Source organism: Oceanospirillum linum (genome assembly GCF_001995095.2).
Taxonomy (GTDB): domain Bacteria; phylum Pseudomonadota; class Gammaproteobacteria; order Pseudomonadales; family Halomonadaceae; genus Oceanospirillum; species Oceanospirillum linum.
In genome coordinates, this window is record NZ_MTSD02000006.1 from 57,331 (window position 1) to 115,001 (window position 57,671).

Here is a 57,671-nt window from a genome sequence, read left to right on the forward strand (position 1 = left end):
TAATGATAATAATTATCAGTATTTTGTTTTTCAGGGCTCTATAAGCTCTTTGTAGCTTTCTTTCCAGCGGTTCAGGTGCGTATAGATAATGGCTTGTAAGCGAACGAGGTTTTTCTCTCTAAGTGCCCTGACCATGTTGATATGGTCGTTCGCGCTGGCAAGTTGTGTGCTTTTTTTGCTCCACCCTCGATCTGCACCGCCGACTCCTCGTTCGCGCATCTCGTCCATGACCTGGTTGAGGTGAGGGTTTTTGCAATACAGATTAAAAGTTCTGTGAAAGCTGAGGTTTAAAGTCATTGCCTGCTCTGAGTTTTGCTCTTCGACCGCACTTTTAAAGTGTTGTGCGAGCCTTTCCAGCTCATCAAGACCCGAGGTGTCGATATGGTTCATTACGCGAGCGGCGGCTGCGCATTCAATAATTTCCCTGGCCTCGGTGATCGCTATCCGATCCTGGATTGAGTGTTCAATAACACGATAGCCCTTATATGGGATGTGTTGCAGGAAGCCACTGGTGTGTAATTCGCTAAGTGCGGATCGGACGGTAAAACGATTGACCTTGAAGTTCTCCTCAATATCGATCTGTTTGAGCCAGTCTCCCGGAAGATACCGGCCTGAGCCGATGGCCTGTTTGAGTTGTTGTACAAGCTTTTGTACCGCTTCCTCAGAAAGGGATCTGTTTTGAGTGCTCATATGACGTTATTCCTTCTTTTTAGCTGTCCTGAAAATCTTGTCTACCAATATTGGCGCCAATTATGGCATAATCTTGCTGTATTAAATATTAATGATTCTTATTAGGTTTTCTTGTTGATGAAAATTATATTCTGCCTTGTTGCTTGCTGTTTGCCGTTGATTTCTGCGACAGCCGCTGCGGTCTCCGCAACGGATGACCGGGGTGTGCGTGTTGAATTGAAACAGCCTGCTGAACGAGTGGCGAGTATCTCGACATTTGGTGCAGATCTTTTGCTGGCCTTGGGAGTAAAACCTGTGGCAGTAACCCAGTTTGGCCCTTTTGCCAAACCCGATTATCTGGCTGATCAGTTAGTTGATGTTCCTGTCATTGGGAGTCGTTCGCAGGTCAGTATGGAGATGCTTTCGGAAGTCTCTCCTGATCTAACGTTGGCCATTCGCCGATATACCGAGCAGAACGCCGAAAAGTTTAACGATATTGCTCCATATGCGGCTCTTAATCTGATTACCCTGGACGACAGTCTGCGGGCTGTATCGTTTTCTGGAGCGCTTTTGGGCCGTGACGCTGATGCCAGAGCTTTGAATCAGGATTTTACAGCAATGCTTGAGCAGTATAAGAAAAAAGCTCCCGGTGGACTGTCAGCTGCTTTGCTGGTGACGGGTGGAGAAGTGCCTTTCACCTATCATGATCACTTTTTAACGGCTCAATTGCTGAGCTGGCTGAATGTTAAAAATACCGGTGGCAAGCTATCGACACAGGTACAGGGACTACCTCTAGGTTACCGTGTTCGTTTGGAGAATCTGTTACAGCAGGATCCTGATATTATTTTTCTGTTTCAAACGAATAAAGAGCGTGCTTTTACGCAGAGCCCCATATGGCCCTACCTGAAAGCTGTTCAGGCTGGCCGCGTTTACGAAGTCGGGCAGCACTGGAAAGAAGCTGCAGGGCCAACGGCACGATCCTTAGTTTTTAAGGAGATGGCGCACCGTATATATCCTGATATTTTTCCAATGCCGACGTTACCTGAATCGATGCGTAGTAAGCGCTATAAGTAATGATTACTGTGCATAATAAAAAACGCGCTCTCTTTATTGTTACCCTGTCCGCTCTAATACCCGTTCTATCCTTGATGGTGGGCGTTGAGTTTCTGACACCACTGGATCTTTGGCAGCTTATAACGCAGGAAGGAGATCGTGTTCAGCGGATCGTCTTTTGGGAGCTGCGTCTGCCCCGTATATTGATCGCCTGTTTTGTGGGTGCTGCACTGGCAACGGCAGGAGGAGTGATGCAGGGGATTACCCGAAATGCGCTGGCGTCACCAGACCTTACCGGAGTAGTTGCCGGGTCGAGCTGTATGATTGTTATTCTAACCTCATTATTCAGTATTGATGCCCAATGGTTTCCGTTAGCAGGCATCAGTGGTGGGCTTATTGCCGGTGCTTTAACGTTTGCATTGGCCTGGAAAAATGGACTGATGCCTTTAAGGGTTATTTTAGCAGGTGTTGCTATCAGCTCTGTTTGCATTGCATCAATGACGGGGTTTCTCATTTTTTCAGGTGCGGAGGCTGGTGATCTTTTTTTCTGGTTGGCAGGTGGTATTGCCGGTCGTGGCTGGATGCAGCTTGAGCAAACCTTTGCTTGGGTGCTGATCCCGCTTTTCCTATCAATATTGTTAACTCAACGGTTCAGGGTTTTACTGTTGGATGATGCTATTGGGCAAAGTCTGGGAATTGCAGTGTCGTTGTGGCGACTGATCTTTATGCTACTGGCTGTGATCATGACTGCCGGAGCAGTAACGCTTGCTGGGCCGGTAGGTTTTGTAGGCCTTGTTGTTCCCCATATCACTCGAAAGCTACTACCTGAACAGTCTGTATTGTGGCTACCCTTAAATGCTCTGGTGGGGAGTGGGCTGCTATTGGGAGCTGATATTCTGGCAAGACTGCCTATTCTGGCTCAGGAGATCCCCTTAGGAGTGGTTATGTCGCTGATAGGAGCCCCCTGGTTGCTTTGGCTACTGAAGCGTCAGTATCGGACGGGGGGCGTATGAGGTTGAATATACACCGCTATAAAGTGATATATGGTTTGCTCATACTGGCGATAGCATCTGGTTTGGTCTGCAGCTTGATATATGGTGCGGCTACCCTGAGCCTGGATCAGGTGGTGCATGCGATGTTCAGCCAAGGAGGGGAACATAGTGATAGGGTTGTTTGGAATATGCGTTTACCCAGGGCTGTACTGGCGTGCCTGGTTGGTCTGCACTTCGCACTATCCGGCCTGATACTGCAAACCCTCACCCGCAATCCATTGGCGGATGCCGGTATTATGGGGATCAATGCGGGAGCAGGCCTTGCTGCTATTTCGGTTGTTGTTGGGGCGGCCTTATTACCTTTTGGCAGTGGTATTTATTCCCAGGGAGGGCAGGTTTTAACATGGTTGCCAATAGCAGCTCTTACGGGGGGCTGTATTACAGCCATTCTGGTTTATCTGGTTAGTGGTGCAGGGCAGATGACTCCCTTGAGACTAATTTTGACTGGCGTGATATTTGCAGCGGTGTTTAATGCTTTGGCAACAGGGTTGCTTGCTTTATGGGGGCAGGCCCATACGGAAACTGTTGTGGCTTGGTTGGCCGGTAGTCTGCACGGCCGTAACTGGTTACACCTTTGGATACTTCTGCCATGGACCGTTCTGGGTCTTATAGGCGTCGTTTTTTGCCTGAGACCACTGGAATTGATTCGGTTGCATGATGATCAGGTTCAGTGCCTTGGTGTCAATATTCGATTTTGGCGGTTGGTTGTAGTGCTGCTCGCCACTCTTTTGGCTTCCAGTGCTGTGGCTGTGGCTGGCCCGATCGGTTTTGTTGGCCTTATCGTACCCCATATTGCACGAAAAATAGCACCGGTATCATTTAAACAACAGCTTATGCTAACGGGTGGAATTGGGGCTTTATTGGTTATGACGGCAGATCTGGTGGGGCGTGTCTCTGTAGCCCCATTTGAATTACCGGTGGGTATTCTCTGTGCCTTACTGGGTGTTCCTGCTTTTTTGTATCTTTTAAGAAAAAACCCCTGATAAATGGATAGTTGATGAGCCTGATGTTGGAACAGGTGCAGCTTGGATATGGCGGCAGCACCATTATTGAAGATATTTCGGTTGTTATTCCGGATAAAAAAATCACAACGCTAATTGGCCCTAATGGTTGTGGTAAAAGTACTCTGCTTAAAAGCCTGGCTGGTTTGCTTAAACCTATGAAAGGGAGTGTTTCCCTTAAAGGCAAGGCACTTGAGCAGTGGTCACGAAAAGCACTGGCTTTTGAGGTTGCGATGCTGCCGCAAAAACCAACAGCACCAGAAGGAATCTGTGTTAAGGCGTTGGTGGAATATGGTCGCTTTCCATACCAAGGGATTTTGGGCGGTCAAAGCCAGAATGACAAAGATGTTGTTGCATGGGCTATGGCGCAGACAGGTATCTCGGAGCTTGCTGAGCGCTCGGTTAATGCACTGTCAGGAGGGCAGCAGCAAAGGGTCTGGATTGCGATGGCTATTGCCCAGCAAAGCCGCATATTACTTCTGGATGAACCGACCACATTTCTGGACTGGGGGCACCAGTTAGAAGTATTGGAGTTGCTGACCAAACTGAATCTGGAGCAGGAGCTAACCGTTGTTATGTCGCTGCACGACCTGAATCAGGCGGCTCAGTTTTCGGATCATATTCTGGTGATGGAGCAGGGGGGGCTAATTACCGAAGGCTCTCCGGCAGACGCTATTAGCCCGAAGATTCTGGCCAATGTTTTTAACGTTGATGCAGATGTTGAGATCAGAGGTAATAACCGGCCTTACTTCTTGGCAAGAGGTTCTATACAGGCTGCTGATCAGAATTTACTGGCGGGAGTTACTCCGTGAGGGCGCTTCAGAAACGTTATCACCTTGGGCGGATCCCTTTTACGGCCTGTAAAGCAGATCCCAGGTTTTCCTACTGCCTTTACTTGCCAGAGCGCCACTTGAAACAGTCCGATAAAAAGCTACCTTTAGTTGTGGTCGTACATGGTTCTGCAAGGACCGTTGAAAGTCTTAGGGACGGCTTCATCGAGTTTGCGGAGAAGGTGCATTGTGCTGTTCTGGCACCGCTTTTTCCTAAAGGGGCTGTTGCTCAGGATGAGGGTGACGGCTATAAGCTAAGTTCTCCTGCCTCATTTCCTTATGATCAGATTCTCTTAAGTATGGTTGATGAGGTATCGACCACTTATATGGCCCAGAATACCTTCTGTCTTTATGGCTTTTCCGGGGGCGCACAGTTTGCTCATCGGTTTGCATACCTCCATTCTGAAAGATTAGAGGCTTTATCAATCCATGCTCCCGGGGGATGCTCTTCGATTCATCATAATATAACAGAAGAGAAACTCTCTGCTCTCAGGGCTACGCCAGTTCAAATGGTTGTTGGTGAGCGGGATACGCTTAGCCATACTCTGAAAATATGCCGAAAAAGCATGCTGGAGTCGTTATGTGAGCAGTGGCGCAGCAAGGGGATCTCTGTCGACTTTAAAATTGCAGCACACATTGATCACGATGGGTTTGCTCTTTTATCCCACTGCTTTGATTTTTTCAGTGAACATATATCCTCTGCAGATGCGTATGTGGAGCATGTGCGAATGGCCTAGATTCGCCGTGAACAGGTCTGAGGTTGCCTTTCAGACTTGATATGTACCTGGCTCTCTATAATGCTTTTTTAGCCTTTAGACCTGCGCTGAAACTGGATTTTTATTTTGTGGTTAAGTCCACAAGCAGAATAACCGCGATTGTGAAGGCGGATGCTTGTGTTCAGGCTGGGGCAAAAGTAACATTGGGCTTTCGCTTTTTTCGCGTTTTTTTCGGAGACAACAGATGATCAAAGGCAGTATTGTTGCATTGGTAACCCCAATGACTACCTCGGGAGCTATCGATTGGGAAGCACTGCATCGTCTGGTTGAGTTCCATCTGGAAAACGGTACCGATGCAATTGTTGCAGCGGGCACCACAGGTGAACCCACCACGATGTCATTTGAAGAGCACTTTGACGTCATCCGAAAGGTGGTTGAGCAGGTTAATGGTCGTATCCCTGTTATTGCCGGGACTGGTGCAAATAACACGGCAGAAGCGGTAGAGCTGAGTAAATTCGCTAAGAAAGTTGGTGCCGATTATTGTCTGTCCGTCACCCCATACTATAACAAGCCAACTCAGGAAGGTTTATTTCAGCACTTTAAAGCGGTTGCTGAGGCCAGTGACCTGCCGGTGATTCTCTATAATGTGCCAGGCCGTACAGCTGTTGACCTGCATAATGAAACCGTTGTTCGTCTGAGCAAGCTTGAGAATATTGTGGCCTTGAAAGATGCTACCGGTGATGTTGAGCGTGGCAAAGAGCTTATGGTGCGTCTTGAAGGTTCGGGCTTCCTGCTATTTTCCGGTGATGACCTGACCGCAGCCGATTTTATTCTGCAGGGTGGCGATGGAAATATTTCTGTTACTGCGAACGTTGCGCCGCGCCAGATGTCTGAACTTTGTGCTGCTGCTTTGAATGGCGATGCTTCTACTGCACACCAGATCAATACTCGCCTGATGCCGTTGCATCGTGCACTCTTTGTTGAATCAAACCCCATTCCGGTTAAGTGGGCTGTTGCTGAGATGGGAATGATGGAAACCGGTATTCGTCTACCGCTGACTGTTCTTTCCGATCAGTACCATGCAACCGTTCGTGAAGCTCTGCAACACGCCGGAATTATCGGATAACTGATCGGGAAGTCGCAATGTCCAGAAAGGACTTGAACAAACTGACAGCCGGTTGCCTTGTGCTAACCGGCTTTCTGTTAGCTGGCTGTAGTTCCTCCGGCTATTACTATGACCGTAAAACAGACTATGCGGATGCAAAAGAGTATCCGGCTATTTCTCTGCCAGACTCCGCTGGTGCGCGCCAACTTAAGCAAGTTATGCCTCTGCCGGATATTACGGCTCAGGAACAGCTTGATGATGAGTTTACGGTACCTCGCCCGGATGCTATGCCTGTTGTTGATGAAGATCTGCCACCTTCTGAACTGAAGGAGTTTACTGCTGCAGAAGGAATTGATTCCCGCCTTTGGCTGTCAATCTCTAATCCTCCGGCTGTTGCATGGCCGATGCTGCAGAGCCAGTTTGAGCAACTTAATTGGAGGGTTGAAACCGCGAACCCATCCACAGGACACATCTCTTTTGTTCCTGATAATCAGCTAAATGCTCAGCCTGTTTTGGCTGTATTACGGCAGGGAATTCGTGGTGGTTTCAGTGATTTGGAGCTGTTGAACCGACAGGGTGGTGTACGAACTGATAGTGCTGCAAAAGCACTGCTGAGCCAGATGAATGCCCGGTTTTTCGGCCAGGAGTTAACATCGCAAAGTGTCTCGCTATTGGCTCAGAATATCAGTCGGGAAAAGACGATCGCTCTTCAGGCCACCGGAGGGGAGGACCCTGTTCTGGTGCTAGGCACTGATGCGGATCGCACCTGGATTGGCCTTGAACTCTTACTGACAGAGCAGTTCAGCGAAGATGAGCAAAGGTTGCTTAGCGCCGATGCTGTTAAGCGAGAGTTTACAATTGTTTGGTTGCCGGAGGAGGAGCGCAGTAGCTTCCTTACCCGTTGGGCGAGTAAGCCTGGCCCTGAGTCTCAGTATCAGTTGATATTGACCGGGTCATCTCCTGTTTCTATACGTGTTCAGCAGAACGGAAAAGCTGTTAATCCATGGGAAGCTCGTCAAATTCTGATGAGTGTTCGTAAACTGTTGAACTAAGCAGACTGAACCTGATATCAGGTTTAATCTTTTTGCTGTTATACAGCGCCCCGAACCTTAGGTTGCGGGGCGTTTTTGCTTCGGATGATCTTGTGACTGCAATGCGTTTTGCCTCCCTTGGCAGTGGTAGCCGGGGTAATGCGACCTTGATTGAAAAAAAAAGTACCCGTATTCTGATTGACTGCGGCTTCGGTGTGAAAGACACGCGGGGGCGTTTAGAGCGTCTGGGGTTAAGTCTTGAAGACCTTGACGGAGTACTGGTCACTCACGAACACGGTGATCATATCGGAGGGGTGGGGCGTGTAGCTCGGGCCTGTGGTGTGCCTGTATATTGCAGTCATGGTACTTACCTGACCGGGCGTTTAGGTGAGGTGCCTGACCTGCGCTTGATCAGCAGTCACAAAAAGTTTGCTATTGGTGATCTTGAGATTGAGCCGGTTCCTGTTCCCCATGATGCGAAAGAACCCATTCAGTATGTGGTAGGGGACGGCGATACCCGTTTGGGGGTGCTGACGGACCTTGGCAGTATAACTCCATATATACGCCAGTGTTATGCCCGCTGTGACGGTCTGATCCTTGAAACCAATCATGATCCTCAGATGCTGCAGCAAGGACCTTATCCACCAAAACTGAAACGTCGGGTTGGCGGTGCTTATGGCCACCTGAGTAATGGTCAGGCCCAGGCTCTGCTGCAGGAGTTGCAACACGATAAATTACAGCATGTGGTAGCAGCACATATCAGTGATAAAAATAATACGGATTATCTCGCCAAGGAAAGTTTGAGTCGTGCTCTCGGGTGCAGTGCCGAAGATATACCTTCAATTGATCAGGATGAGGGGCTGCACTGGCTCGGTTTGCGCTCTGCATTCTAAAGCAGGTCTGAGGCCCGCTGTTTACCACCTTTATATTGTCACTTTCTCTGCGTTTTATGCCCTGCCACGCTCTGCCAGACTTGTAGGCAAAAAAAAGCGTTTATCAACACTGAAAACAGTGTCGATAAACGCGGATTCAAAAGGCAAATGCCTTGAATAATAAGCTAAGTACTAACAACCAAGTCCTGCGTTGGACTTCTTCTATATTGCATCGTGCATGCCATGTTTTTTATATCCCTTTAATATCAATAGGTTGCATTGTTTTTATTCGACCAAAGTCTTGATGGCTATTTATTGAGCGATAAAAGCAGCTTCACTGCTTATATTTATGCCCCTGATTAGTGCAAAGTGTATGCTGCATGTGCACTAATGGGTAGATTTATCAGGTGATAAGAGGTGCGGCTATCTGTACCTATAAAAAAATAATTTTTTAGACCTGATCCTTATTGTTCTTCCTGAGTATGCTGCTGCCATCTGGATAAACTTGAGATGAAGTCATGCAGCAAATTCCTGTTAGCCGAGTCCGCTCAGACTCGGAGATAATTGAACGGCCACATAAATTTCATGTACGGCTTACAGAAGGTCGTTTTCAGAATATACGGCGACTAATCAGCGGGCCGATGATTGTAGCGTTCTTTCTTTTAGCCTGGTTGCAGTGGAATGGCAGGCCGCTTTTGTTATTTTCTTTTGAAGAGCGCCGGATCTACCTGTTTGGCGGTCAGCTAGCCTGGCATGATTTACCTCTTATGGCTGGGCTAATGATCGCAGGTGCCTGCTTGCTGTTTTTTATGGCTGTGGGTTGGGGGCGTGTCTGGTGTGGCTTTGCCTGCCCGCAAAGTATTTGGACGTGGCTGTTTATACGCATTGAGCAGCTAACGGAAGGCAAGGCGAGCCAAAGGGCGAGAAATGATGCTCAGCCCTTAAAAGGCATGCGGTTACTGCGGCGTTTGGCAAAGCATCTTCTATGGCTGATGTTCTCTTTTTTGACTGCGCTAACATTCACAGGGTATTTCCTGCCTGTGCGTGAGCTTTTCTCAGGTTTTTTTAGCTTCGAACTGTCTCTGGCTGTTTGGGGATGGCTAATTTCCATGGCGCTACTGACCTATGTGAATGCAGGTTTGGTTCGGGAAAAGATCTGTTTGCATGCCTGTCCATATTCCCGCTTTCAGGGGGTCATGTTTGACAAAAACACCCAAACGGTCAGTTATGATACAGCCCGGGGTGAGCCGCGCCGTATACGTGGCGGAGGACGTCACGCTGAACGTTTTACTGGACTTGATCCGGAGGCTTCAGAATTAGTCTCTGATATGGCTTTAGTGGACAAAGACCGTTCCGGTGACTGTATCGATTGTACGATTTGCGTGCAGGTATGCCCAACAGGTATTGATATCCGTGATGGGCTTCAGGCGGCCTGTATTGATTGCGGTGCCTGTATCGATGCTTGTGATCAGGTGATGGATAAAATAGGAAAGCCCAGGGGGCTGATCCGTTTTGCATCTGAGGAGGAGCTGTCGGGTACGGTTCAACCGGAAAACGGATTTAGGCCTAAATTAGTCGGTTATGGCGTGGTTATGCTGCTTACGCTATCTGTCGTGGCATTTGGTTTTGCACAGACGAAGGATCTGCTATTGGAAGTTCGCCGTGACCGTGGTGCCCTCTTTACCCGGCTTGGGGATAGTCAGGTCTGTAATCACTATCGGATTAAAGTTGAAGGCTACAGGCAAGGCTTTGACCGGGTTAAGGTCAGCGCCCAGGGAATGGAGGGGATGGTTTTACATGGAGATCAGCAGTTAAGTCTGGATAATAACAATGCGGGCTGGCGCGCTTATCGCGTATGTGCACCTGAGCCTGAAGGGCTAACCCAGGAGATTCGGTTTGTTGTGGAGTCTCAGGCAGAAGGTTTACCTTTGGCACGAGTTGAGAAAGTGACGACGTTTTTGACCGGCGGTCGATAATCAGGCTATTGGTCAATAAGCCTAAGGATGTCAAAAGCGCCAGATAATGAAGAACAGTTGAAGTCAGATCGCTTTAGCTGTTCTTGCAATTGGCTTAGCCCCATTAATTTTTACCTAATGGAATAGCTGAATAGTACGCTCCTGTTTTCGACTCTGTAGTAGCTGTAACAGCAGAATCAACCCGCAAAGAGCCAGAAGAGGCTGGCTTCCTGTTTGGGCAAAGGGGGTTTGGCCTGTCATGCTGTAAACCTCACCCCGTACGATAGCCTGTTCAAACTGAGGTGCGCTGGCAAGAATATGCCCTTTGGAGTCAATAATTGCGGTGACGCCATTGTTGGTGCTGCGCAACATGTAACGTCCATTTTCCGCGGCCCTTGCCTGGGCCATCTGAAGGTGTTGCAGCGGGCCTACGGAATGGCCAAACCAGCTGTCGTTTGAGATGGTAACCAGTACATCACTGTCTTGGGCTTGCTGGCGGACAAACTCAGGATACACAACCTCATAACAGATAAACGGCGCAATCTTCAGGTCTTTGGCCACCAGCAAGGATTGGTCTGGCGAGCCTGCTACAAAGTTCGACATTGGTAAATTGAAGAAGTTAATAGCTCCCCTCAGCAGATGTTCCAGAGGCACGTACTCGCCAAAAGGAACCAGTTTTTGTTTCTGATATAAGCCCTCTCCAGCCCCTTTGACCATAATGCTGTTATAGAATTGTGGCGGTTGCCCTGATCCCGGATTTGTTTGCTGAGGGATGCCGGAAATAAGGGCCGTACCTGAAGGTAGGTCTGCCAGTACCTGATCAAAGTAAGCACCTGAGTTCCGGTGTAACAAGGGAACTGCGGTTTCCGGCCAGATCACAAGATCACTGTTTTGGACATCCAGCGTCAGGTCATAATAGAGTTGCAGGAATTTTTGCCGATATTGCCGCTGCCACTTTTCATTCTGATCAATATTACCCTGTACCAGAGCGACCTCTACTGCTCCTTTTGTTGAGGGTAAAGTCCACTGAATATTATTGAGCAGATGACCGCCTGCAAAAATGAGGGTCAGCCATGCGGTAAATGTCCGTAACCGTAGTTTTTGCTGACTGAGTTGGAAAAGCAGACTACCTGTCATTACCAGAAGAAAACTTCCGAGGTAAACCCCACCGACTGGTAGCCAGCCTGAAATGCTTGAGTCCACCAGCCCGGTGCCCAGATATAACCAGGGAAAACCGGTTAATAGCCAGCTTCTTATCCATTCAAACAGCACCCAAAGAGCAGGGAAGCTCCAAACTGGCGAAACGTAAGAGAAGAAGCGTTGATAGAGGCCGCACTGGAGAGCTGAAAGCAGAGATAAGGCCATAACAAAGACAGTGGTCAGAACTAAAGCTAACGGAACTCCGGTATAGCCGTAGTCATGAATACTGATGTAAATCCATGAAACACCGTTACCAAAGAAGCCCAGGCCAAAGAACCAACCCAGCGTAAAGTTAGCCTTGAATTTGCCACTTAGCTCCATTGCGTTTTGACCTGCTTTCATGGCGGTCAATAACAGGGTAATGGCCAGTGGGGCTACCAGCCAGTAATTGTAGGGTGCAAAAGAGAGAGGGAGCAGCCAGCCAGCGAGCGTTGCAAGCAGATAGCGGTGAAGTCCCTGTCGGTTCGATAGATTCTTAAAAACGCCTGTCAGTGCCATGCTTGCAAAAGCCCGTCAATTTTTCGTACTCAGCAGCCTATCAAAAGGCTATCCCGCTGAAAACATGTAGATTTTCTAACCATTAAATCAGCGAAAAAATCCCGCCAAATCTAAAGGTCAGGTAAAAAAATACCGATGCAGCAGAGCACCGGTATTGGCTAGGTGTGGGGTAACGCGACTTTAACGATCAGCCTGAATGCGTTTTGACCTGCAGTAAGCGGATTCTACGATTGTCGGCATTCAGGACTTTAAACTCCAGGCCTTCAAGCATGGTGGTTTCATTGCGGTTAGGCAGATGTCCAAAACGCTGCATAACGATACCGCCAATGGTATCGAACTCATCGTCACTGAAGTGAGTGCCAAAGCTCTCGTTAAAGTCGTCAATAGGTGTCAGGGCCTTAACGATAAACTGGCCATCGCTGATAACCCGGATATCCATATCATCTTCTTCGATATCGTGCTCATCCTCAATATCGCCAACGATCTGTTCCAGAACATCTTCGATTGTCACCAGGCCTGCGACGCCGCCATATTCATCAACAACAATTGCCATATGGTTTCGTTTGACACGGAACTCGCTTAACAGGCTGTTAAGGCGCTTGGACTCCGGAATGAAGGTAGCCGGGCGCATAATGTCGCGAATATTGAATGGGGGAGCGTTCTTCTGAAGAATCAGCGGCAGCATGTCTTTTGCTAACAGTATACCGACTACCTCGTCCGGGTTCTCTCCAATGACGGGGAATCGGGAGTGGGCTGACTCAATAATCAGAGAAAGAAAGTCTTCCGGTTGCTGGCCATCTTTAACGGCAACCATCTGCGAACGAGGTATCATGATGTCCCGAACCTGCATCTCATTGATTTGCAGTGCGCCTTCGATGATATTCATCGCTTCAGCATCAAGCTGCAGGCGCTGTTCCGCGTCCCGGATAAACTCCAGAAGCTCACGGCGTGTTTTAGGTTCGCCGGTGAGGGATGTCATAAAATTCTGAAGCCAGGATCGTTGACCCTGACCGTTGCTCGATCGGTCTTCGCTCATCAGTGTGTTTCCTTTGTGCCCTGTTTTCCGTTCTAAGCGGATGGTTTAGTCCAGATAGTAGGGATCTTTTATATTGAGGCTTGCCAGAAGTTCTATCTCTAGAGATTCCATCTCTTCGGCTTCCTCGTCTGCAATATGATCATAACCTAACAGATGCAGACACCCATGGATGATCATATGAGCCCAATGGTCTTGCAGGGCCTTATGTTGTTCAACCGCTTCCTGTGCGACAACATCAGCACAGACAATCAGATCACCCAATAAGGGTAATGCAAGATCGGGTGGTGATTCAAAAGGAAAAGATAAGACATTCGTCGGCTTCTCTTTTCCTCTGTATTGGTGGTTGAGCTGTTGACTCTCTTCCGGCGTCACCACACGAATGGTAACTTCATGACCTGTGTCTTCGTGGGCATCCAGAACCGCCTGAACCCAGCGTGCGAGATCCGGCTTGTTGGGCAGATTCTTATTATCACATGCAATCTGCAGATCGATCAGTGCCTGAGTCATAAGAGGTTCGCTACTTGTCAGTCGTTTTGGTATTTTCCGGGGTGCTATGGGCCTCAGACAGTGCCTCCCTGAGTGCCTCTTTACGTGCAGCCTCTCGGGCCTGGCGGGCTTGTTGTTCCTTAATTTCAGCTTCGGCCTCATGCTTATCATAGGCCTCAACGATGCGCTGAACCATAGGGTGACGTACCACATCTTTGGAATCAAAGCGGGTTACGCCCACACCGTCAACGCCATCAAGAACATCCAGCACGTGTATCAGGCCTGACTTCTGACCTTTTGGCAGATCAACCTGAGTAACGTCACCTGTAATAACGGCGGTGGAGCCAAAACCGATCCGGGTCAGGAACATTTTCATCTGCTCCCGGGTGGTGTTCTGGCTTTCATCCAGAATAATAAATGCATTATTCAGTGTTCGGCCACGCATATATGCCAGAGGTGCAACTTCAATAATATTACGTTCAATCAGTTTGGCAACCTGCTCAAAACCAAGCATCTCATAAAGGGCGTCGTACAGCGGGCGCAGGTAAGGGTCAACCTTCTGAGACAGATCCCCGGGCAGAAATCCCAGTTTCTCACCGGCTTCAACCGCTGGGCGTACCAGCAGAATACGTCGGACTTCATCATTGGTTAACGCTTCAACGGCACAGGCTACGGCCAGGTAGGTTTTACCGGTACCTGCAGGGCCAACACCAAAGTTAATATCGTTGGTCAGGACGGTGCGTACATATTTCTGCTGGTTTGGGCCCCGGGGCTGGATTGTGCCCTTAGGTGTGCGCAGGGTGATAAGCTTGTCAGCCGCCCCTTCCTGATCTTGCTGACGGGTGTTCAGCATTTCACTAATACCAGAGCTTTGCAGGTGCAGGTGGATCGATTCTGGGGTCAGCTCTTTCTTCCCGGTATCCTGATACAGAGATTCAAGAAGACTGGCCGCCGCTTTTACCAGGTTTAGTTCACCGGCCAGCTGAAACTGATTGCTGCGATTGCGGATGATGATATTCATCCGGCTTTCAATCAGGCGCAGATGCTCATCATGCAGGCCACACAGATTGGCCAGGCGCTGGGCATCATTGGGTTCTAAGTCGAGCTTCAGGATATGAGTTTGGCTGTTACTGTTCAAAGCGTTACCTGTTGTTGCCAGCATCTTGTGTCCTCTCAGGCTGATTATTTTATCAGCTTGCCTGTGAGGTGTGACAAAAAGCTTAAAGCATCGTGAGTTCAGAATTCAGTATAGCGAATCCGCTTCAGCTCAGGCCTATATGACGGGCCGCAGCTGAAACGGTCAGGATACCTCGGTATGGTCTGCAGATCAGTAGCTAAGGTTATCAATACGCTCAGCACGTAATGAATTTGGGAAAGCCTCGGTGATTCTTACATCGATAAAGCGCCCGATCAGCTCCATAGGGTCTTCGGTGCGAAAGTTCACGACACGATTATTCTCGGTGCGTCCCTGAAGCTCTCCCGGATCACGCAGAGAGAACCCTGTTACCAGAATACGCTCTGTATTCCCCACCATACGGCGGGAGATCTGCATGGACTGCTGGTTAATTCGGTCCTGTAATATATTCAGGCGCTGCTTTTTCACCTCTTCCGGTGTGTTATCTGCCATATCGGAGGCCGGTGTTCCCGGTCGCGGGCTATAGATGAAACTAAAGGAGTGATCAAAGCCGATTTGGGCGATCAGGTTCATGGTATCTTCAAAATCCTGATCCGTTTCATTCGGGAAGCCAACAATAAAATCGGATGAGAAGCTGATCCCCGGGCGGTTAGCGCGGATACGTTCCATCTTACTGATATATTCGTCACGGGTGTGGCCGCGTTTCATCGCTGCCAGAATCGTATCTGAGCCACTTTGTACCGGAAGGTGCAGGTGACTGACCAGTTCAGGGATATCTTTATAGGCTTCAATCAGACTGTCACTGAATTCCACTGGGTGGGAGGTGGTAAAGCGGATGCGATCAATACCTTCAACTGCAGCCACAAAGCTGATCAACTCGGCAAGGTCAATCTCTTCACCTTCCTCATTGTGCCCCCGGTAGGCATTAACATTTTGCCCTAACAAGTTGATTTCGCGCACTCCCTGGTCTGCCAGGTGCACGACTTCCGCGACGACGTCTTCAAACGGTCGTGAAACCTCCTCCCCACGGGTATAAGGAACCACGCAGAAAGTGCAGTATTTACTACAGCCTTCCATGATGGAAACAAAAGCGGAAGCCCCTTCTACTTTTGGTGCTGGCAGGCGGTCAAATTTTTCAATCTCAGGGAAAGTAACATCCACTACCGAAATCTTATTCTGCTTAGAGGCATCAATCATTTCCGGTATGCGGTGCAGAGTCTGTGGGCCGAAGATGACGTCGACGTGCTTGGCGCGTTTACGGATGTTATCGCCTTCCTGACTCGCGACACAGCCGCCAACGCCAATCACAAGGTCTGGGTTTTTATCTTTCAGTTTTTTCCAGCGGCCCAGCTGATGGAAAACTTTGTCCTGAGCTTTTTCACGGATCGAACAGGTATTCAGCAGGACAACATCTGCTTCGTTTTCGTTATCGGTAAGCTCCAGTTCATGGCTCTCACCCAGAAGATCGGCCATACGGGAGGAGTCATACTCATTCATCTGACACCCGTGGGTTTTGATGAATAACTTTTTAGCCATGGGAAAACACCTGTTCGTTCTTGGTACGGAAATAAGGATCTGCAGCGTTGTTGCCGCTGCCGATAAAAAACGCACCATTATACGAGTCGAAAAGCCAAGCGCATAGCTCTGGTATAGAAAAACTCGCTTAAGTAAGGGGGGAAGCGCAGAGTGTTCTGCACACGGTTATGCTGTTCGTCTGCCTCTGGGTAGCTGCCAGCGCTGTGCAGACCGAAAGCTTTGCGTGTTGCTCATGCTCTTTTAGGCCGGAGTTCCGGAGATTACGGGTATGAAGAGTCTGTCAATTTGAGGCAGACCTTGTATTATCAGAGTTTTGGATGGTTCATCGAAATCACAATATAGGCTGGTTGAAAACATCAGTGGTTTTGTGTGGGCCTGATACATTATTAGCATAACAGACCTGAAACAGTAGGATTCGGTATGGATAAGGCATTCTGGCATCAGCGTTGGGAAGAAGGGCGAATTGGTTTTCATCAGGATGACGTGCATCCTGCCTTGCCGGCGTACTGGAATCCGGTACCTGAAAAACTACTGGCTTCTGATGATCTTTCCGAGGCCGCTGTTAAAGGGCGCCGTATTGTCTTTGTGCCGCTTTGTGGCAAGAGTAATGATATGGTTTGGCTGGCAGACCAGGGATGGCAGGTTATCGGTGTGGAGTTGAGTGAGCGTGCGGTGAAGGATTTCTTTATCGCTCAGGGGTTATCTCCGGTTCATACGCAGGTGGCGGATCAGCTTTCCAGTTACCAGGCCGGGCCTTATCTGCTCTATTGTGGTGATATGTTCCATCTGCATCGCCAGCATATGATGGCGGTTACAGCGGTTTATGACCGGGCATCCCTGGTGGCTCTGCCTGAAGCAAAGCGCCACCGCTATGCCTTTCACCTTGCGCAGATGCTCTCTCCTGCAGTTGAAATGTTACTGGTCAGCCTTGAGCATGATAAGCCCGCAGGGCCTCCATTTTCGGTGGAGGCGGCTGAGATTGAGTGGCTTTTCGGGGCTAATTTTGAGATTACACCTCTTGCCCGGCTTGAGGAAGATGAGCGTCAGGTAACGGATGTGGTGTATCGAATGGTGCGGAAGGGGCTGAAATCGGTTTCTGACAGGAAGCGTAAGAGCGCTGGTTTATAGTCTTTTTATTAACCGAATAAGAGCAGGTATTAACCGAATAAAAGCAGGCCCTGCTGGCAGACAGCAGGGCCTTTTTTGTATCAGTCAACATCTGCCATTGCGGTGTTGGCCAGATCAATCATATCCAGCAGGATACGGCCACTTTCCACTAACTCAGCATCCTGGTTCGGGTCTTCTTCCTTATCAGGAATATCGCTTAGCTTTTCCAGCGGTTGTAGTCCTTTAGCGGTGCGACGCTCATTTTCCAGAGCTAATTGTTGCGCTTCAATACGCTCGCTTTCGGCTTTGCGGGCCTGTTCATTCAGGCTAATCTGTTTGACAGACCGCATCTGTTCAAACAGCGCTTGTTGGGCGGCAAGATACATCAGGTCAGGGTCTTGCTCTGCACGGGTCTGATGACGCTCTTTAAGCTCTGGTAACCAGAGCGATAAGGGGCTGTACTCTTTGTGGCGTACGGCCTGAACCTTATCCCAGGGCAGAGCAAACTCCAGTGCGCTTTCACCAACCTGCTCGGTGTCCACAAGGCTTGGGTACTGAATATCAGGAACCACGCCCATATGCTGAGTACTTTCACCGGAAATTCTGTAGAACTTGGCCCGGGTTAGCTTTAATTGCCCATGGTCCAGAGGTGTGACGGACTGAACCGTGCCTTTGCCAAAAGTCTGGCTACCAATAATGAGACCACGCTGGTAATCCTGGATCGCTCCGGCGAAGATCTCTGAAGCTGATGCGCTGAGGCGATTGACCAGAACCGCCAGAGGGCCGGTGTAGGCAATGCTTTTATCCGGATCACCCAGAATGTCGATGCGGCCTTCTGCATTACGAACCTGTACGGTTGCGCCGCGTTCGATAAACAGCCCCACCAGAGAGTTGGCTTCCTGCAGAGCACCGCCACCATTGTTACGCAGATCAATCACCAGGCCATCAATATCTTCAGACTGCAGCTCATTGATCAGACGTAAGACATCACGGGTCGTGCTGCGGTAGTCTTCTTTCCCCTGTCGCCAGGCATCAAAATCCACATAAAATGCAGGAATATCAATGATGCCGATCTTTTTATCTTCGCCATTCTCATTCAGCGTGACAATGGATTTTTTAGCAGCCTGATCCTCCAGTTTAACGGTATTACGGACGATGGATATTATCTGAGTTTGACTGTTATCGGTGGCATTGGCAGGGATCACCTGCAAGCGAACTGTGCTGGCTTTAGGGCCCCGAATCAGGTCAACGACTTCATCCAGTCGCCAGCCAACAACGTCGACAATATTCTCATCATCCTGGCCGACACCGATAATTTTATCTGCTGGTTTCAGTTCACCGGCTTTCGCAACTGGTCCCCCCGGAACCAGGCTAACAACTTTGGTGAATTCATCTTCCGTTTGCAGAAGTGCACCAATACCCTCCAGAGAGAGCTTCATCCGAATATTAAACGTTTCAGAACTACGGGGAGACTGATACTGAGTATGTGGGTCATATAGCTGCGTGTAAGCATTCATATAGATCTGAAAGACATCTTCACTGCGGGTCTGAGTGATGCGTTTCAGTTGATTCTCAAGGCGGCGTTTCAGTGTCTTCTTTGCATCAGCAAGGTCTTTGCCGGATAGCTTAAGGCTGAGCAGACTGTTTTCAAGGCGCTTGTCCCATAGTTGGTCAAGCTCTTTCTCATCCGCAGCCCAGGCAAAGTCTTTCCGGTCGATCATCAGGGCATCGTGCCGCTTAAAGGCATAATCATCCGAAAACGTATCCAGCAGCCTTAGCTGGCTTTGAATACGGGACTCAACCTTTTGCTGGTACAAATTGTAGATCTCGAATGCAGCGGTCAGATCACCCTCCTTCAGACCATCATCGAGAAGATGCTGGTATTTATTGAAGCGGTTGATTTCAGCCTGCGTGAAATAGGCTTTATTTCCATCGAGTTCTTCCAGAAAGTGCAGGTAGATCTCTTTGGATAGCTGATCATTGAGCTCAACTTCCCGGTAATGGCCATAATTCAGGCGTTCAACGATATCCTGAGCGGCTTTTTGCTGAGATTCTGTTGGTGCCAGAGTTCCGATTGCATCAGGGACTTCAGCCAGTGCTGTGCCGATTGTAAGACTGCTGGCTAAAAACAGTGCCAGTAAGCGGCGGGTAACCGTGGTTATCATTCAACTCTCCGGGCCGGAGGCTTACTTCGTAATTGAAGGAAACCTGTTAAGTAATCTTATGAATATTGTTTGAGTTAACTCTATGACTTTGCAAAGAATATGGTTACTGTTTGTCGGGAATCAAGGCAGTCGTACGATAAAACCTGATCTATTTGCCAGGAATGCCGTCCTTTTTTGGGAACGCTATTAAAAAGTCACGATTTGTTATAATACACCATGCCGTTCGTTTTGGTTCAGTTAAGAACTGCAAAGGCTTGACGGTTTCTTTTCTTCTTTGTTTTTTTGTCGCCGGGGTACCCATGACTCAGAATGATTTCAACCAGCAGCTTTTAACCTTTCTTGATACTTCCCCGACGCCCTTTCATGCAACAAAAAACATAGTCGAGGCGTGCTTGTCAGCCGGATTTGAAGTATTGGAAGAGCGTGATAGCTGGGCACTGAAGCCCGGAGGACGTTATGTGGTTACCCGTAATCAGTCTTCTGTTATTGCGTTTACATTGCCTGCAGAAGGCGATGTAACAGCAACGGGCTTCCGTATGTCAGGGGCGCATACCGACAGTCCTTGCCTGAAGGTGAAAACAAACCCTGACCAGAAGGGACAGGGTTTCTTGCGCTTAGGTGTCGAGGTTTATGGTGGTGCTTTGCTAAGCACTTGGTTTGATCGCGATCTGTCTGTTGCCGGGCGGGTTTCATATCGGGATTTGTCCGGTGGTGTCCGGCATGCTCTTATTAACTTTGAGCGAGCTATAGGAACGGTGCCGAACCTGGCAATCCATCTGAATCGCGAAGCCAATAAGGGCGTTGAAATTAATGCCCAGAATCATCTGCCCATTGTTCTGATGCAGCAGGAAGATGGAGCCCAGAGTTTTGCCGATCTGCTAAAAGGTCAGTTAGAGGCTCAGGGGAGCACCGATGTTTCTGAAGTTCTGGAGCATGAGTGCTTTGCCTATGACACCCAAACGGCTGCTGTTATCGGGTTTAAAGATGATTTCATCGCTTCAGCTCGCCTGGATAATTTACTGAGTTGCTTCATTGGTTTGAAGTCTTTGCTGGATGCTCCGCAGGCGGTTCCGTCACTTCTGGTGTGTAATGATCACGAAGAGGTGGGCAGTATGAGTGCATCCGGGGCGCAGGGGCCTTTTCTGCAATCGGTCTTGAAACGCATCGCCGGACAGGAAGAGCGTTATCAGCAGATGATTGCGGCCTCTATGATGGTGTCCTGTGATAATGCGCACGGTATTCATCCGAACTACGCCAGCTATCATGATAACAATCATGCCCCTCTTTTAAATGCTGGCCCGGTTATCAAACTGAATGCAAATCAGCGCTATGCTTCAAATAGCGAAAGTTCTGCCTGGTTCAGACTTGCCTGCCAACAAGCGGGGGTTGAGGTGCAAAGCTTTATTATGCGCAGTGATCTGGCTTGCGGGAGTACTATCGGGCCGATTACTTCGGCAGAGCTGGGCGTGAGGACGATTGATGTAGGCGTGCCTCAGTTTGCTATGCACTCGGTGCGTGAGCTGGCAGGAAGCCGGGATGCTTATATGCTCTACCGTGTGCTTAAGTGTTTTAATAGCCTGCCTGATATTGCCTAGGTTTTACTGGAGGGTTGGTCGGGCTGATTTATGTGTCTGATCAATCCGGTATTATTACGGAAGTAAATCTCGGGCTTTTCGGATTTTGTCTGTAATAGCGAGCTGTCAGGTTCAGGCTGCAGATTTTCTGATAAAAGAAAGGTCGTGTTTTAAAAGACGGTATCTTAAGAAGAAAGCTGGCGAGGAATTTCAGGCATAAAAAAACCGGCCTTTAGCCGGATTAGAAAGTTGGCTCCCCGAGCAGGACTCGAACCTGCGACCAATAGATTAACAGTCTACTGCTCTACCAACTGAGCTATCAGGGAACTGTGCTCAACTTTCGAGACCGCATTATAGAGATCAAAATATTTTGGTCAAGCATTTTTTGAAAAAAATATTATTTTTTAATAGGTTATATTCAAAGCTCTGTATTTCACTCTGTTTTGATTTGGGTGCCAGCCTCTAAGCTTTCTGGGTTGAGCGCATTGGATTACTGTCAAAGCGCAAGCTTTTCGTTATTTTGATGTATGAGTAAAAACACCATCCCAATCTTTACCGGGTGGTTGTTCTCGATACAGATTGATCCGGTCCAGATAGACATCATAAATCATGCGTTTTTCCTCAGAGAGCAGTTCCGATAGCAGTCTTTCAGCATATCCCCAATCCTGGTTTCTGAAGTGTTTTAAGGTCTGGTGATAGCGATCCAGAGTGTTGAGTTCAGCCTCGCTAAGTGAACCTTTTAATGCGACAGGCTCAAAGATGGCGACGGGTTCATGCTTGCCTTTTACCTTGACCAGGTCGAGCTCCCGGTAAAGGTAATTATCAGCAGCAGCAGCAGTGGTTTCACTAACCATAAGGTCTACACCGTACTGCTTGGTGAGGCCTTCCAGTCGGGAACCCAGATTGACGGCGTCACCCAGAACAGTGTAGGCCATGCGGAATTCGGAGCCCATGTTTCCCACATTCATTGGCCCCGTATTCAGGCCGACACCAATTTTCAGCTCCGGCCAGCCTCTTTTTTTAAACTCAGGCCCCAGCTCTTTCATAATCTCAATCATTCTCAGGCCTGCTTCAACGCCGTGTTTGGCATGCAGGGGATCTTTGAGTGGTGCGCCCCAGAACGCCATGATGGCATCGCCCATATATTTATCGATAGTGCCGCGGTATTCATGAATAACGCCTGTCATCGGGGTCAGAAAGGCATTCATCAGGCGGGTGAGTTCTTCTGGGTTGAGGCCTTCCGAAATGGTCGTGAAGCCCCGCACATCTGAGAAAAGGACTGTCATTTCACGACTTTCACCTTCCAGGGAAATGCTGGCGGGGTTCTCGTTCATTTCATCAACTAACTCAGGTGGGACATACTGGCCGAATAGACGGGTTAGTTGGCGTTTGCCACGTGATTCCACAAGGTATCCGTATGCAAGCTGGTAAGCGATAATCAGGGCGCTCAGGAGGACAGGGGTTGCCAGAGGGAAAACCCATTTATAATCGGTCCACAGAAGCAGGTTGCCATACCAGATACCGGAGAAGATGAGTACGGAACCGATCAGAATTGGCAGAGGGTTCAGCCTGGGGAGTGTAAAGGTCAGCAAAAGGCCCAGAAATATCAGGAGCAGTATCTCTCCGCCGACGGTATAGCTGGGTTGGTGTTTAAAGGACTGGTGCAGGATACCCGCGATCAGGTTGGCGTGTACCTCCACTCCGGCATAAACGCTTTGTACCGGCGTGGTTCGCAGGTCCAGAAGACCCGGTGCACTGGTGCCGAGCAAAACGATAGCTCCCTGGAGTTTTTCTTTGGCAGCGGTCTGCTGAAAGATATCGGTCACAGAGATATATTCAAAGGTCCCCCGGCCGCCATAGTGGGGCACCAGAGCGCCGGTTTGGTTGTCCACCGGGATACGAAAGCCACCAACATCCAGAGCTTCCAGAGTGGGGTTGTTCTTGTTGCCGCTGATAATGAATTCCACCGGTGGCATTCCCAGAACGCTGCGAACGACCGCCAAAGAAAGGGACTGATAATAATTTCCCTGATACTCCTGGATCATGGGTACACGGCGAAAAACGCCATCCTGATCCACCAGAGGGTTGTCAAAGAAACCTGCAGATAGAGCATTTGCCTGATGAACTGGCTGATTGCCGGAAAAACGCTGTGCTTTTGGTATGGGGAGTAATGAGGGGGAGATCGGACTCTTGATCGGCAGTGGTTCAGGCAGTACACCAACGGAGGGTGTTTCTATCTCTGGCTCCCGGTCAAGGTAAAAGCCCAGTACCGCTGGGGTTTGGTTAAGTATTCCCGCCAGTTGTCGGTCTCCATCCATTGACTCAATCAAGGGTGTGAGGGTTTCGGTCAATTCAGGCTTTTCTAACAGAAGCCCTTTTAATGCTTCTGTTGCGCCTCGCTGGTCTGCTTCCGGGAATACGATATCGAACCCTAAAGTGCTTATGCCGTATTCGCCAAACAGGATGTACAGCAGCTCAGCAATATACTCCCGCGGCCAGGGGAACTGCCCAATTTCTCTGAGGCTGTCTTCATCAATATCGATAATCAGAATCTGGGAATCACCCTCATTAGGCAGTGTCATATTGATACGAACATCGTAAGCGATCTGCTCAAGTTTACTGAATAGCCCAATATTCCAGTAGCCTATGGCGTGCAGCAGAAATATGGCAAGAATAAGCAGGCTGCCTAAGGGGCGAATCAGTGGAGAGAGGGCTTTTTTTAGCGAATCCATAGAAGAGGGTCTTCATCAGGTGATTGTTTTTTTCTGAGCATACTATAGAACTGCATGCAGCGAGAGTGCGGGTGTGGTTTTTGTGATGGATATCAGATATAGAGGGTTGGCTGCCAGGCCGGGAGATAAACTTGAGATCAGCGACTCTGCTACAGAGTGATAGCGCTACTGAGTATGATATGGAGGCAAAAAAAAGCCGCTTCATAGGAAGCGGCTTTTCAGAATATGGTGGCTATGGCGGGACTTGAACCTGCGACCCCAGCATTATGAGTGCTGTGCTCTAACCAGCTGAGCTACATAGCCAAAACTGCATTCCGATTAAACTGAACCGGAAGAAGTTGGCGCAGATTATCTTTGCAATTCGATTTTCTGTCAAGCTGTTTTCTTGTAAAACTATAAATAAAACAACAGGATAGAATTATCTGCAAAATAAAAAGCCGCTTCATATGAAGCGGCTTTTTAAAATATGGTGGCTATGGCGGGACTTGAACCTGCGACCCCAGCATTATGAGTGCTGTGCTCTAACCAGCTGAGCTACATAGCCAATTTCGGGAGCAGATTATACTGTAATCTGCCTCTGCTGCAAGTAATTATTTAGCGGTTTCGCTTTTTTTACGGCTAAAGCAAGATCGCTTTAGACATTGAAGCGGAAATGAACGACATCACCATCTTTCAGGATATAGTCTTTACCTTCCAGTCGCCATTTGCCGGCTTCTTTTGCGCCCTGCTCACCCTTGTATTCAATGAAGTCGTCATAACTGACCACCTCAGCACGAATAAAGCCCCGTTGGAAGTCGGTATGAATAACACCAGCGCCTTCCGGGGCTGTTGCGCCAATTTTGACTGTCCATGCCCGGACCTCTTTCACACCTGCAGTGAAGTAGGTTTGCAGGCCAAGCAAGCCGTAACCCGCCCGAATAACACGGTCCAGCCCGGCTTCTTCCATGCCGAGATCAGCGAGGAACATATCGCGTTCTTCATCGTCCAGCTCGGCAATTTCTGCCTCCAGCTTATTACAGACCGGAACAACAATAGCGCCTTCTTCTTCGGCGATGCCTCTGACAATATCCAGATATGGGTTGTCCTCAAAGCCATCTTCGTCAACGTTGGCGATGTACATGGTGGGTTTAACGGTGAGGAAGTTGTATGAACGAAGCAGTTTTTTCTCATCATCGTTCAGACCAAAGCTGCGCAGGGGTTTACCTTCTGCCAGGTGCGGCTGGATTTTTTCCAGTACGGCTTTTTGGGCCTGGGCTTCTTTGTCACCACCTTTGGCGATTTTGGTTAGGCGGTGAATCGCTTTATCCACAGAGTCCATATCAGCCAGAGCCAGCTCCATATTGATAATTTCAATATCCTGGGCCGGGTCAACGCGGTTAGCAACATGGATCACATTTTCATTGTCGAAGCAGCGCACAACATGGGCGATAGCGTCCGTTTCACGAATATTGGCCAGGAATTTGTTACCCAGACCTTCACCTTTGGAAGCACCTTCCACCAGGCCTGCAATATCCACAAACTCCATTGTTGTTGGCAGTACGCGCTCGGGGTTTACAATCTCTGACAGAGCATCCAGGCGCGGGTCAGGCATTGGCACGATACCTGTATTGGGCTCGATGGTGCAGAAAGGGAAGTTTTCGGCGTCAATGCCGGATTTGGTCAAAGCGTTGAACAGGGTCGATTTGCCTACGTTAGGCAGTCCGACAATACCGCAGTTAAAACCCATGATGATGATCCTGATATGCGTGGATGAACCGGCGCTTACACCAACCATTGGGTTGGCAGAATCCGGCAGAAAACATTACCGGTGGGGAGAAGAGATCAGGCGGACTTAAAACTGTGCAGGCGATTCATAGCGGCGGCCCATTGGCCAGCTACTGCATCGGGTAGGGCTCTTATGGCTTCATCGATACAGTCATCCAGAGCTTGTTGCTCTGGCTTCGGCGCCCGACCCAGCACATATCCGGTAACCTTATCACTACTGCCCGGATGGCCGATTCCAAGCCGTAAACGGTTGAAACCTTTTTCGTTACCAAGTTTGCTGATGATATCCCGCAGTCCATTATGACCGCCATGGCCTCCACCCTGTTTAAAACGAGCGGTACCCGGAGGTATGTCAAGTTCATCATGTGCGACCAGAATCGCTTCAGGAGGGATCTTGAAGAAACCGGCAACTGCAATCAACGATTGTCCGCTGCGATTCATAAACGTGGTGGGGATCAGCAGATGAAGGTCTGACCCTTCAAAGCGGGCCTTGGCATAGAGCCCGTGGTACTTCTTTTCGGGGCGCAGGCTAACACCACAGTGCTTTGCCAGCGCCTCGACGAACCAGGCTCCGGCGTTGTGACGGGTTTGCTCATACTCTGCCCCGGGATTCCCCAGGCCAACGATTAGCTTAATACCTTCACTCATACCGAAACCCCGTTCAGAAAGTCAGCGCAGGATTACTCCTCGCCAGCTTCCTCTTCTTCAGCTTCATCTGCAGCAGCACCTTTAGGTGTCGTTACAGATACAACGCCGTCATTGTGGTCTGCGCCTTTGCTCAGAGCAACAACGTCAACACCCGTTGGCAGGGTCAGGTCAGACAGGTGGATAGTCTGGCCTTTTTCCAGCTCAGCTACATCAACATTGATCGCATCCGGGATCTGGTGAGGCAGCGCTGCAATTTCAACTTCAGTCAGCAGGCGCATCAGAATGCCACCCTGCAGTTTAACGCCTTTACACTCTGCTTCGTTAACAAAGTGAACCGGTACGTTAACTGAAACTTTGGTAGATTCATCAACACGCTGGAAGTCAGCATGCATGATAATTTCTTTGAACGGGTGACGTTGCATATCTTTCAGGATAACTTTTTCGTTATCTGCGCCTTCGATGTTCAGTTCCAGCATGTGAGTGTAGAAACCTTCGTTTTCCAGTTTCTTGAACAGCTCACGCATCTCAATAGAGATGGCTACAGGCTCTTTGCCCAGTCCGTATACGATAGCCGGAGTACCTTTTTCCAGACGACGCAGGCGGCGGCTCGCACCTTTCCCCTTGTCGCTGCGTACTACAGCGTTCAGCGTAAAATCAGTCATGATTACTTCCTCAGGTTTACATAAAGACAGTACAGGTTTCCGCGACCAGAAACCTGCACCCAGTTAAAATCGGTTTTGCTATGGCGCTTTAATCAGCGAAACATTGCGCTGATAGATTCCTCGTTGCTGACACGGCGAACCGCTTCAGCTAACAGACCGGAAAGCGTCAGCTGGCGGATTTTTCCGCATTTCTGAGCTGCATCAGTCAAAGGAATGGTATCTGTAATGATGAGTTCATCCAGAACGGAGTTGCGAACGTTGTCGATGGCCGGGCCAGAAAGTACAGGGTGTGTTGCGTAGGCAACAACCCGCTTGGCACCGTGTGCTTTTAATGCTTCAGCAGCTTTACACAGAGTACCTGCCGTATCCACCATATCATCAACCAGCACGCAGGTACGGTCCTGTACATCACCGATGATGTGCATTACCTGAGCTTCGTTTGCCTGCGGGCGGCGCTTGTCGATAATAGCCAGATCAGCATCATTCAGTTGCTTGGCAATTGCACGGGCACGAACAACACCGCCGACATCAGGAGATACAACAACCAGATCCGGGTAGTTTTGACGCTCAATATCATCGAGAAGAATTGGAGAACCATATACATTATCAACAGGGACATCAAAAAATCCCTGGATCTGATCTGCGTGCAGATCAACGGTCAATACACGATCGACACCCACTGCAACGATCATGTCAGCAACAACTTTAGCGCTGATAGGAACACGGGATGAGCGAACGCGGCGATCCTGACGCGCATAGCCGTAATAAGGTACAACAGCGGTGATCCGCTGTGCTGATGCACGGCGCAGTGCATCGACCATCAGGATAAGTTCCATCAGGTTATCGTTAGTAGGTACACAGGTAGACTGGATTACGAAGACGTCTTTACCACGTACATTTTCGTTGATTTCAACAGCCATCTCGCCGTCACTGAACTGGCCAACCGTGGCATCGCCCAGACGGATGTCTAAACAATCAACAACTTTGCTGGCTAACTGGGGGTTTGCATTCCCCGTGAACACCATTAATTTTGACACGTGTAACTACCTTTGGATTCAGTCTGACGGGAGTAAGTGCGGGCCTGATGTGCATCTCATTGCATCAACAGAAACAGAAGTGGCTGGGGTACCAGGATTCGAACCTGGGGATGCTGGAATCAGAATCCAGTGCCTTACCGCTTGGCGATACCCCAACTATATACCAGCTCAGATTGCCAGCGCTTCATGCAACGGGGATCTGTTTTTCCCCCAGGCAATAAAGCCCTGCCAGTGATCCGGTAACGCCGCTAAAACAGCCTCGGCTGATTCCTGGTCGTTAAAACCTGCAAAAATACAGGCACCGGTTCCGGTCATCTGTGATTTGCCATACTGACTAAGCCAATCGAGTGCTTGGGCAACTTCTTGATATGTTGCTTTTGCAATCGATTCGCAGTCGTTATGACCGCCCTGATCAAGTGCGCGCGTAATTGTCATGATTTCGGTATCTCTTGTCAATTCAGGATGGCAAAAAATTTCCTGAGTTGAGATGTGGCATTCAGGGCAAATTACTAAATAACAGACTTCTTTGGGTTCAATGGGGGTCAGTTTTTCGCCGACACCTTCGGCCCAGGCGGCAAACCCCCGGACAAAAACCGGCACGTCGGCGCCCAGCGCTAGGCCTATCTTTGCCAGCTCATCGATGCTGCAACCGAGCTGCCAGATATGGTTCAGGCCCAGTAGGGTTGTGGCGGCATCTGAGCTGCCTCCGCCCAGTCCACCGCCCATAGGGATCTTTTTATCCAGTTGAACCGATATATCCGAAAGTGGCTGACGGAAGCCCTTTTCACGACAAAAAAGGATAAGCCGGTGTGCCGCCCTGGTGACCAGATTATCTGCCGCATCTACTCCGGGAATCTGAGTGGTTAGTTTAATCCTGGGGTTCTGAGAGGTCTGCTTGCTCTTTCTGAATGTTAGTTGGTCGCAGAAATCGAGGAGCTGAAATTGGGTTTGCAGCAAGTGATAGCCATCATGTCGTCGCCCAACAATATGTAGCATAAGGTTTAGTTTTGCAGGGGCGGGTAGTGTCAGTGTTTCGATGTTTATGGCTGTCGGCATGGTTCGATAATCCGAAAATATAGGGCGGGTCTGATCAGAGAGTTACCTGTGGCGTGATGAAGCAAGGCCTGAAAAGAGATGGATTATATCGGATAACCCATCGGTTAGCAGAGCGGCACTTATTTTCACTGTCAGGATGATGGCGACGCAGACTACTGTAAGCGTGCCAGTTGGTGGGCTGATAGTTGCCACTGGTTGATGATCAGCGTCAGTTCCAGCTGACCTCTGTTAACTTTAATTCGGCCAGGCAGTTCAGGGCTCTGAGTGGATTCGGAGGATACAGGGCGATAACGGTCATAATGAATATTCCAGCCATCCTGCTGTAAAAGACGAATCTGCTGCGCCTGATTCAGGTCTGACTGATAACTGGACCCTGGAGCAGGCAATGTTCTGATCCAGTATAGAAGACTGCTGATCGGCAGATCCCAGCCAAAGTGGTTGTACAGTAGCTGCTCTGGGCTCTGGTCGATAAAGCGTCCTTTGTCAGGTATGGTCAGCATAACCTGATAAGGGCTGCCTTCCATGCGTGCCCCGGTTTGTCCGAAGGGGCCACTCAGTGTCATGTTGTAATGCTCTCCTTCCTGCTGCCACTGAAGATTAGCACTGTCGGAGCTATCCTTTGTTTTCAGGCGAATTTTTCCTTCAATCTGAAAATGTGTCAGCTGAGAAAAATTGCGATTATGCTGGTCCATAAAAGGGGTGGAGGCTTGTTTAAGCGGCTCTGTAGTGCCACAGCCTGAGAGTACGACCAAAATAGATATGGCAGCACTTCTGAGCAGGCGTCTGATGTTATTGTACTTCTTGTTTGAAGGTATCATCTTATTTGAAGGCGTTATCTTGTTTGAGGGGATCATGGCTATTCAGCAGAAAAGGTCTCTGCTGTTTCCTCCGTGCTCTCTGTCGGGTACTCAGATTCCTGATGTTTGGCCTGAGTGCTGAGTTCTGGTAATCGCTGTTCAACCGCATCGAGTAATGGGCTGTCCCGGAAAAGTTGTCTGGCTTCCAGTAACAGATCAACGGCTTCGTCCTGTTGACCCGAAACCCAATAGACTTCAATCAAATGGCTGGCAATTTCCGGGTCTTGCAGCTGGTTATAAGCTTGTTGCAGAAAGCGTGTCGCTTCATTGAGCTGTCCGAGTCTGAAATAAACCCAGCCCAGACTATCCGTTATGGCAGGGTCGCCCGGTTTTAGTGCTGCTGCTTTGCGGATCAGTAACAGTGCTTCCGGATAGCGATCTGTATATTCAGTCAGCGTATAGCCCAACGTATTCAGAACCATGGCGTTATTAGGTTCATTATCCAGGATTTCCCGAAGATCCCGTTCCAATGCAGGGATATCCTGTTTTTTCAGGGAGATCATTGCGCGGCTGTACAGGAGTTCATAGTCAGGGCCTTCGGATAATATCGCTTCGGTCAGTAGCTGATGGGCGTCGTCAAGCCTGTTCTGGGCAAGCAGAAGCTCACTCTCCAGCAGATAGAGGCGAACTCTGTACTCAGGTAAAGTCAGACGTAGTGTGGCCAGATGAGCACGTGCCTCATCACTCTCTCCCTGAGCGATCAGTAACTGTGCCGCCCTTGCCTGGGCCTGCAGGAAATCCTTACCTCCTTTGACCATCCGATAGTGATCTGTTGCTGCCTGAACATTATTTTCCTGCTCCTCAAGCCGGCCTAAATAATAGTGAGCGGCATCAATCTCGAAGCCTCTTTCCAGTAATTTATTCAACTGGTTACGCGCTTGCTCAGGCAGGCCGTTTTCCATCAGGATCAGGGCAAGAGATAGTGTCAGCTGGCCGTTTTCGGGATGATTGCTCGCGATTTTGGAAAATACCTGCTGCGCCTGGTCAATATCACCGTCTTTGACCAATGTACGTGCAAGGGCCAGTTGCAGGCGCAGGCTATCCGGTTGTTTTTGGATCGCCTGTTCAAGAATATGGATGCCTGCTCTCAGGTCATATTGAGTAATGGCCAAATCGGCTTTTAACAGGATGCTGCGGATACTCAAAGGAGCGATGTCCAGTGATATATCAATCACCTCATTGGCTTGCTGGTGATGACCAGAGAAGTAGAGCAGCTGGGCCGTAGCTGTCAGAAGATCCGGGTTATCTGGGTGGTGTTTAAGCAAGTTGCTTATTGCTGTCAGGAGTTCATTCCGGGTGTACTCATCCGCTTCTGCACTTTGGGCCGCAAGGTAACTGAAGTGTGTTTCTTCACCCATAGACAGTAGCTCGCTCTGGAAGTCAAAAGCTCCGAGAACATCACCCTGCTGAAGCAGGAGTGTACTACTGATTCGTCGGGATTCTGTATTATCCGGAGCGGTTTCACTCCACAGGGCTGCAGCATCCAGTGTTGTTTGATTATCACCGGCATATTGCGCGATATAGGTTGCTCTGCGGGCAAGCTCCGGGCTTTGCAGACGGGCGGCTTGTTCCAGATAAAGCTGAAGTGCAAAGCCGACCTGGTTGCGCTGTCCTGCAATCTCTGCGGCCAATAAGTCCTGAATGGCTTCGCCGTCCAGTCCCTTAATGGATTGCTCTGTCTGATGCGGGGCAAGCTGTGCTTCCGGGTGCAGATCATTGGGTGATAAGTTTAGAGCGTCGGGTTGTGTTATCTGCTGTTGGCAGCCGGATAGCCAGAGCAGAGGCAGTAGTAAGCTGACCCTGATCAGACGCGGAGATGATATAAATGCTGGCATGCCTTGCATGGTGTCGCCCTGCCTCTCTATTGCAGACCCTTATATTAATAGCAATAGAGCTTAACCTGTTGCTACTACAGAAAAAACTGTCTTTTTTAATCAGCGTGGTTTTATCGGTTATCCGTCTGTTGGCTTATGGCGTTTCCCGGGATGATGCTAAAGTCGTACGATCATATATCACAAGTTGATTCCGGCCATTATTCTTTGCCTGATAGAGGGCGTGATCGGCTTCCTTTAGCCAGAGATCCAGTTGTTCGCTATGTCCGGCGGGGCCGACCATGGCTCCAATACTGACAGTGATATGCAGTGATCTCTGCTGTTGTAAAACCGGATGGCCTGCAATGGCAAGCCTTAAGGTTTGCAGGCGCGCTTCCAGCCGTTCTGTGCTCGAATCTGATGTCAGAATGATAAACTCTTCGCCGCCAAAGCGAATCAGATGATCATCCGGTTGGCTAAATTGTGTCCTCATCTGTTGGGCCAGGGCTTGCAGGCAAAGGTCTCCGGCATCATGGCCGTAATTATCATTGATCCGCTTAAAGTGATCGGCATCTACCATGGCGATTGCAACGGTTCGGCCATCCTGATGGCAGCGTGTCATGTAGGCTTCAAATGTCTGGCTCAGGTAGTTGCGATTGCCAAGATCTGTCAGTTGATCCGTAACACTTAGATGAGCCAGTTGTTCATTGGCTTTTTGTAGCTGCTGATTTAGGTTGCCCAGCTTGCGGTTCCAGTAAAAAAGCGCCAGGAAAAGCAGGCTGAATGCAGCTGCCAGCTGCCAGAGCGTCGTGTAGTCGGTTTTCTGCTCCAGTTTGATGGACAACCAGTCGTTCTCAATCTGATCCAGCTCTGTGCTGTTAAGGCTGGATAATAGTTTGTTGATTAACACCAGCAACTGGGGGTATTGGTGGTGCACTGCAACGGAAAAATTACTATCCACAGGCAAGCGCCCGAGTACCCGGATGTCTCCCAGGCTTTCCTGTTGCAGTAAATGGCTGGTTTCAGCCAGCCCTCCGATAAAGCCATAAAGCTCATGTTCCCTGACTTGCTGGATGCCGCTTAGGGTGCTGTCAACGGGTATGAGTTTCAGTTGTGGGTAGCGTTGTTGCAGTATGGGCTGGATATTGCTGTCGCGGCTGATGCCGATGCGCTTACCGCTTAGATCGTTGATGCTGTCTATAAAAGGGCTACCCAGGGTGCCCAGAATAACATTGGAAGCGTTATACCAGCTATTTGAGAATAACAGGTTTTGTTGAAGCTTCTCGCTGGGGACAACCATAGGCGCCATAACGCATTTTCCGCTTTTGAGTGCAAGGAGGGTTTCCTGCCAATTGTTTGTCGGGAGAAACTCAAAGCGCAGATTATCCAGTTTCTGTTGCAGTATTGTCAGCAGACTTGCTGACATGCCGTCATGCCGGTTCTCTCTGTTTTTGTTTTCCAGGGGGTAGCGATCCGGGTGTACACAGTAGGTAATGGTGTAGTTCCAATGGTCCAGAAGGTCCTGCTCTTTCTGAGATAAAGTGATTCTGGTTTCATTGTCTGAGATTGCTTTTGCACCCAGCCAGCGGTTCTCTATGGCGCGTTTTTCTATCTGTGATATGTCATTCAATGCCTGGTCAAGAATCTCTGTGAGAGGTTGGAGTTCGGGCTGTAAGCCGAGTCGCAGGTCTTCGCCAATCAGGCCCGGCAGCCGGAGTTCGCCGGCAATCCAGACATCTGTCATGCCAAGCTCCCGAATCCAGTGATTACCATTGGGCAGAGCGGCCAAAACAAGGTCGACCTGATTCTCCATCAGAGCTTTAAACATACTGGCTTGCTCTGTATAGCTGATCACCTGGTCCGGGAAAAGTTTGCGCACGGCGGCCTCATAAAAGACACCTTGCCCAACGGCGATGCGCAAGCCTGAAAGGTCAGATGCCTTATTCAGGCGGAAATTAGCATTTCGGGTAAAGGCCACATTGGGAATGCGGTGGTAAGGTTGTGTGAATCGGGTAAAAGCGCGTCTTTCCGGCATATCCGAGATATTGGCTATCAGGTCGAGCTCACCTTGTTTAAACAACTGGAACAGATTGCTCCATTGGTCAACAACAGGGACAAACTCAACGCCGGTCAGATCCTGTAAGCGATATAGGATATCAACACTCAGCCCCTGCACTTTGCCATTATCAGAAAAGCTGAAAGGAGCATAGTCTCGCATCAGGCCGACCCTAAGCGGAGGCAGTCGGTTCAGATAGTCCTGCTGCTTTCGGGTCAGTTGTAGCGGTTTCTGACGTAAAGGGGACTGACCATCGTATTGCATCCAGCGTTCATTCAGCTCTTGTAGCCATCCGGCAGGCAGGGACTGGAGGCCTGCCTGAAGTTTTTTGAAGAGTTCGGGTCTGTCTTTGAGAACCCCCAATCGAAAGTCTTCAATTTCCATCCCTTTAAGAGGAGCCAGTGTATTAACTTCCAGTTGGAAAAAACCTTCCCGGCGAGCCATGTAGTTTAGTGTGATTTCCGGGCCAATGATGGTATCCACCCAGCCAAAGGCCAGTGCCTGAACCAGATTAGGCAGGAGGTCATATTCGATAACATTAATGCCCTGCTCAACGAGATAATCCCGATAGTAGATATCCCGCATAATGCCAACCCGGTATGGCTTCAGCTGATCCAGTGTTTTGATGGTGGGAAGGGGTTGTGCGCTGTTCTGCATGACAACAGTCTGACGGAGATGATAGGCACTGGTGAACAGAATATTTTTTGCCCGATCTTCGCGCCAGGATATTTCATCGATAATGTCCAGATCACCTCTTCGAAACGCAGCATAAATGTCCGGCCAGCTACCGACCCGGTAGTCAAAGCGGATACCCAGGGTTTTACTGAGTTCATTGAGCACATCAACAGAAAAGCCTTTGGCCGTGCGACCTTCGATACTGGAGTAAGGTTCATTGTCAGCAACAACACCAACGGTCAGGCTTTCAGGTATTTCAGTCTGGGTTGTGGTTTTAGGGTGGTCTGTGGATGCTCTGACGTCTTGTATCAGCAGATAAATAACCCAAAAAAGCAGCAGCGGCATGGTTAAAGAAAAGCTATTTCTTAGGGGGCGGCCCCCACAAGGTGTTTTTAAATCGCTGGTCATGGTATCCCCGTTACTGAGAAACGGTGCGCTATACTCCAGTGTCAGCCAATGCTTGGGTGAAGAATATGCCTGACATGGCAAAGAGTGCATAGCACGTTTAACTGGGCTGTATCTGGCTTGAAACGTGTCTTGAAGATGACTTTTTAATTAAAACTCCATAGTGCAATGGGAGTGTTCGCCTGTTCAAGTGAAGTTTGATAAAAACTGACCTTTTTATGATCTGAATAATTAAAAAAACACCTTATCTTCCATGTGGTTGAGTGCCACCTTAAGCTGTGGTGTGCTATTATCCACAGCCTCAAAAATGCTGGAACCGTGACAGAAGCGTTATCTATGAGCCTGCTTGCCTTTGGAATTAATCATAAAACTGCCCCTGTGGAAATCCGCGAACGGGTAGCTTTTACTCCGGAACAGCTGGATGGCGCGTTCCAACAGCTACGGCAGCACCCGCAGATCAGCGAAGTAGCGGTCGTATCCACCTGCAACCGTACCGAACTTTATTGTGTGGTAGACTCTGACGTCCATGGACAGGATACAACGCCTGTACTTGAATGGATGAGCCAATTCCACAATCTCGACCTGACCGACCTTGCGCGTTACAGCTACGAATATGTCAATGAAGACGCTGCCCGACACCTGATGCGTGTATCCTGTGGTCTGGATTCTATGGTTCTTGGCGAACCACAAATTCTGGGGCAGATTAAAGATGCCTATCTGAATGCGCAGGATAAAGGTTTGGTTGGCCGCGAGCTGAACCCCTTATTCCAGCAGTCTTTTGCTGTTGCTAAGCAGGTGCGGACTCAAACCTCTATTGGTGAAAACCCCGTTTCTGTAGCCTATGCCGCAGTGAGCATGGCACAGCGTATTTTTTCTGACCTGAGTAAAAGCCAGGCGCTTTTGATTGGTGCAGGAGAGACGATTGAGTTAGTTGCCCGACATTTGCGTAATGCTGGCGTCAGCAGAATGGTTGTTGCAAACCGTACATTGAGCAGAGCGCAGGCGGTTGCTGAAGAGTTTAATGGTGAAGCCGTTGTTCTTAGCGATATCCCTCATCAGCTGGAAAAGTCCGATATTGTTATAGCTTCCACAGCCAGTCAGCTGCCGATTTTGGGTAAAGGCGCGGTAGAACGCGCTTTGAAAGTTCGCAAACACAAACCGATTTTTATGGTAGATATCGCGGTGCCGCGTGATATTGAGCCTCAGGTGAGTGAGCTGGACGATGTTTATCTCTACAGTGTTGATGACCTGAAAGAGGTGATTGAGGAAAATATGCGCAGCCGGCAGGAAGCTGCTGAGCAGGCGGAACAGCTGGTTCTTGCGGGTGTAGGTCACTTTATGCAATCCCGGCGCGAGCGCGGTGCGGGTCAGGTGATCGGTACCTTGCGTCAGCAGATCGATAGTATCCGTGTGACCGAGCTGGAAAAGGCACTGCAGCAGTTGCAGAAAGGTCAGAGTCCGGAAGAAGTGCTCCAGCGTTTTTCTCAGTCTTTAACGAATAAGGTTTTACACGAGCCTATGGTGCAGCTGCGCCAGGCGTCAGCAGATAATCGCAATGACCTGCTGAATGGTGCCAGAACTCTGTTTGCGTTGGATTAGCGACGCTTAACCTGCTTTTTTAGTCTTGTCTGGGCATTTTTGCCCACACCTCCGGCACTGTCGAAGCCGGGAACCCATCAAATATATCGCTTATAAAAGCCCTGTCGGGAAGAGAAATATGAAACCATCCATCCACGCTAAACTGGATCTGCTTAAAGATCGTTTTGAGGAGCTACAGGCTCTGTTAAGTGATGCTGAAGTTATCTCTGATCAGAAAAAATTCCGTAGCTACTCACAGGAATACTCCGAACTTGAAGGCGTTGTAGAAACCTTTAACCAGTATGAGCAGGTTCAGGGGGATATGTTGGAAGCTGAAGCCATGTTGCAGGATGGTGATGCTGACCTGCGCGAAATGGCCCGTGAAGAGATTGAAGCCGGTAAAGATGAGCTGGAACGCTTGGATCTTGAGTTACAGAAGCTGCTGCTACCGAAAGATCCGAATGATGAACGTAACGTCTTTCTGGAAGTCCGTGCCGGAACCGGCGGTGATGAAGCTGCAATTTTTGCCGGTGACCTGTTCCGTATGTACTCTCGCTTTGCGGAGAAAAAGCGTTGGAAAGTAGAGATTATCAGCCAAAATGAAGGGGAGCATGGCGGTTACAAAGAGATTATCACCCGTATATCAGGTGACCGTGTTTATTCTCAACTGAAGTTTGAATCCGGCGCGCACCGTGTACAGCGTGTTCCTGCGACGGAATCTCAGGGGCGTATCCATACATCTGCCTGCACTGTTGCCGTGATGGCAGAGGCTGACGAGGTCGGTACGATTGATATCAATCCGGGCGATCTGAAGATTGATACCTTCCGCGCATCAGGTGCTGGTGGTCAGCACGTTAATACCACAGATTCTGCGATCCGTATTACACACCTGCCCACCGGCACTGTGGTCGAGTGTCAGGATGAGCGCTCCCAGCATAAGAACAAAGCTAAAGCGATGTCCCTTCTGGCTTCCCGGATTCAGCAGGCCGCTGATGATAAAGCAGCTCAGGAGCAGTCTGATGCCCGCCGGAGCCTGGTGGGCAGTGGTGACCGGTCCGAGCGCATCCGCACCTATAACTACCCTCAGGGCCGGGTGACGGATCACCGGATTAATCTGACGCTGTATAAGCTGGATGAGATCATGGAAGGTGCTTTGTCTGAAGTGCTTGATCCTCTGGTGGCAGAGCACCAGGCAGACCAGCTGGCCGCGTTGAGTAACTGAGTATGCTGCCAGATGTACAGGCCGCCCTTGATTGGGCGGTAGAGGCGCTAGCTACCAGTGATACCGCGCGACTAGATAGTGAGTGCCTACTGGCGGATTGTGTCAGGCAGAGCCGCACCTGGTTGTTTACCTGGCCGGATAAAATATTAAAAGATGAGCAGTGGCGGTGTTTTCAGCAGCTGGTTGAGCGTCGTAAAGCAGGTGAGCCGGTGGCCTATCTGTTAGGGTACCGTGAATTCTGGGGACTGACCTTAAAAGTCAGCCCGGATACTCTGATTCCCCGCCCGGATACAGAAGATCTTGTGGCCAAGGTACTGGAGTTGATACCCCTGACAGAGGCAAAAGTTGCCGACCTTGGCACCGGCACTGGTGCCATTGCGCTGGCGCTGGCAGCGGAAAGGCCAGATTGGCGGATTACCGCCTGCGACTTTAACCCTGGTGCGGTAGCTCTTGCGGAAGCGAATCGTAAGGCTCTGGGGTTTGAGCAGGTCACTGTGCTGCAATCGGACTGGTGCCAGGCACTGGAAACGGATGCCGTTGCAAGGGGTGGCTTTGATCTTATTGTCAGTAACCCGCCTTATATCGAGGATGATGATCCCCATCTGTCCCAGGGTGATGTGCGTTTTGAGCCTTTAAGCGCTTTGACTTCCGGCGCTGATGGCCTGGATGATATTCGCCTGATTACACTGCAGGCTAAGGTCTGTCTTAAGCCCGGAGGCTGGTTGATTTTCGAACATGGCTATAACCAGGCTGGTGCAGTGCGGGGTATTCTTTCAGCTGCAGGTTATCAGGATGTACAAACAGCCCAGGATCTTGCCGGTGTTGATCGTATGAGCTTTGCTCAACGACCTTAATTGCCTTATATCCCTGCTTTAAAAGTGGTCTCTGCGCAATGCCTTTGCCAATAAAGGCAGAAAAATTGCGGGCAGATTTTTCTGTACTAGATAGAAGGTCTGACTCAATAAATCCGCTCAGCCCTTGAATTTTGCTACCGCTTAGCTATAAGCTCTAATCAGCAATAATTGCTGGAAGACAGATAATAACTAGCAAAACCTTCTGATTATTGAGATTTTATTTCCCCTATGAAAGCTTCTAAACCTCGTGCACTCGACCGTATTGACCTGAAAATTCTTTCCTGTCTGCAGGATAATGCCCGTATATCCTACGTGGATTTGGCGAATCAGGTTGGCCTTTCAACGACACCTTGTCTGGAGCGTGTGAAGCGCCTGGAACGAAACGGGGTTATTAAAGGCTATAAAGCTCATCTGAATCCTAAATATCTGCGGGCTAATCTGCTGGTGTTTGTTGAGATCAGTCTGGAAACTCAGTCCTCAGCCGTATTCGATGAGTTCCGTCGTGCTGTTTCCAAGCAGCCTCAGATTCAGGAGTGCCACCTGGTTTCCGGCCAATTTGATTACATCCTGAAATGCCGGATTCCGGAAATGTCGGCGTACCGCCAACTGCTGGAAGAGGTTGTTTTGACTTTGCCGGGTGTGAAAGAGTCCAAAAGCTATGTCGTGATGGAAGAGGTGAAAGAGGATACCTCTATCTATGTTCCTGATCTGAATGAATTTGATGAAAATCAGCTGACCTGATCATCTGTTTTTTTGCATCAAAGGGTTAAAATACCTGATAGGGCTTTCCGCATCTGCTGAAGCCCTATTTTTTTACGTGTTCGACCATTGCCAGCGATAGAGAAGATGACCATGCAGGATCAGCAGTTACTACGTTACAGTCGTCAGATTATGTTGCCGGAGGTGGATATTGCCGGACAACAGGCTTTACTGGATGCCAGAGTACTGATCATCGGTATGGGCGGTTTAGGCTCACCGTCAGCGCTTTATTGTGCTGCGGCTGGAATTGGTACGCTGGCGCTGAGTGATTTTGACGAAGTAGATCTGTCCAACCTGCAGCGTCAGATTGTGCATCGGCAAAATAGTATTGGTCAGCCGAAGGTTGTATCAGCCAAAACAATGCTGAATGAACTGAATCCGGAATGTCAGATTGTGACTCTGCCGGAAAAGCTGGAAGGCGATGCCTTGCAGGAGCAGGTTCGGCTTGCGGATGTGGTGCTGGATTGCAGCGATCGTTTTTCAACCCGTTTTGCCATTAATGCTGCTTGTGTTGCAGAGAGGACGCCCCTTGTGTCGGGGGCGGCAATCCGGTTTGGTGGCCAGCTAGCCGTGTTTGACTCCCGTGAGGAGAGTAGCCCCTGTTATCGCTGCCTTTATGATGACAGTGACGATGAGGCGATGCGTTGCGCAGAGAGTGGCGTGATATCACCTCTGGTGGGAGTGATAGGTTCATTGCAGGCATTGGAAGCGATCAAACTAATTTCAGGAGCAGGGTCGTCTACAGCAGGTCGCCTGCTGATTTTTGATGCACTTGATACTCAATGGCGAAGTATGAGCCTGAGTAAAGACCCCGCATGTCCGGTGTGCCAGCCATAAACTGTATCTGAGGCTCTGTACTTAAAAAACAGACAAAGAAGGTTCCGGCTCCTGGTGTAACAGTTCTGCCAGAATCTTTAGGCCTCGCTCCAGATGATTCTGCGACCACGCGCTGCTGGATGACAGACGAATCGCCTGGGGAGCCCGGTACTGAGCGACAATAAAGTTATCTTCACCAATAACTTTTACATTACGACGCTGGGCCTGTTGGATAAATTCACGGCTACGCCACGGTTCCGGCAGTTCAAGCCAGGCATGGAGACTATAAGGGTTAATTCGGCAGTTGAATGCCCCCAGGTACTCAGTCATAAGCTGGTTGCGTAGTATTAGCTCTCTTTTTTGTTCCTCAAGCAGCTGGTTTGCCAGGCCACTTTTAATCCATCGGGTGCAAATCTCTGCGATAAGGGGGCTGGTCATCCACTGAGAGGCTCTCAATGCATTTGATATCTGGGAGTGAATCTCATCGGGTGCAACCACCCAGCCAACGCGGATACCTGCTGCCAGTGTTTTTGACGCGCTGTTTATGTAAATTACTTTGTCCGGTGCGATCTCAGCCAGTGGTGGCGGTGCATTTTCAAGGAGGTTTGCATTTACTGAGTCTTCAATGATCCAAACATGATAGCGACGGGCAATCTCAGCCACTGCTTCCCGGCGGGCTTCGGACATTATGGCGTTGGTAGGGTTTTGCAGCGAAGGAGTGCAATAAAGTACCCGGGGGGAGAATTGTTTGCACGCATCTTCAAAGGCAGAGGGGATCACACCTTCTTCGTCCATGGCCACCGGTTGTGGCCGTAATCCTAATTGATGGGTGACCGCCATAAAGCCGGGGTACGTGATCGCTTCAGACAGAATGATATCGCCGGAGCGTGTTAGTGCCATGAGTGTCAGCATAATAGCATTCTGCCCACCCCCCGTGATCATCAGTTTATCGGCGCTTGTGCGTAAACCTGTTAACCCCAACCACTCTGCAGCCGCTTCCCGGTGTTCAGGCATTCCAATATCCGGCTGGTAGCCCAGTATTCGGTTCATTTTCACGGTATCTGAAGCAAGCTCCTGCATCGATTGGCTCAGAGCATCAGCTCTGTCATGGGCAATGGGGAGGTTCAGCTGCAGGTCAACACAGTCTGGCTCGATCTCGCCCTGAATCATAAATCTTTGCCCCTGAGCATGGGGCGTTGTAACAAAAGAGCCTCGTCCAACCCGTGCGGTTACCAAGCCCCGGCGCTCTGCTTCTGCATAGGCACGGGTAATCGTGCCGACAGTGACGCCTAACGTATCTGCCAGAGCCCGATGAGTTGGCAGCCGGTCACCATCATTAAGATCACCTTGAGCAATTGATTCAGCTATCGCATCTGCAATCGCGATGTAGCGAGGGCCGTGAAAATGTTCAAGTTTTGGAGTCCACATGATGCTGTTTGTTCTCTGGTATTAATGGTTATTGTAATGGTGACAATAAAAGGATTGATCCTTTTTTATTGCTAAGGCTATAGTGACAATTGGTCCGGTGTAAACGATACAAAGCTGAGTTTAAGCTTTGAATTGTATCGCGACAATAATCATTTTGGAGTGTATACCAGCCGCAGAGACAGCCGGTGGCATTTCTGGCTGCAATTAAAAGCTTACAGAGGAATCGGAGATGGATGCAGTAGGGCTTATATTTACTTTGGAAGGGTTTTATCTGCCGGTAGCACTCTTTGTGTTGAGCACAGCAGGTACACCGGGTCCGAATAATATTATTCTGACGGCAACTGGTGCTCGGTTTGGCTTTCGTAAATCCTTACCCGGGGTGTACGGCATTATTTTCGGGACAGCCAGTCAGATTGTTATGGTTGCGGCTGGCCTCGGTATCCTTTTTCAGCAATGGCCGATACTGCACACTCTTCTGAAAATGGCAGGTGGGGCTTATCTGGTCTGGTTGGCGTGGAAAATACTACGTAGTCCGGTTCAGGAGATGTCCGTGGAAGAGGGCCAGGAGCCCGTCGGGTTTATTCAGATGGCTTTGTTTCAGTATCTGAATCCCAAAGCCTGGGTAATGAACTTATCCATGGTCTCGGCTTTTTCTGTTGCAGGCGAGGTGTATTGGCAGTCGATTATGCTCATTATTCTGGTGGCTTTTACCGTGATGAATATGACTCAGAACGCTTGGGCTGGCTTTGGCAGCGCCATTGGCCGTCTACTGACTTCGGATCAGATTCGGGGTCGTTTTAATATGCTGATGGCGACCCTGACGGCACTTTCAGTGTACTTTATTCTTAGGTAGAGGGTTTTGGGTAATCCATGGCTAAAAGAAAAGGGTGACAATTTAAAATTGTCACCTTTTTTATTAAGCCATAGTCGTTTATCTGCACTCAGATGTAGTTTTCCCCAACACCCATGGCAATGGTCCGGCTGATAGCGGCAAAGGAGCGACCGGACTCCTGTCGCCACCGGTTAAAGGCATCCTGGGCTTCCTGCATCGCCTTCTTGCTGGTTGGGCTGGTGGCTGTGACCACATTATGGGCTTTTAGGTAAGCCCACACATCGTTGGTGAAGATAAAAGTATCCACACCCAGCTGGCGCAGGGCGTAAGGTCCGGTATTGCCTCCCAGGCGTTTGCCGTGCTTTTTCAGGTATTGCCAAAGACCAACGATATCCTCTTCCGGCCAGTTCGCAATAAAACGCGCAAAGCTTTTGTGCTCAAACTGCAGGTCGTAGATCATCTGGGCATTGTGCTTTATGGTCATCACCTTGCTCAGATTACGAATGATTTTCGGGTCTTTGGCTTTCTGCTCCCATTGTTCATCACTAAGCAGCAGCAGGGTATCCGGTTCAAAATGGAAGAAGTGTTGCTCAAAATCCGACCATTTTTGTTCCACAACCCGCCAAACAAATCCTGACTGAAACACCGATTTGGTGAACTGAGCCAGATAGCGACTGTCATCCAGAGCCGCAAGTGCTTCACGGCTAAGTGAGTTTGGGAGTAGGGCTTCCAGAGTCGCTTCTCCACCTTTGCGTTCCGCAGCCCTCTGATAGATCTGGTCAAAGCGTTCCATATCGATTCCTCGGTCAGTTTGCCGCTTTTTTACGGAGCTAAGGTTTTATCGGCGTATCTGTGTGGGTCGTCAAGTTTAAGCAACCCGCTTCAGGCGTGCCATATAGAAGCCATCACTGTTCAGCGTGGACGGGTAGATCGTTGTCTCTTCCAGTAACTCAAAAGCACCGCTGCAGTTTTGCAGGAAGTGAGCAACCTGATCCTGATTCTCCATCGGCAGAATGCTGCAGGTGGCATAAACCACCTCGCCACCCACCTTTGCCATCTTGCTGTAGCGCTGCAGAATATCCTGCTGGGTTATGCAGAGCTGTTCAAGGTCGTCAAACAGAGGGTTCCATTTGGCTTCCGGATTACGGCGTAGAACACCAAGGCCGGAACAAGGCACATCCAGCAGAACACGATCGGCACTGGCCCGAAGGCGTTTGATCTGAGTGGATGACTCGATCAGGCGGGTTTCCAGGTTGTTGATTCCGGTTCGTTTGGCGCGCTTACGCAACTGATCCAGCTTGCGCTGTTCCACATCCATCGCAATGATACGCCCTTTATTCTGCATCAGGGCGGCTATATGCAGGGTTTTACCGCCGGTTCCTGCGCAGGCATCAACGGTGAGCATACCAGGCTTGGGGTTCAGCATTCTGGCGATCTGTTGGGACCCCAGATCCTGCTGCTCAAACCAGCCGTCGTGGAAGCTCTTGCTGCGAAACAGAGGAACATCGCCACGAATAATCAGTGCATCCGGTTGTTTTCCCACAGGCTCACTGGGAATTTGTTCCGCTTTGAGCTGCTGCTGTAATTGCTCCCGGGTTCCTTTTAGTTGATTGACCCGAATGTAACGCAGCGGAGCTTGGGCCAGAAACTCTCGTTCCTGTGGCCAGCGCCGCCCTAATTGCTGCTGGGCAATCTTATCGAGCCATTCGGGGCAGCCATCTTTCAACAATGGCCATTGGTTGGCCTCTTCGATGCGGCGGTGATCAATACTGAAACCTGTTTTCCTGCTCTTACTGTGCTGTTTAGGTGCCCGGCCCTGCTCCGTAAGCCATGCCAGTAGAAGGCGCTCCGGTGCTTTCTCATCGGCAGGGTCGACCAGTTCGGCAATGAAAAGATAAAAACTCAGGCGGCGCATAATATCACCGGTAGCATTTACAATTCGCCCCTGCTCAATGGGTGTCATCTCATTGCGGGAAAAATGATAGGCATAACTGCGATCCAGGGCTTTTTTGTTGTGCAGAACATCTGACAGCAGTGCACAGACTAGGGTGTTAAACATTGAAGGCGTCTGTGTATTAGCCCGGCTGCGGGGACCGCCCGCTTGTTGGGGGCGTCCTGTACTGCTGCGGCTTTTATGAATACGGCCGGAGGCAGATGGACGGCCAGCATTTTTTGCAGAGGCTCTTTTGGGCGATCGTGAAGGCTTTTTAGCTGGCATAAGGTACTCATTCAGGCTAGGGCAGGATAGTAAAGAGTAAAACAGGGCAGGCATCATAAGTATTTGCCTGGCAGGTCGCAATGGCTCAGGTTTGTTTAAGAAAAATGTTTGTTGTAGCTGGCTGTATTATGATTGCTTTGGGTCATATATATAGCCCCTTTTTTTGTCTGGATATTTGGCGTTAAGTTACCCTTGTACTCATGATTCGTCATAGCTTGAGAGGTAGTTTAATGAAGCATTTATTTATTGCAGCGACTTTTATAGGGTTGGCCCCCTTTGCAGTTGCAGATATGCGTAGCGAACCGATACAACCTGTATCACCGGTAAAAGAAATTAACCTTGCATTATCTGAGTTAGGGAAAAAGCTTTATTTTGACCCAAGGCTTTCAGTTTCCGGGTTTATTTCATGTAATTCCTGCCATAACCTGAGCATGGGGGGAACCGATAATATTAAAACCTCGATTGGCCATAAGTGGCAGGAAGGTCCGATTAATTCTCCTACGGTGCTTAACTCAAGTCTGAGTTTGGCTCAGTTCTGGGATGGTCGGGCTGCAGATCTTAAAGAGCAGGCCGGTGGCCCAATAGCGAACCCCGGAGAGATGGCATCGTCCCACACTCTGGCTGTAGATGTTGTTGCTTCTATTCCTGGTTATGTACATGACTTTAAGCAGGTGTTTGGTGATAGCGGTACAGTCAATATAGACCGTATTACGGATGCGATTGCTGAGTTTGAAAAAACACTGGTAACGCCAAATGCACCGTTTGACCGTTGGTTGCTGGGCGATGATCGTGCGATTAGCCAGTATGAGCTTGAAGGATACAAGCTCTTTAAGAGTAGCGGTTGTGTCGCCTGCCACAATGGTGAGGCTGTTGGCGGGAACTCATTCCAGAAAATGGGCATTATGGAGCCTTACCAGACCCGTAATCAGGTTGAAGGCCGCGCGGCTGTAACCGGCAAAGATGCAGATCGCTTTATGTTTAAAGTACCGACGTTGCGTAACGTAGAGCTGACCTACCCCTACTTCCATGATGGAGAGGCAGAAACCCTCACAGAGGCCACTGATATCATGGGACGTCTGCAACTCGGCCGCAAGTTCACTGAAGAAGAGAATGCCAAAATTGTTGCATTCCTGAAAACCCTGACCGGCGAACAGCCTCAGTTCATGATGCCGATTTTACCGCCGTCTGTTGACCAGACTCCAAAACCTCGACCATTTGACGAATAACCTTCCCGCAGAGCCATAGGGTTAACCTATGGTTCTGATCGGTTATTTCTTGTGTTTATTTTATTAGCAGATGTTAAATTAGAGGTGAACACAACGAATGAAGACGGAGAAATTAAATGGACAATAACATACAGCAAGTTGCAGGTTTACCACGACTGAATGAACCAGCTCCAGCGTTTAGCGCCCCGACCACTGATGGTGTGAAGACTCTGGAAGACTATAAAGGGAAGTGGCTGGTACTCTTTTCCCACCCTGCGGACTTTACACCGGTATGCACTACTGAATTTATGGCATTCGCTAAATTAGCCCCAGAGTTTAATAAGCGGAACTGTGAATTGCTTGGGCTTTCGATTGATAGTCATCACTCGCACATAGCCTGGATGCGCAATATTAAAGAGAAATTTGGTGTTGAGATTCCGTTCCCGATCATCGCAGATCTGAAAATGGATGTTGCCCGTGCTTATGGCATGATCCACCCGGGAGCCGCTGATACATCTGCAGTTCGGGCAACTTTTCTGATTGATCCTGAGGGTATCCTGCGGGCTATGGTTTACTACCCGATGAGCAATGGGCGTTCAATTCCTGAGTTCCTGCGAATGCTGGATGCGATGCAAACCAGTGATGAGCATCAGGTTGCAACGCCGGAGGGCTGGCAGCCGGGCGATAAAGTGATTGTGCCACCGTCAGCAACAGCTGAAGGTGCTGAGGAGCGCATGAAGTCCGGTGATTACGAGTGTGTGGATTTCTATTTCTGTACTAAAACGCTGTAAGAATTTGGTTTAACCCCCGTTTTTTGTACTCCAGAGCCCTTGAAGGTAAAGCCTTTGAGGGCTTTTTGGGTCTTATTTTTTAGCACAAATCGTGTAAACCCTCGCCCGGCGGGGAGCCGTCACGGATCAATAGGTGGTAAGCGAAGGCGGTGCGGCAGGTCTGTACTATCCTCTCCCATCAGCCAGGCCTGATTCAGTTCAATTGCCTGCTTTAAAAACTGCCATAGCAGTCGTACCCGTAGCAGTTGTCGCTGTTCTGGCCGGGCTGCGATCCAGAATTCTCGGTAGATATTAATCTCTTCTTTCAGTAAGGGTTCCAACCGGGGCTCCTGTGCCGCCATAAAGCAGGGGAGAACGGACAGGCCGCTACCCGCCAGAACCGCATGCATCTGAGTAATAAGGCTTGTGCTGCGCAGGGTGAAATGAGGGGTGGTTTTGAGCTCCTGTAGCATTGGGTCCAGGTAGCATAGCTGGTCACTGAAAACCAGATCATCTACATAGCCGATCAGATCGAAAGTGGACAGGGACTTTATGGTGTCCGGACGTCCGCGTCGTTCCAGGTACTCCTGCTCACCATAAAGCTGCAGCTTGTAGTTGCAGAGCCGTGAGACGATCATTTCCGCATTCCGTGGCCGGTCAATAGTGATCGCCAAATCCGCCTCGTGCCGACCAAGACTGACCGCTCTGGGCAGAGCTAACAACTCTATGGTTAGCTCAGGGTAGCGCTCCTGAAAAGCATTCAGAAGAGGGGTGATAACATAGGTGCCGAAGCCCTCGGTAACACCGATACGGATCTGACCACTGATTTTCAGATTCTGATCACTAATATGTTCGTTGGCCCCTGTGACCTGCCGAGCCATCTCCTCCGCAAACAGCAGTAACTGCTCTCCGGCTCCAGTTAGTCGGTAGCCGTGAGTGCTACGCTCAAACAGTTGGGTATTCAGTTGAGTTTCAAAGCGACGGATACGGCGTGAGACTGTGGAATGGTCTATGTTGAGCCGGCGGGCTGCGTCGGTCAGACGGTTAGCTCGGGCCACTTCAAGGAAGATCTGAATATCCTGCCAGTTTAGCATGTAGGATCCTTGTGCATTTTTGCACAACCAATGTGCTTTGTTGCTCGTTGTCTGTCAACCGTTAGCACCGCTAGGCTCAGATCATACTGCAAAGATACTTCTGTTTAAGCCTGAGCCCTGCGCATAGAAAAATAAAAGGATCAAACAGGTGTTCGTTGCAAACACTCAGCCTGCCATCTACGTATGGGGGCGGGTGTTTCGGAGCAGAAGGCATCGGTCAATCTGCTTCGCAATAGTTAGGCACTCTATGCCTGAGTGCTAATACTAGAATAACCACAGTACCCATGAAGTAACTGAACCCGCTCCATAGGCTGTCCGGAGTGGAGTCTTCAGGTTTCAACTGACGTAACAACAACAATAGGAAGTGAAATCATGAGTCAGTACTCTCGCGTTACAAGTGCAATTGGTGCCGGTGTGGCCGCACTGGCACTATCTACCACGTTGCAGGCTGCCGGCCCGGCTAAGCTGGATGTGGCTAATACCTTTAGTACCAATATTTTTATTGGTGAAGGGGCGGTACGTTTTGCCAAGGAGCTGGAAACAGTGACCGATGGCAAGGTCAAGCTGAAAGTACATAACCCAGGTGATCTGGTTCCTGCCTTTGAAGTGTTTAACTCAGTCTCTTCCGGCGCTATTCCCGCGGGCTGGGACTGGATCGGTTACTGGGCAGGTACTGTGCCGGTTACTAATCTATATGGTGCACTTCCCTTTGGGCCAAGTCCTGAGGCATTTATGTCCTGGATGTGGGCTGGTGAGGGGACTGAAATCCTGCAGAGCGCCTACGATCAGTACAATGTAAAGGTACTACCCTGCTTTATCTCACCCCAGGAAACAGGCGGATGGTATAACAAAGAGATCAATGATATCGAGGATTTCGATGGCTTGCGTATTCGTATCTCCGGTCTGGGTGCCAAGGTTCTTAAAAAATACGGTGCGTCTACTCAGTTGATCCCTGGTGGTGAGATCTACCTGGCACTTGAGCGTGGCCGTATTGATGCGTCTGAGTTCTCAGTTCCACAGGTGGATCAGCTGATGGGTTTTGAGGATATTACTAAATACTACTACTTCCCAGGTTGGCATCAGTCCGCCAGCTGGTTCTCCTTTATTGTTAATAAGGATGTTTGGAACGAGTATGACAAGCAGACTAAAGCGCAGTTCGAAACGGCCTGTCGTGCGACTCTGCAATGGGCGATGGCTGAAGCACCAGCGGAGCAAATACGTACGATCCGTAAACTGGAAGCGAAGGGTATTCAGGTAAAACGCTTCCCGGATCCTGTTCTGGCGGAACTGCGTAAAGGCTGGGATGAAGTGCGTGAGGAAGAGATGAAAAATAACCCTCTGTTCAAGAAAGCATACGAATCTCTGATGGAACATACCAAACTGGTTGATGAGTGGTACGAGCTGCAATCCATTCCACGCTAACCTCCTCCCCTTCTCTCTGCCGGTTTGCCTGGCAGAGGGAACCTAAGTGTTGTTAACGGAAACCTTTCAGCTGGGTTCAACAGGCTGACAGAGGTTACTTTTTCTGTTAACTGAACCGGGTAATAATCCGAAATTAAAATAAGCCAGGGAGTCTCATATGAGGCTTTCTGCTCTGGTGGATGAATATTATGAATTTCAGCAGATCTCAATCAGGTTTTCTTATACCCGGCTGGCGCCAGCAGGGTGCCCACTGGTGTGCCATGATTGCCCTCCCTCTAATCGGGTGCGGGGTCTGGCTTGGTCGTGTCAGCAGCTGGTTGGTGCTGGCGGTTATGGTGGCTGTGTTAACCACAGTGGTGATGAACGCTCTGGGTATCAATGAATTGATGCATTGGGACAAGGAGGTCTTTCTGTTCGGTCAGGGTGTAACGATCAACTCGGTTACCGAGCTTCAGTGGCATCTTTTTGGTCTGTTGACACTGATCGGGGCCAGCTACGCAATGCACTCAAATACTCATGTCCGGGTGGATATGTTTCATCAGTCCATGTCCCGTAGAACTCAGCATTGGGTGGATATTTTGGGTCATTTGTTAATGCTGCTGCCCTTCTGCATTCTGATCGCCTGGCTGTCACGGCACATGGTACAGATGTCTTTTATCTCCGGGGAACAGTCCAACTATGGTGGATTAACCGATCGTTATCTGATCAAAGGAGCTTTGCCAGCGGGCCTGATTTTATTGGCACTGGGTGCTCTGGGGCAGGTGTTTGACCGACTGGCACGGATTATGGATCCGGCACGTGATGTAGAGGAGAACACTGATGCTGGATGAATATGGAATGGCGATTGCCATGGTTGTTGCTTTGTTGGTGGGGATTTTCAGTGGTTACCCCGTGGCATTTCTTCTGGGTGGCCTGGGGATACTTTTTGCTTTTATCGGTGATATCCCTCTGGCGTTTCTGGGAACAGTGTCTTCGCGAATTTTTGGGGGTGTGATTGAAAACTGGCTGTTGATTGCCATCCCTCTGTTTGTCTTTATGGGGTTGATGCTGGAGCGCTCTGGGGTAGCTAAAAACCTGTTGCTTACCTTACAGCGCCTGTTTGGTAATGTGCGGGGAGGTTTAGCCGTTTCTGTAGCATTGCTGGGGGTGGTGATGGCCGCCAGTACCGGCATTATCGGGGCCTCTGTGGTGATGCTGGGGTTACTGGCTTTGCCTGTTATGCTGAAGCAGGGCTACAAGCCGGAGATGGCTTATGGTGTGGTAGCCGCATCGGGCACTTTGGGGATTCTGATTCCACCCTCTATTATGCTGGTGCTGATGGGCTCCATTATGAATATCTCGGTGGGTGATCTGTTTAAGGCGGCGCTGATTCCGGGGTTGATGTTGGGTGGGTTGTACACCTTATACCTGTTGACCGTAGCTTATCTGCGCCCCGAGTGGGCACCCTTGGCCAGTGAGGGGAGTGAGGCTCATCTGTCGGAAGATCAGTTGCCGCTCGGTTTGGCGTTATTGAGGGATCTGCTGGGGCCTCTGGTGCTGATTGTGGCTGTATTGGGCTCTATTATGGCTGGGGTCGCTACTCCCACTGAAGCCGCTGCGATTGGGGCTGCTGGCTCCATGCTGCTGGCGCTGTTTCTAAAACAGCTCAATATCGATACCCTGCGCTATGTCTGTCGTTCGACTTCAAAAACGTCCGCCATGATATTGTTTGTGGTGATCGGAGCCACCTGCTTCAGCGTGGTATTCAAACGTCTGGGTGGTGCGGATATGATTGAGGAGCTGATCACCGGCACTGGGTTGGGGCCCTATGGATTACTGATGTTATTAATGGGACTGATCTTCCTTCTGGGTTTCTTTCTGGAGTGGATCGAGATCAGTTTTGTGATTCTGCCCCTGTTGCTGCCAGTAGTGTCTGGGCTGGAATTTGAGGGGCTTAGCGGTAGTGGACTGATGGTCTGGTTTGCCATTTTGGTGGCGATCAACCTGCAGACCAGCTTTCTTACCCCACCCTTCGGCTATGCGCTGTTTTATCTGAAGGGGATAACCCAGGGGGATGTGAGTATAGGGACCATCTATCGCTCTATTATTCCTTTTGTTCTGCTTCAGTTAATGGGTTTGGCACTCTGTATTCTTTTCCCGTCAATCGTGCTCTGGTTGCCTGGATTAGTGGAATAGAGGAGGTGTTTCTGTCGCCGTGGACGTCTTTAGTTCATGGTGATGGAATCGCAGTGCTATAAACACGAAAGTAGCGTTAGTTTAATGGAAGTCCAAGGTAAAGAAGGCAGGTCATTAAAAGAAAGAAAACCCTCATCCGGAGATGAGGGTTGTTAATGGCGTTATGAGCCACCGCTTTTCTTGATCGCTCAGCAGGTTTTAATGAGCGGCTTTCTTCGCAGCACTGATCCACTGGTCAAATGTTTTCTGGTTTGCCTGAATCCACTGATCAGCGTGGCGCTCGATCTCTTTAACGGAATCCTGACCATTGCTGATCATCATGTTTTCAGCACTAACCGCGTTAATCGGCAGCTTCATGATTTCGAACAGTTTCGCTGCAGCCGGGTTTGCTTCTGCCCATTCTTTATTGGCAACGATGCGCTCAGAGTTGATATCGAAGCCATAGTTTTTGCCATTTGGCAGAGCGGTATCGGTACCGTTCGGGTTAGCGGAGTATGGAACTTCCAACCAGACTACGTCCTTACCCGGAACCAGTTTGCCTGATACCCAGTATGGCGTCCAAGTGTAGTACAGCACAGGTTCACCATCATTAAAGCGGGCGATAGTGTCCGAAATAATAGCCGCGTATTGACCTTGTTTGTGTGTAATAGAATCACGCAGTTTAAACTCGGTCAGCTGATGCTCAATCACACCTTCACAGCCCCATCCTGCCTGACAGCCAGTCAGATCAGCTTTGCCATCACCATCCGTATCAAACAGTTTGGCCAGCTTGGGATCTTTCAGATCGGTGATTTTAGTGATGCCGTATTTGTCAGCCGTTTTTTTGTCGATCAGGTAGCCCTGTGCAGCTCCGCTGATATATGTACCTTTGCGATAGAAAGTATCGTCACCACCGGCGTTAGCGTACATACCGTTGTGCAGAGGGAATCAGTTTACTGCCATATAGGTGATGTCACCGTTGGCGATAGCGGTATAAGCGGCGCTATAGTCAACTTCTTTGATAGGCTGGACGTCATAACCCAGCTTTTGCAGTGCCTTGTTGATAACGACGGTCTGAAACTTTTCTTCGGCAATAGGACTGTGTACACCTTGTACCTTAATGCCTTCGCCAGGAAGATGGCCGTGAGCCAGTGCGGCACTGCTGACAACGGTTGTACTGAGTGATAAAGCCGTCAACAGGCTTTTCTTCATTGATTTCATGCGTGTATCTCCATTTTCTTTTCTTATTTATAGATATTTTGCTTCAGGCTCAGCCTCTGAGAAGAGGGTTGAGCTTGGTCTGTGAAGTCTTGGCAGAACATCAGCAGACATTTATGAGCGCCCTATTGCACGGCGAGCGATCCCTACAGGGCCTGCTTCATACCAGTGTCTGACACCGCGACTTCGTGAATCCTGCCCGAGGGCCTGTGTCATCCGATCCAGAATAATGGCCAGAATAACGATACCAACACCACCAACTGTAGCCAGGCCGATATCGAGACGGCCAATGCCACGCAGGACCATCAATCCCAGGCCGCCGACGGAGATCATGGATGCAATGACAACCATGGAGAGGCAGAGCATAAGTGTCTGATTGACGCCTGCCATAATTGTTGGCATCGCCAGAGGTAGCTGTACTTTAAACAGCATCTGGCGAGGGTGAGCGCCAAAGGAGTTTGCCGCTTCAATCAGGTCGCTAGGTACCTGACGGATACCTAGATTGGTCAGGCGTATAATCGGGGGCATAGCAAAGATAATCGTTACCACAACACCTGGTACGTTACCGATACCGAACAGCATGACAATAGGTACCAGGTAGACAAAGGCTGGTGTGGTCTGCATCGCATCCAATGTGGGGCGTAATACCTGATTAATCTTTTCACTGCGGGCCATCAGAATACCAAGAGGCATGCCGAGCAGGGCACAGAAGAAGACTGAAGTCAGTACCAGCGATAGTGTTGTCATCGCTTCGCTCCATGCACCGATACCACCCAAAATAATCAGGCTGATAACGGTGCCGATAGCCAGTCGCTTATTGGCAAGTTGCCAGGCGAGCAGTCCAAAAATCAGAATCATCAGAAAGGGGTGTGCGGAGTTTAGTAGAGTGTCAATCGAGGTTAGTGTGGCATCAACCGGAGCTTTAATAGCGCTGAAGAAGGGGCGAAAATTGCCGACTACCCATTCCAGTGCATTTTCAACCCAGCCCTCCAAAGGTATCCAGGGCTGAGCAAAAGGCTCGGCCATAGTGATTTGGTCTTCCACGACGGCAGCAACGTCTTCGTTAAGCCAAGCTTCGCTACCGGTAACTTCTTCTGAAGATCGCTCTGCATTGCCCCAGGGGTTGTCGGCCGCTTCCGGGCTGGCAAAGGGGTTGTCAGTGTCAGTGGTCTGAGCTTCAGCTGCGAATGGATTTTTTTCAGTACTCATATTTTTATTTCCCGATGCTCATTCTTATATCTCTCGGTCAAGGGTTTCCAGCAGACGGCCCTTGCTGATATTGCCCAGATATTTGCTATCGCTATCCACAACGGGTACGGCGTAGCCGGTTTTGGCTACCAGGCCAATCAGATCACTGATGGCGGTTTCTGCCGGTACGGGTTTTGGTTCCGTCAGCAGAGCCTGCTCCAGCTTCAGGTCGGTGTTGATCACTTCTTTCAGAGAATCAACGGAAACAACGCCGATAAATTTCCCTAGCTTGTCGATGACATAGCCGTAGTCCCGATCGTTGTCCTGCAGCAACTTAAGGCCGGTGCGCAGACCTTCGCTGGAATCTTTGCGAACAATAGTGACCTGGGTTTTTCGGGCGATATCTTTTGCACTAAAGACGTTGGAGACATCAACACCTTTAAAGAATGAGCGTACATAATCATTGGCTGGGTTGTGCAAAATTTCATCGGGTGTACCGATCTGAACGACTTCACCGCCCTGCATAATGGCGATACGGTCACCAATACGCATCGCTTCATCCAGATCATGGGAAATAAAGACGATGGTGCGTTGGTGTTCCGCTTGTAGTTTCAGCAATTCGTCCTGCATCTCAGTACGTATGAGAGGGTCAAGGGCTGAAAAAGCTTCGTCCATCAGCATGACATCAGGGTTGTTAGCAAGAGCCCGGGCAAGACCTACACGTTGTTGCATACCACCGGAGAGCTCATCCGGATAGGAATCTGCATGGGCAGATAGCCCTACCTGGTCTAAAGCGTCCTGCGCTTTTTGGTGTCGGGTTTCAATGGCTTCACCTGCGAGCTCCAGACCGAAGGCCGCATTATCTAATACACTCATATGAGGCATAAGCGCAAAGGACTGGAACACCATGCTGATTTTTTTGCGACGCACATTTCGTAGCTGATCGTCATTCATGACCGCGATATCTTCACCGTCAATCAGTACGTGGCCACGGGTTGGCTCAATAAGACGGTTGAGCAGGCGTACCAAGGTGGACTTCCCCGATCCTGACAGTCCCATAATAACGAAGATTTCGCCTTCGTTGATTGAGAGACTTGCATCTTTAACGCCAACGGTTTGGCCTGTTCGGGAGAAAATTTCGTCTTTGTCGATGCCTTGATCGAGCAGAGAGAGGGCTTTGGCTGGACTTTCACCAAAGATTTTATACAGATTTTTGACTTCTAATTTTACCGACATAGATCTTTATAAGATTCCTGAGTCGTGGATGACATCTTTCATTAGATCACTAATAAAAAACTTTCGTTTTGGTGTTTGGAAAGCTTAAGGGTCATCATTTTGTTTATAGTTATATTGAATATTTTAACAATACAAGGTTTATATAAAATGGTAAATGCCTGTTTTACTTCCTTTTTTCTATGATTTGTTCACTATTTTGGTGCATGTGGGGTTTTTCTAGTACCTAGTGGACGGTTTTTTCAGGCTTTTTCAATACAGGGCGTAAGATTTGTGCCCGATATATTTTGGTTTTTAAGGCGGGGTGCCGAGCAAAAAAAACCCCGATACATGCTGGCATGTTCGGGGTTTGGTCGCTGAAATCGGTCAGAGTCTAAAGGTTAGCCCAGTTTCTCTTTCAGAAGCTGATTCACCATTTGAGGGTTGGCGGTACCTTTAGAGGCTTTCATCACCTGGCCCACAAAGAAGCCGACCATTTTACCGCGTTTGTCTTCCGGGGCGGCCTGATACTGCTCAACCTGCTGAGGGTTGTTCGCCATCACTTCATCAACGATGGCAGCAATAGCACCTGTATCTGTCACCTGTTTCAGACCCTTCGCTTCGATAATCTCATCGGCAGAGGCTCCTTCACCAGCCCACAGAGCTGCGAATACCTGCTTGGCGGCTTTACCGTTGATGGTGTCATCCATAACGCGTTTGACCAGGTCGCCCAGCTGAACTGCTGAAACCGGGCTCTGCTCGATTTCAAGGTTATCCTTGTTCAGCTGACCGGCCAGCTCGCCCATCACCCAGTTAGCCGCCAGTTTGGCATCACCGCAGCGGTCTTTAACCTGCTCGAAGTATTCCGCCATCGGGCGGGTTGCAGACAGAACACCGGCATCGTAAGAGGACAGGCCCAGCTCATCAATAAAGCGCTGCTTCTTCTGCTTTGGCAGTTCCGGCATTTCAGAGCGGATATGCTCGATATAGGCTTCGTCCAGCTCTACCGGCAGAAGGTCCGGGCAAGGGAAGTAGCGGTAATCGTTCGCTTCTTCTTTGCTGCGCATGGAGCGGGTTTCGTTCTTCTCGGAATCGTACAGACGGGTTTCCTGAATAACACGGCCACCATCTTCGATCAGTTCGATCTGGCGCTCAATCTCATGGTTGATCGCTTTTTCGATGAACTTGAAGGAGTTGATGTTCTTGATCTCGGCGCGGGTGCCGTACTCTTCCTGACCTTTCGGGCGGACAGAGACGTTAGCATCACAACGCATGGAGCCTTCAGCCATATTGCCATCTGAAATGCCCAGATAGGTCACAATACTGTGGATCGCTTTGATATAGGCGATCGCTTCTTTTGCAGAGCGAATATCCGGTTCGGATACGATCTCCAGCAGCGGCGTACCGGCACGGTTCAGGTCGATACCTGTCATGCCGCGACCATTTTCGTCTGTGTATGTTTCGTGCAGAGATTTGCCCGCGTCTTCCTCCAGGTGAGCATGATGGATGCGGACCTGACGGATTTTGCCCTCTTCAGGCTCGACTTCAATAACGCCCTTGCCAACAATTGGCAGGTCGTTCTGTGTGGTCTGGTAGCCTTTTGGCAGATCCGGGTAAAAGTAGTTTTTACGTTCAAAAACTGACTTCATACCGATCTCGGCTTCAACGCCCAGACCAAATTTAACGGCCATCTCTACGGCACTTTCGTTCAGTACCGGCAGAATGCCCGGCAGGCCAAGATCAATGGCGCAGGCCTGGGTGTTTGGTTCTGCGCCGAAAGCGATGCCGGCACCGGAGAAAATCTTAGACTGGGTGGCGAGCTGAACGTGAATCTCAAGCCCGATGACTGCTTCCCATTCCATAATGCTTTTACCTCTGTATACAGGTCTGAATACGGTTCGCTGTGAATGTGATGTTGTTGCCGGTTTTCAGCGTGTTACATCACTGACCAGCACTGGGTGCCAGTTGGTGCCAGTTGGTTGCTGTCTGGAGCTGGTGCGCTGCATTCAGTAATTGGGACTCTTTAAAGTGTCCTGCCAGAATTTGCAGACCAACCGGGCGACCGTTGACCAGACCTGCAGGTACAGAGATACCCGGCAGACCGGCAAGGTTAACAGCCAGTGTGTAGATATCTTCCATGTACATCTGTACCGGATCGTCGGTGTTGCTGCCCAGATCGAAAGCCGGTGTCGGGGTTGTTGGCCCCATAATCAGGTCAACTTCGTTGAAGGCGTTCAGGAAGTCCTGCTGAATCAGGCGACGGATGCGCTGCGCCTTGCGGTAGTAGGCGTCGTAGTAACCTTCGGACAGAGCGTAAGTACCCACAAGAATACGGCGCTGAACTTCTTTACCGAAACCTTCACCACGGGAGCGCTTGTACAGGTCTTCCAGGTTTTCCGGATTTTCGCAGCGGTAACCGTAACGAACCCCGTCAAAACGTGACAGGTTCGAGGAGGCTTCTGCCGGGGCGATGATGTAGTAGGACGGAATCGCGAGCATGGTGTTCGGCAGGCTGACCTCCTGAACGGTCGCACCCAGCTTTTCGAACTCTTTAACCGACGCCATGATGGCATCAGACATCTCCGCGGAGAGTTCTTTACCGAAGTACTCTTTGGGCAGGCCGATACGCAGACCGCTTAATGGCTGGTTCAGGTCGGCGGTGTAATCCGGAACAGCTTTTTTCAGAGAGGTGGAGTCTTTCGGATCAAAACCTGCCATCTCATTCAGCAGCAGCGCACAATCTTCAGCGGTGCGAGCCATGGGGCCGCCCTGATCAAGACTGGATGCGTAAGCGATCATGCCCCAGCGGGAAACGCGGCCATAGGTTGGCTTAAGACCGGTAATACCGCAGAATGCCGCGGGCTGACGGATAGAGCCACCGGTATCAGTACCGGTTGCACCCGGAGCCAGACGTGCTGCAACAGCGGCTGCTGAACCGCCGGAGGATCCACCGGGAACAGCATTTGTGTCCCATGGG

Annotated in this window: 48 protein-coding genes and 4 tRNA genes (1 of these 52 running past the window's edge); 22 read left to right on the top strand and 30 right to left on the bottom strand. The window is 49.7% G+C overall.

The features are described from left to right. Nucleotides 1–30 precede the first annotated feature (30 nt). Nucleotides 31–690 (bottom strand): GntR family transcriptional regulator, encoded by a 660-nt coding sequence (locus BTA35_RS12985; RefSeq protein ID WP_078320243.1) that lies wholly within the window; start codon nt 688–690, stop codon nt 31–33. A gap of 117 nt (nt 691–807) precedes the next feature. Between BTA35_RS12985 and BTA35_RS12990 the strand changes: the two genes are divergently transcribed. From BTA35_RS12990 to ccoG, 9 genes are all read left to right on the top strand, one after another. Continuing rightward, nucleotides 808–1,743 carry an ABC transporter substrate-binding protein gene (locus BTA35_RS12990; RefSeq protein WP_078320244.1) on the top strand — a complete coding sequence of 312 codons (936 nt, stop codon included), beginning with the start codon at nt 808–810 and terminating at the stop codon, nt 1,741–1,743. A gap of 8 nt (nt 1,744–1,751) precedes the next feature. Further along, nucleotides 1,752–2,735: a FecCD family ABC transporter permease gene (locus tag BTA35_RS12995; RefSeq protein WP_238377595.1), complete on the top strand. Its 984-nt coding sequence runs from the start codon at nt 1,752–1,754 to the stop codon at nt 2,733–2,735. Beyond that, nucleotides 2,732–3,757, top strand: coding sequence for a FecCD family ABC transporter permease (locus tag BTA35_RS13000; protein ID WP_078320246.1), 1,026 nt, complete (start codon nt 2,732–2,734; stop codon nt 3,755–3,757). Before BTA35_RS12995 ends, BTA35_RS13000 begins: the two co-directional genes overlap by 4 nt. A gap of 14 nt (nt 3,758–3,771) precedes the next feature. Continuing rightward, complete coding sequence (locus tag BTA35_RS13005) at nt 3,772–4,587, top strand: ABC transporter ATP-binding protein (RefSeq protein WP_078320247.1); 816 nt, start codon at nt 3,772–3,774, stop codon at nt 4,585–4,587. Between the two features lie 98 nt (nt 4,588–4,685). Further along, on the top strand, nt 4,686–5,342 hold the full coding sequence (locus BTA35_RS13010) for an alpha/beta hydrolase family protein (protein WP_160055227.1): 657 nt from the start codon (nt 4,686–4,688) through the stop codon (nt 5,340–5,342). Nucleotides 5,343–5,565: 223 nt separating this feature from the next. Beyond that, on the top strand, nt 5,566–6,447 hold the full coding sequence (gene dapA / locus BTA35_RS13020) for a 4-hydroxy-tetrahydrodipicolinate synthase (protein ID WP_078320250.1): 882 nt from the start codon (nt 5,566–5,568) through the stop codon (nt 6,445–6,447). Nucleotides 6,448–6,464: 17 nt separating this feature from the next. Next, nucleotides 6,465–7,478, top strand: coding sequence for a hypothetical protein (locus BTA35_RS13025; RefSeq protein WP_078320251.1), 1,014 nt, complete (start codon nt 6,465–6,467; stop codon nt 7,476–7,478). A gap of 101 nt (nt 7,479–7,579) precedes the next feature. Further along, on the top strand, nt 7,580–8,350 hold the full coding sequence (locus BTA35_RS13030; protein WP_078320369.1) for an MBL fold metallo-hydrolase: 771 nt from the start codon (nt 7,580–7,582) through the stop codon (nt 8,348–8,350). A 497-nt stretch (nt 8,351–8,847) separates the two neighbouring features. Continuing rightward, a complete protein-coding gene (gene ccoG, locus BTA35_RS13035; RefSeq protein ID WP_078320252.1) occupies nt 8,848–10,305 on the top strand; it encodes a cytochrome c oxidase accessory protein CcoG in 1,458 nt (485 codons plus the stop codon). Between the two features lie 114 nt (nt 10,306–10,419). Here ccoG and lnt read toward each other — a convergent pair whose 3' ends face one another. The 5 genes from lnt to miaB form a co-directional block, all read right to left on the bottom strand. Continuing rightward, a complete protein-coding gene (lnt, locus tag BTA35_RS13040; RefSeq protein ID WP_078320253.1) occupies nt 10,420–11,982 on the bottom strand; it encodes an apolipoprotein N-acyltransferase in 1,563 nt (520 codons plus the stop codon). 187 nt (nt 11,983–12,169) lie between these two features. Beyond that, on the bottom strand, nt 12,170–13,018 hold the full coding sequence (locus tag BTA35_RS13045) for a CorC family transporter (protein WP_078320254.1): 849 nt from the start codon (nt 13,016–13,018) through the stop codon (nt 12,170–12,172). A 45-nt stretch (nt 13,019–13,063) separates the two neighbouring features. Next, nucleotides 13,064–13,525 (bottom strand): rRNA maturation RNase YbeY, encoded by a 462-nt coding sequence (ybeY, locus tag BTA35_RS13050; RefSeq protein ID WP_078320255.1) that lies wholly within the window; start codon nt 13,523–13,525, stop codon nt 13,064–13,066. Nucleotides 13,526–13,535: 10 nt separating this feature from the next. Beyond that, complete coding sequence (locus BTA35_RS13055; protein ID WP_078320256.1) at nt 13,536–14,666, bottom strand: PhoH family protein; 1,131 nt, start codon at nt 14,664–14,666, stop codon at nt 13,536–13,538. Between the two features lie 165 nt (nt 14,667–14,831). Then, complete coding sequence (gene miaB, locus BTA35_RS13060; RefSeq protein ID WP_078320257.1) at nt 14,832–16,175, bottom strand: tRNA (N6-isopentenyl adenosine(37)-C2)-methylthiotransferase MiaB; 1,344 nt, start codon at nt 16,173–16,175, stop codon at nt 14,832–14,834. A 420-nt stretch (nt 16,176–16,595) separates the two neighbouring features. Between miaB and BTA35_RS13065 the strand changes: the two genes are divergently transcribed. Continuing rightward, the gene (locus BTA35_RS13065; RefSeq protein WP_078320258.1) at nt 16,596–17,303 is read left to right on the top strand and encodes a class I SAM-dependent methyltransferase; all 708 of its coding nucleotides are present in this window, start codon (nt 16,596–16,598) and stop codon (nt 17,301–17,303) included. An 80-nt stretch (nt 17,304–17,383) separates the two neighbouring features. On the opposite strand, the gene BTA35_RS13070 is transcribed toward BTA35_RS13065, so the two are convergent. Further along, nucleotides 17,384–19,447, bottom strand: coding sequence for a carboxy terminal-processing peptidase (locus BTA35_RS13070; protein ID WP_103989741.1), 2,064 nt, complete (start codon nt 19,445–19,447; stop codon nt 17,384–17,386). A gap of 299 nt (nt 19,448–19,746) precedes the next feature. Between BTA35_RS13070 and BTA35_RS13075 the strand changes: the two genes are divergently transcribed. After that, a complete protein-coding gene (locus tag BTA35_RS13075) occupies nt 19,747–21,042 on the top strand; it encodes a M18 family aminopeptidase (protein ID WP_078320259.1) in 1,296 nt (431 codons plus the stop codon). A 229-nt stretch (nt 21,043–21,271) separates the two neighbouring features. On the opposite strand, the gene BTA35_RS13080 is transcribed toward BTA35_RS13075, so the two are convergent. From BTA35_RS13080 to BTA35_RS13140, 13 genes are all read right to left on the bottom strand, one after another. After that, nucleotides 21,272–21,347 (bottom strand) — tRNA-Asn (locus BTA35_RS13080). A 189-nt stretch (nt 21,348–21,536) separates the two neighbouring features. Beyond that, nucleotides 21,537–23,753: a CHASE2 domain-containing protein gene (locus BTA35_RS13085; RefSeq protein ID WP_078320260.1), complete on the bottom strand. Its 2,217-nt coding sequence runs from the start codon at nt 23,751–23,753 to the stop codon at nt 21,537–21,539. 226 nt (nt 23,754–23,979) lie between these two features. Next, nucleotides 23,980–24,056 (bottom strand) — tRNA-Met (locus BTA35_RS13090). A gap of 164 nt (nt 24,057–24,220) precedes the next feature. Continuing rightward, nucleotides 24,221–24,297: transfer RNA gene (locus tag BTA35_RS13095), tRNA-Met, on the bottom strand. Between the two features lie 90 nt (nt 24,298–24,387). Next, a complete protein-coding gene (ychF, locus tag BTA35_RS13100) occupies nt 24,388–25,479 on the bottom strand; it encodes a redox-regulated ATPase YchF (protein WP_078320261.1) in 1,092 nt (363 codons plus the stop codon). 95 nt (nt 25,480–25,574) lie between these two features. Beyond that, nucleotides 25,575–26,165: an aminoacyl-tRNA hydrolase gene (gene pth, locus BTA35_RS13105; protein WP_078320262.1), complete on the bottom strand. Its 591-nt coding sequence runs from the start codon at nt 26,163–26,165 to the stop codon at nt 25,575–25,577. A gap of 32 nt (nt 26,166–26,197) precedes the next feature. Beyond that, entirely contained in the window at nt 26,198–26,827 is a 630-nt protein-coding gene (locus BTA35_RS13110; RefSeq protein ID WP_078320263.1) for a 50S ribosomal protein L25/general stress protein Ctc, read from the bottom strand. Between the two features lie 92 nt (nt 26,828–26,919). Continuing rightward, on the bottom strand, nt 26,920–27,864 hold the full coding sequence (locus tag BTA35_RS13115; RefSeq protein ID WP_202931261.1) for a ribose-phosphate diphosphokinase: 945 nt from the start codon (nt 27,862–27,864) through the stop codon (nt 26,920–26,922). Nucleotides 27,865–27,944: 80 nt separating this feature from the next. Next, a tRNA-Gln gene (locus BTA35_RS13120) sits at nt 27,945–28,019 on the bottom strand. Nucleotides 28,020–28,032: 13 nt separating this feature from the next. After that, nucleotides 28,033–28,920, bottom strand: coding sequence for a 4-(cytidine 5'-diphospho)-2-C-methyl-D-erythritol kinase (ispE, locus tag BTA35_RS13125; RefSeq protein ID WP_078320265.1), 888 nt, complete (start codon nt 28,918–28,920; stop codon nt 28,033–28,035). Between the two features lie 152 nt (nt 28,921–29,072). Beyond that, nucleotides 29,073–29,774 (bottom strand): lipoprotein insertase outer membrane protein LolB, encoded by a 702-nt coding sequence (gene lolB / locus BTA35_RS13130; RefSeq protein ID WP_078320266.1) that lies wholly within the window; start codon nt 29,772–29,774, stop codon nt 29,073–29,075. A gap of 2 nt (nt 29,775–29,776) precedes the next feature. Then, nucleotides 29,777–31,621 carry a tetratricopeptide repeat protein gene (locus BTA35_RS13135; RefSeq protein WP_078320267.1) on the bottom strand — a complete coding sequence of 615 codons (1,845 nt, stop codon included), beginning with the start codon at nt 31,619–31,621 and terminating at the stop codon, nt 29,777–29,779. Nucleotides 31,622–31,745: 124 nt separating this feature from the next. Beyond that, a complete protein-coding gene (locus BTA35_RS13140; RefSeq protein ID WP_160055233.1) occupies nt 31,746–34,727 on the bottom strand; it encodes a transporter substrate-binding domain-containing protein in 2,982 nt (993 codons plus the stop codon). A gap of 333 nt (nt 34,728–35,060) precedes the next feature. Here BTA35_RS13140 and hemA point away from each other — a divergent pair, with 333 nt between their 5' ends. The 5 genes from hemA (at nt 35,061) to BTA35_RS13165 (ending at nt 39,974) form a co-directional block, all read left to right on the top strand. Next, nucleotides 35,061–36,323 carry a glutamyl-tRNA reductase gene (gene hemA, locus BTA35_RS13145; RefSeq protein ID WP_078320269.1) on the top strand — a complete coding sequence of 421 codons (1,263 nt, stop codon included), beginning with the start codon at nt 35,061–35,063 and terminating at the stop codon, nt 36,321–36,323. Nucleotides 36,324–36,441: 118 nt separating this feature from the next. Beyond that, nucleotides 36,442–37,524: a peptide chain release factor 1 gene (gene prfA / locus BTA35_RS13150; protein WP_078320270.1), complete on the top strand. Its 1,083-nt coding sequence runs from the start codon at nt 36,442–36,444 to the stop codon at nt 37,522–37,524. A gap of 2 nt (nt 37,525–37,526) precedes the next feature. Continuing rightward, nucleotides 37,527–38,378 (top strand): peptide chain release factor N(5)-glutamine methyltransferase, encoded by an 852-nt coding sequence (gene prmC / locus BTA35_RS13155; protein WP_078320271.1) that lies wholly within the window; start codon nt 37,527–37,529, stop codon nt 38,376–38,378. Nucleotides 38,379–38,606: 228 nt separating this feature from the next. Further along, entirely contained in the window at nt 38,607–39,119 is a 513-nt protein-coding gene (locus BTA35_RS13160; protein WP_078320272.1) for an Lrp/AsnC ligand binding domain-containing protein, read from the top strand. 111 nt (nt 39,120–39,230) lie between these two features. Next, complete coding sequence (locus tag BTA35_RS13165; RefSeq protein ID WP_078320273.1) at nt 39,231–39,974, top strand: HesA/MoeB/ThiF family protein; 744 nt, start codon at nt 39,231–39,233, stop codon at nt 39,972–39,974. 21 nt (nt 39,975–39,995) lie between these two features. Here BTA35_RS13165 and ehuR read toward each other — a convergent pair whose 3' ends face one another. Next, nucleotides 39,996–41,381 (bottom strand): MocR-like ectoine utilization transcription factor EhuR, encoded by a 1,386-nt coding sequence (gene ehuR / locus BTA35_RS13170; protein WP_078320274.1) that lies wholly within the window; start codon nt 41,379–41,381, stop codon nt 39,996–39,998. A 229-nt stretch (nt 41,382–41,610) separates the two neighbouring features. Here ehuR and BTA35_RS13175 point away from each other — a divergent pair, with 229 nt between their 5' ends. Then, complete coding sequence (locus BTA35_RS13175) at nt 41,611–42,234, top strand: LysE family translocator (protein WP_078320275.1); 624 nt, start codon at nt 41,611–41,613, stop codon at nt 42,232–42,234. 88 nt (nt 42,235–42,322) lie between these two features. On the opposite strand, the gene BTA35_RS13180 is transcribed toward BTA35_RS13175, so the two are convergent. Both BTA35_RS13180 and BTA35_RS13185 read right to left on the bottom strand, forming a co-directional pair. Continuing rightward, entirely contained in the window at nt 42,323–43,006 is a 684-nt protein-coding gene (locus BTA35_RS13180; protein WP_078320276.1) for a DNA-3-methyladenine glycosylase I, read from the bottom strand. Nucleotides 43,007–43,081: 75 nt separating this feature from the next. Then, the gene (locus BTA35_RS13185) at nt 43,082–44,272 is read right to left on the bottom strand and encodes an RsmB/NOP family class I SAM-dependent RNA methyltransferase (protein ID WP_078320370.1); all 1,191 of its coding nucleotides are present in this window, start codon (nt 44,270–44,272) and stop codon (nt 43,082–43,084) included. A gap of 389 nt (nt 44,273–44,661) precedes the next feature. Here BTA35_RS13185 and BTA35_RS13190 point away from each other — a divergent pair, with 389 nt between their 5' ends. Together BTA35_RS13190 and BTA35_RS13195 are read left to right on the top strand one after the other, a co-directional pair. Next, nucleotides 44,662–45,657, top strand: a complete 996-nt coding sequence (locus BTA35_RS13190) for a cytochrome-c peroxidase (RefSeq protein WP_078320277.1) — start codon at nt 44,662–44,664, stop codon at nt 45,655–45,657. 116 nt (nt 45,658–45,773) lie between these two features. After that, nucleotides 45,774–46,427 carry a peroxiredoxin gene (locus BTA35_RS13195; protein ID WP_078320278.1) on the top strand — a complete coding sequence of 218 codons (654 nt, stop codon included), beginning with the start codon at nt 45,774–45,776 and terminating at the stop codon, nt 46,425–46,427. A gap of 119 nt (nt 46,428–46,546) precedes the next feature. On the opposite strand, the gene BTA35_RS13200 is transcribed toward BTA35_RS13195, so the two are convergent. Next, entirely contained in the window at nt 46,547–47,500 is a 954-nt protein-coding gene (locus tag BTA35_RS13200) for a LysR family transcriptional regulator (RefSeq protein ID WP_078320279.1), read from the bottom strand. A gap of 372 nt (nt 47,501–47,872) precedes the next feature. Here BTA35_RS13200 and BTA35_RS13205 point away from each other — a divergent pair, with 372 nt between their 5' ends. The 3 genes from BTA35_RS13205 (at nt 47,873) to BTA35_RS13215 (ending at nt 51,097) form a co-directional block, all read left to right on the top strand. Further along, nucleotides 47,873–48,922 (top strand): TRAP transporter substrate-binding protein, encoded by a 1,050-nt coding sequence (locus BTA35_RS13205; RefSeq protein ID WP_078320280.1) that lies wholly within the window; start codon nt 47,873–47,875, stop codon nt 48,920–48,922. Nucleotides 48,923–49,110: 188 nt separating this feature from the next. After that, nucleotides 49,111–49,752, top strand: a complete 642-nt coding sequence (locus BTA35_RS13210) for a TRAP transporter small permease subunit (protein ID WP_078320371.1) — start codon at nt 49,111–49,113, stop codon at nt 49,750–49,752. Beyond that, entirely contained in the window at nt 49,742–51,097 is a 1,356-nt protein-coding gene (locus BTA35_RS13215; protein WP_078320281.1) for a TRAP transporter large permease, read from the top strand. Before BTA35_RS13210 ends, BTA35_RS13215 begins: the two co-directional genes overlap by 11 nt. Nucleotides 51,098–51,295: 198 nt before the next feature. Here the strand turns inward: BTA35_RS13215 and proX are convergent, their stop codons facing one another. The 6 genes from proX to gatA all read right to left on the bottom strand — a co-directional run. Next, a complete protein-coding gene (gene proX, locus BTA35_RS13220; RefSeq protein ID WP_274378432.1) occupies nt 51,296–52,018 on the bottom strand; it encodes a glycine betaine/L-proline ABC transporter substrate-binding protein ProX in 723 nt (240 codons plus the stop codon). A gap of 6 nt (nt 52,019–52,024) precedes the next feature. Then, on the bottom strand, nt 52,025–52,297 hold the full coding sequence (locus BTA35_RS18505) for a type 2 periplasmic-binding domain-containing protein (protein WP_238377598.1): 273 nt from the start codon (nt 52,295–52,297) through the stop codon (nt 52,025–52,027). Between the two features lie 111 nt (nt 52,298–52,408). Continuing rightward, on the bottom strand, nt 52,409–53,503 hold the full coding sequence (gene proW, locus BTA35_RS13225) for a glycine betaine/L-proline ABC transporter permease ProW (protein ID WP_078320282.1): 1,095 nt from the start codon (nt 53,501–53,503) through the stop codon (nt 52,409–52,411). Between the two features lie 24 nt (nt 53,504–53,527). Then, the gene (proV, locus tag BTA35_RS13230) at nt 53,528–54,718 is read right to left on the bottom strand and encodes a glycine betaine/L-proline ABC transporter ATP-binding protein ProV (protein WP_078320283.1); all 1,191 of its coding nucleotides are present in this window, start codon (nt 54,716–54,718) and stop codon (nt 53,528–53,530) included. Nucleotides 54,719–55,095: 377 nt separating this feature from the next. Further along, nucleotides 55,096–56,556 carry an Asp-tRNA(Asn)/Glu-tRNA(Gln) amidotransferase subunit GatB gene (gene gatB / locus BTA35_RS13235; RefSeq protein ID WP_078320284.1) on the bottom strand — a complete coding sequence of 487 codons (1,461 nt, stop codon included), beginning with the start codon at nt 56,554–56,556 and terminating at the stop codon, nt 55,096–55,098. A 79-nt stretch (nt 56,557–56,635) separates the two neighbouring features. Beyond that, on the bottom strand, nt 56,636–57,671 hold the 3' portion of the coding sequence (gatA, locus tag BTA35_RS13240) for an Asp-tRNA(Asn)/Glu-tRNA(Gln) amidotransferase subunit GatA (RefSeq protein ID WP_078320285.1). 419 nt of this gene lie beyond the right edge of the window; only the last 1,036 of its 1,455 coding nucleotides appear in the window; its start codon lies beyond the right edge, outside the window — the gene reads right to left on this strand; its stop codon occupies nt 56,636–56,638.

Excerpts from the sequence above, each read along its gene's own strand:
- ccoG (WP_078320252.1), top strand. The coding sequence starts at position 8,848 with ATGCAGCAAATTCCTGTTAGCCGAGTCCGCTCAGACTCGGAGATAATT.
- BTA35_RS13135 (WP_078320267.1), bottom strand. The coding sequence starts at position 31,621 with ATGCAAGGCATGCCAGCATTTATATCATCTCCGCGTCTGATCAGGGTC.
- ehuR (WP_078320274.1), bottom strand. The coding sequence starts at position 41,381 with ATGTGGACTCCAAAACTTGAACATTTTCACGGCCCTCGCTACATCGCG.
- BTA35_RS13070 (WP_103989741.1), bottom strand. The coding sequence starts at position 19,447 with ATGATAACCACGGTTACCCGCCGCTTACTGGCACTGTTTTTAGCCAGC.
- BTA35_RS13175 (WP_078320275.1), top strand. The coding sequence starts at position 41,611 with ATGGATGCAGTAGGGCTTATATTTACTTTGGAAGGGTTTTATCTGCCG.
- gatB (WP_078320284.1), bottom strand. The coding sequence starts at position 56,556 with ATGGAATGGGAAGCAGTCATCGGGCTTGAGATTCACGTTCAGCTCGCC.
- BTA35_RS13000 (WP_078320246.1), top strand. The coding sequence starts at position 2,732 with ATGAGGTTGAATATACACCGCTATAAAGTGATATATGGTTTGCTCATA.
- BTA35_RS13055 (WP_078320256.1), bottom strand. The coding sequence starts at position 14,666 with ATGCTGGCAACAACAGGTAACGCTTTGAACAGTAACAGCCAAACTCAT.
- BTA35_RS13075 (WP_078320259.1), top strand. The coding sequence starts at position 19,747 with ATGACTCAGAATGATTTCAACCAGCAGCTTTTAACCTTTCTTGATACT.
- lolB (WP_078320266.1), bottom strand. The coding sequence starts at position 29,774 with ATGATCCCCTCAAACAAGATAACGCCTTCAAATAAGATGATACCTTCA.
- BTA35_RS13210 (WP_078320371.1), top strand. The coding sequence starts at position 49,111 with ATGAATTTCAGCAGATCTCAATCAGGTTTTCTTATACCCGGCTGGCGC.
- BTA35_RS13085 (WP_078320260.1), bottom strand. The coding sequence starts at position 23,753 with ATGGATTCGCTAAAAAAAGCCCTCTCTCCACTGATTCGCCCCTTAGGC.
- BTA35_RS13005 (WP_078320247.1), top strand. The coding sequence starts at position 3,772 with ATGAGCCTGATGTTGGAACAGGTGCAGCTTGGATATGGCGGCAGCACC.
- pth (WP_078320262.1), bottom strand. The coding sequence starts at position 26,165 with ATGAGTGAAGGTATTAAGCTAATCGTTGGCCTGGGGAATCCCGGGGCA.
- BTA35_RS13195 (WP_078320278.1), top strand. The coding sequence starts at position 45,774 with ATGGACAATAACATACAGCAAGTTGCAGGTTTACCACGACTGAATGAA.
- BTA35_RS13190 (WP_078320277.1), top strand. The coding sequence starts at position 44,662 with ATGAAGCATTTATTTATTGCAGCGACTTTTATAGGGTTGGCCCCCTTT.
- BTA35_RS12990 (WP_078320244.1), top strand. The coding sequence starts at position 808 with ATGAAAATTATATTCTGCCTTGTTGCTTGCTGTTTGCCGTTGATTTCT.
- BTA35_RS13205 (WP_078320280.1), top strand. The coding sequence starts at position 47,873 with ATGAGTCAGTACTCTCGCGTTACAAGTGCAATTGGTGCCGGTGTGGCC.
- BTA35_RS13200 (WP_078320279.1), bottom strand. The coding sequence starts at position 47,500 with ATGCTAAACTGGCAGGATATTCAGATCTTCCTTGAAGTGGCCCGAGCT.
- dapA (WP_078320250.1), top strand. The coding sequence starts at position 5,566 with ATGATCAAAGGCAGTATTGTTGCATTGGTAACCCCAATGACTACCTCG.
- prmC (WP_078320271.1), top strand. The coding sequence starts at position 37,527 with ATGCTGCCAGATGTACAGGCCGCCCTTGATTGGGCGGTAGAGGCGCTA.
- BTA35_RS13030 (WP_078320369.1), top strand. The coding sequence starts at position 7,580 with ATGCGTTTTGCCTCCCTTGGCAGTGGTAGCCGGGGTAATGCGACCTTG.
- BTA35_RS13025 (WP_078320251.1), top strand. The coding sequence starts at position 6,465 with ATGTCCAGAAAGGACTTGAACAAACTGACAGCCGGTTGCCTTGTGCTA.
- BTA35_RS18505 (WP_238377598.1), bottom strand. The coding sequence starts at position 52,297 with ATGAAATCAATGAAGAAAAGCCTGTTGACGGCTTTATCACTCAGTACA.
- BTA35_RS13065 (WP_078320258.1), top strand. The coding sequence starts at position 16,596 with ATGGATAAGGCATTCTGGCATCAGCGTTGGGAAGAAGGGCGAATTGGT.
- BTA35_RS13140 (WP_160055233.1), bottom strand. The coding sequence starts at position 34,727 with ATGACCAGCGATTTAAAAACACCTTGTGGGGGCCGCCCCCTAAGAAAT.
- BTA35_RS13165 (WP_078320273.1), top strand. The coding sequence starts at position 39,231 with ATGCAGGATCAGCAGTTACTACGTTACAGTCGTCAGATTATGTTGCCG.
- lnt (WP_078320253.1), bottom strand. The coding sequence starts at position 11,982 with ATGGCACTGACAGGCGTTTTTAAGAATCTATCGAACCGACAGGGACTT.
- ispE (WP_078320265.1), bottom strand. The coding sequence starts at position 28,920 with ATGCCGACAGCCATAAACATCGAAACACTGACACTACCCGCCCCTGCA.
- hemA (WP_078320269.1), top strand. The coding sequence starts at position 35,061 with ATGAGCCTGCTTGCCTTTGGAATTAATCATAAAACTGCCCCTGTGGAA.
- ybeY (WP_078320255.1), bottom strand. The coding sequence starts at position 13,525 with ATGACTCAGGCACTGATCGATCTGCAGATTGCATGTGATAATAAGAAT.
- proV (WP_078320283.1), bottom strand. The coding sequence starts at position 54,718 with ATGTCGGTAAAATTAGAAGTCAAAAATCTGTATAAAATCTTTGGTGAA.
- BTA35_RS13045 (WP_078320254.1), bottom strand. The coding sequence starts at position 13,018 with ATGAGCGAAGACCGATCGAGCAACGGTCAGGGTCAACGATCCTGGCTT.
- BTA35_RS13185 (WP_078320370.1), bottom strand. The coding sequence starts at position 44,272 with ATGTTTAACACCCTAGTCTGTGCACTGCTGTCAGATGTTCTGCACAAC.
- BTA35_RS13160 (WP_078320272.1), top strand. The coding sequence starts at position 38,607 with ATGAAAGCTTCTAAACCTCGTGCACTCGACCGTATTGACCTGAAAATT.
- miaB (WP_078320257.1), bottom strand. The coding sequence starts at position 16,175 with ATGGCTAAAAAGTTATTCATCAAAACCCACGGGTGTCAGATGAATGAG.
- BTA35_RS12985 (WP_078320243.1), bottom strand. The coding sequence starts at position 690 with ATGAGCACTCAAAACAGATCCCTTTCTGAGGAAGCGGTACAAAAGCTT.
- prfA (WP_078320270.1), top strand. The coding sequence starts at position 36,442 with ATGAAACCATCCATCCACGCTAAACTGGATCTGCTTAAAGATCGTTTT.
- BTA35_RS13180 (WP_078320276.1), bottom strand. The coding sequence starts at position 43,006 with ATGGAACGCTTTGACCAGATCTATCAGAGGGCTGCGGAACGCAAAGGT.
- BTA35_RS13110 (WP_078320263.1), bottom strand. The coding sequence starts at position 26,827 with ATGACTGATTTTACGCTGAACGCTGTAGTACGCAGCGACAAGGGGAAA.
- proW (WP_078320282.1), bottom strand. The coding sequence starts at position 53,503 with ATGAGTACTGAAAAAAATCCATTCGCAGCTGAAGCTCAGACCACTGAC.
- BTA35_RS13215 (WP_078320281.1), top strand. The coding sequence starts at position 49,742 with ATGCTGGATGAATATGGAATGGCGATTGCCATGGTTGTTGCTTTGTTG.
- ychF (WP_078320261.1), bottom strand. The coding sequence starts at position 25,479 with ATGGGTTTTAACTGCGGTATTGTCGGACTGCCTAACGTAGGCAAATCG.